The 54,274-nt window shown below is 51.2% G+C and carries 48 protein-coding genes (1 of these 48 running past the window's edge); 26 read left to right on the forward strand and 22 right to left on the reverse strand.

Translation table 11 applies throughout. The annotated features are described in order from the left end of the window. Positions 1-101 carry the start of an efflux RND transporter periplasmic adaptor subunit gene (locus tag EXY25_RS10625; protein WP_130566753.1) on the reverse strand. 1,171 nt of this gene lie to the left of the window's left edge, so the window shows 101 of its 1,272 coding nt (coding positions 1-101); the start codon lies at positions 99-101; its stop codon lies beyond the left edge, outside the window. A gap of 134 nt (positions 102-235) precedes the next feature. On the opposite strand from EXY25_RS10625, the gene EXY25_RS10630 reads away from it, so the two are divergent. Then, positions 236-1,201 (forward strand): LysR family transcriptional regulator, encoded by a 966-nt coding sequence (locus EXY25_RS10630; RefSeq protein WP_233496433.1) that lies wholly within the window; start codon positions 236-238, stop codon positions 1,199-1,201. 37 nt (positions 1,202-1,238) lie between these two features. Further along, positions 1,239-1,703, forward strand: coding sequence for a methyltransferase family protein (locus EXY25_RS10635; protein ID WP_165419333.1), 465 nt, complete (start codon positions 1,239-1,241; stop codon positions 1,701-1,703). A 118-nt stretch (positions 1,704-1,821) separates the two neighbouring features. Here EXY25_RS10635 and EXY25_RS10640 read toward each other — a convergent pair whose 3' ends face one another. The 4 genes from EXY25_RS10640 to EXY25_RS10655 form a co-directional block, all read right to left on the reverse strand. Beyond that, positions 1,822-3,474, reverse strand: coding sequence for an alpha-amylase family glycosyl hydrolase (locus tag EXY25_RS10640; RefSeq protein WP_130566755.1), 1,653 nt, complete (start codon positions 3,472-3,474; stop codon positions 1,822-1,824). A 114-nt stretch (positions 3,475-3,588) separates the two neighbouring features. Beyond that, complete coding sequence (locus tag EXY25_RS10645; protein ID WP_130566756.1) at positions 3,589-6,714, reverse strand: efflux RND transporter permease subunit; 3,126 nt, start codon at positions 6,712-6,714, stop codon at positions 3,589-3,591. A 21-nt stretch (positions 6,715-6,735) separates the two neighbouring features. Next, positions 6,736-7,884 (reverse strand): efflux RND transporter periplasmic adaptor subunit, encoded by a 1,149-nt coding sequence (locus tag EXY25_RS10650; RefSeq protein ID WP_130566757.1) that lies wholly within the window; start codon positions 7,882-7,884, stop codon positions 6,736-6,738. 307 nt (positions 7,885-8,191) lie between these two features. Then, positions 8,192-8,848 (reverse strand): BUD32 family EKC/KEOPS complex subunit, encoded by a 657-nt coding sequence (locus tag EXY25_RS10655; RefSeq protein ID WP_130566758.1) that lies wholly within the window; start codon positions 8,846-8,848, stop codon positions 8,192-8,194. 284 nt (positions 8,849-9,132) lie between these two features. Here EXY25_RS10655 and EXY25_RS10660 point away from each other — a divergent pair, with 284 nt between their 5' ends. After that, positions 9,133-9,729 (forward strand): PEP-CTERM sorting domain-containing protein, encoded by a 597-nt coding sequence (locus EXY25_RS10660; RefSeq protein WP_130566759.1) that lies wholly within the window; start codon positions 9,133-9,135, stop codon positions 9,727-9,729. Positions 9,730-9,987: 258 nt separating this feature from the next. Next, the gene (locus EXY25_RS10665) at positions 9,988-10,353 is read left to right on the forward strand and encodes a DUF3192 domain-containing protein (RefSeq protein ID WP_130566760.1); all 366 of its coding nucleotides are present in this window, start codon (positions 9,988-9,990) and stop codon (positions 10,351-10,353) included. A 64-nt stretch (positions 10,354-10,417) separates the two neighbouring features. Here the strand turns inward: EXY25_RS10665 and EXY25_RS10670 are convergent, their stop codons facing one another. Beyond that, a complete protein-coding gene (locus EXY25_RS10670; protein WP_165419334.1) occupies positions 10,418-11,329 on the reverse strand; it encodes a carbohydrate kinase family protein in 912 nt (303 codons plus the stop codon). A gap of 242 nt (positions 11,330-11,571) precedes the next feature. Here EXY25_RS10670 and EXY25_RS10675 point away from each other — a divergent pair, with 242 nt between their 5' ends. Further along, a complete protein-coding gene (locus tag EXY25_RS10675; protein WP_114337451.1) occupies positions 11,572-12,117 on the forward strand; it encodes a DUF308 domain-containing protein in 546 nt (181 codons plus the stop codon). Positions 12,118-12,181: 64 nt separating this feature from the next. On the opposite strand, the gene EXY25_RS10680 is transcribed toward EXY25_RS10675, so the two are convergent. Beyond that, complete coding sequence (locus tag EXY25_RS10680; RefSeq protein ID WP_114337452.1) at positions 12,182-13,192, reverse strand: 2-hydroxyacid dehydrogenase; 1,011 nt, start codon at positions 13,190-13,192, stop codon at positions 12,182-12,184. Positions 13,193-13,299: 107 nt separating this feature from the next. On the opposite strand from EXY25_RS10680, the gene EXY25_RS10685 reads away from it, so the two are divergent. The 4 genes from EXY25_RS10685 (at position 13,300) to EXY25_RS10705 (ending at position 17,554) form a co-directional block, all read left to right on the forward strand. After that, positions 13,300-13,674 (forward strand): CidA/LrgA family protein, encoded by a 375-nt coding sequence (locus tag EXY25_RS10685; RefSeq protein WP_114337453.1) that lies wholly within the window; start codon positions 13,300-13,302, stop codon positions 13,672-13,674. After that, positions 13,671-14,372: an LrgB family protein gene (locus EXY25_RS10690; protein WP_130566762.1), complete on the forward strand. Its 702-nt coding sequence runs from the start codon at positions 13,671-13,673 to the stop codon at positions 14,370-14,372. Before EXY25_RS10685 ends, EXY25_RS10690 begins: the two co-directional genes overlap by 4 nt. Beyond that, positions 14,372-15,130: a class I SAM-dependent methyltransferase gene (locus EXY25_RS10695; RefSeq protein ID WP_114337455.1), complete on the forward strand. Its 759-nt coding sequence runs from the start codon at positions 14,372-14,374 to the stop codon at positions 15,128-15,130. Before EXY25_RS10690 ends, EXY25_RS10695 begins: the two co-directional genes overlap by 1 nt. A 390-nt stretch (positions 15,131-15,520) precedes the next feature. Next, on the forward strand, positions 15,521-17,554 hold the full coding sequence (locus tag EXY25_RS10705; RefSeq protein WP_130566763.1) for a hypothetical protein: 2,034 nt from the start codon (positions 15,521-15,523) through the stop codon (positions 17,552-17,554). Here the strand turns inward: EXY25_RS10705 and EXY25_RS10710 are convergent. After that, a complete protein-coding gene (locus tag EXY25_RS10710; RefSeq protein ID WP_130566764.1) occupies positions 17,551-18,315 on the reverse strand; it encodes a ribonuclease H family protein in 765 nt (254 codons plus the stop codon). The two genes, EXY25_RS10705 and EXY25_RS10710, sit on opposite strands and share 4 nt — an antisense overlap. A 204-nt stretch (positions 18,316-18,519) precedes the next feature. Here EXY25_RS10710 and EXY25_RS10715 point away from each other — a divergent pair, with 204 nt between their 5' ends. After that, the gene (locus EXY25_RS10715) at positions 18,520-19,983 is read left to right on the forward strand and encodes an MATE family efflux transporter (protein WP_130566765.1); all 1,464 of its coding nucleotides are present in this window, start codon (positions 18,520-18,522) and stop codon (positions 19,981-19,983) included. A gap of 144 nt (positions 19,984-20,127) precedes the next feature. Further along, complete coding sequence (locus EXY25_RS10720; protein ID WP_130566766.1) at positions 20,128-20,628, forward strand: Mut7-C RNAse domain-containing protein; 501 nt, start codon at positions 20,128-20,130, stop codon at positions 20,626-20,628. A 9-nt stretch (positions 20,629-20,637) separates the two neighbouring features. Here EXY25_RS10720 and EXY25_RS10725 read toward each other — a convergent pair whose 3' ends face one another. Then, positions 20,638-20,856 carry an RNA-binding S4 domain-containing protein gene (locus EXY25_RS10725; protein ID WP_114337466.1) on the reverse strand — a complete coding sequence of 73 codons (219 nt, stop codon included), beginning with the start codon at positions 20,854-20,856 and terminating at the stop codon, positions 20,638-20,640. Between the two features lie 113 nt (positions 20,857-20,969). Continuing rightward, positions 20,970-22,310: a ferredoxin reductase family protein gene (locus tag EXY25_RS10730; protein ID WP_130566767.1), complete on the reverse strand. Its 1,341-nt coding sequence runs from the start codon at positions 22,308-22,310 to the stop codon at positions 20,970-20,972. A 317-nt stretch (positions 22,311-22,627) separates the two neighbouring features. On the opposite strand from EXY25_RS10730, the gene EXY25_RS10735 reads away from it, so the two are divergent. From EXY25_RS10735 to EXY25_RS10760, 6 genes are all read left to right on the forward strand, one after another. Then, entirely contained in the window at positions 22,628-23,776 is a 1,149-nt protein-coding gene (locus tag EXY25_RS10735) for an efflux RND transporter periplasmic adaptor subunit (protein WP_199405177.1), read from the forward strand. Between the two features lie 12 nt (positions 23,777-23,788). Then, positions 23,789-24,481, forward strand: coding sequence for an ABC transporter ATP-binding protein (locus tag EXY25_RS10740; protein WP_130566768.1), 693 nt, complete (start codon positions 23,789-23,791; stop codon positions 24,479-24,481). Beyond that, entirely contained in the window at positions 24,450-25,685 is a 1,236-nt protein-coding gene (locus EXY25_RS10745; protein WP_207232151.1) for an ABC transporter permease, read from the forward strand. The genes EXY25_RS10740 and EXY25_RS10745 overlap by 32 nt, the downstream gene beginning before the upstream one ends. Then, on the forward strand, positions 25,682-26,881 hold the full coding sequence (locus tag EXY25_RS10750) for an ABC transporter permease (RefSeq protein ID WP_130566769.1): 1,200 nt from the start codon (positions 25,682-25,684) through the stop codon (positions 26,879-26,881). Before EXY25_RS10745 ends, EXY25_RS10750 begins: the two co-directional genes overlap by 4 nt. Before the next feature lie 141 nt (positions 26,882-27,022). Then, positions 27,023-27,430 (forward strand): GNAT family N-acetyltransferase, encoded by a 408-nt coding sequence (locus EXY25_RS10755; protein ID WP_130566770.1) that lies wholly within the window; start codon positions 27,023-27,025, stop codon positions 27,428-27,430. A 106-nt stretch (positions 27,431-27,536) separates the two neighbouring features. Continuing rightward, positions 27,537-28,973 carry a hypothetical protein gene (locus EXY25_RS10760; RefSeq protein WP_130566771.1) on the forward strand — a complete coding sequence of 479 codons (1,437 nt, stop codon included), beginning with the start codon at positions 27,537-27,539 and terminating at the stop codon, positions 28,971-28,973. Between the two features lie 106 nt (positions 28,974-29,079). Here the strand turns inward: EXY25_RS10760 and EXY25_RS10765 are convergent, their stop codons facing one another. From EXY25_RS10765 to EXY25_RS18770, 4 genes are all read right to left on the reverse strand, one after another. Continuing rightward, entirely contained in the window at positions 29,080-29,898 is an 819-nt protein-coding gene (locus tag EXY25_RS10765) for a formate/nitrite transporter family protein (protein WP_130566772.1), read from the reverse strand. Positions 29,899-29,933: 35 nt separating this feature from the next. Next, complete coding sequence (gene nirD / locus EXY25_RS10770) at positions 29,934-30,260, reverse strand: nitrite reductase small subunit NirD (protein WP_130566773.1); 327 nt, start codon at positions 30,258-30,260, stop codon at positions 29,934-29,936. After that, positions 30,257-32,821, reverse strand: a complete 2,565-nt coding sequence (gene nirB / locus EXY25_RS10775; RefSeq protein WP_130566774.1) for a nitrite reductase large subunit NirB — start codon at positions 32,819-32,821, stop codon at positions 30,257-30,259. Before nirB ends, nirD begins: the two co-directional genes overlap by 4 nt. A gap of 583 nt (positions 32,822-33,404) precedes the next feature. Next, on the reverse strand, positions 33,405-33,563 hold the full coding sequence (locus EXY25_RS18770; protein ID WP_165419335.1) for a hypothetical protein: 159 nt from the start codon (positions 33,561-33,563) through the stop codon (positions 33,405-33,407). A gap of 224 nt (positions 33,564-33,787) precedes the next feature. On the opposite strand from EXY25_RS18770, the gene EXY25_RS10780 reads away from it, so the two are divergent. The 6 genes from EXY25_RS10780 to EXY25_RS10805 all read left to right on the forward strand — a co-directional run bounded on the left by EXY25_RS10780 (position 33,788) and on the right by EXY25_RS10805 (position 39,838). Next, on the forward strand, positions 33,788-34,378 hold the full coding sequence (locus EXY25_RS10780) for a peroxiredoxin family protein (RefSeq protein ID WP_130566775.1): 591 nt from the start codon (positions 33,788-33,790) through the stop codon (positions 34,376-34,378). Next, entirely contained in the window at positions 34,372-35,040 is a 669-nt protein-coding gene (locus EXY25_RS10785; protein ID WP_130566776.1) for a gluconate 2-dehydrogenase subunit 3 family protein, read from the forward strand. Before EXY25_RS10780 ends, EXY25_RS10785 begins: the two co-directional genes overlap by 7 nt. A 2-nt stretch (positions 35,041-35,042) precedes the next feature. Beyond that, entirely contained in the window at positions 35,043-36,731 is a 1,689-nt protein-coding gene (locus tag EXY25_RS10790; RefSeq protein WP_130566777.1) for a GMC family oxidoreductase, read from the forward strand. Between the two features lie 79 nt (positions 36,732-36,810). After that, positions 36,811-37,965 carry a helix-turn-helix domain-containing protein gene (locus EXY25_RS10795; protein WP_130566778.1) on the forward strand — a complete coding sequence of 385 codons (1,155 nt, stop codon included), beginning with the start codon at positions 36,811-36,813 and terminating at the stop codon, positions 37,963-37,965. Positions 37,966-38,074: 109 nt separating this feature from the next. Then, a complete protein-coding gene (locus EXY25_RS10800; RefSeq protein WP_130566779.1) occupies positions 38,075-39,304 on the forward strand; it encodes a serine hydrolase domain-containing protein in 1,230 nt (409 codons plus the stop codon). 138 nt (positions 39,305-39,442) lie between these two features. Then, positions 39,443-39,838, forward strand: a complete 396-nt coding sequence (locus EXY25_RS10805; protein WP_130566780.1) for a hypothetical protein — start codon at positions 39,443-39,445, stop codon at positions 39,836-39,838. Between the two features lie 69 nt (positions 39,839-39,907). On the opposite strand, the gene EXY25_RS10810 is transcribed toward EXY25_RS10805, so the two are convergent. The 5 genes from EXY25_RS10810 to EXY25_RS10830 all read right to left on the reverse strand — a co-directional run bounded on the left by EXY25_RS10810 (position 39,908) and on the right by EXY25_RS10830 (position 47,446). Next, on the reverse strand, positions 39,908-40,387 hold the full coding sequence (locus tag EXY25_RS10810) for a thioredoxin family protein (protein WP_130566781.1): 480 nt from the start codon (positions 40,385-40,387) through the stop codon (positions 39,908-39,910). Positions 40,388-40,422: 35 nt separating this feature from the next. Next, a complete protein-coding gene (lepB, locus tag EXY25_RS10815) occupies positions 40,423-41,367 on the reverse strand; it encodes a signal peptidase I (protein ID WP_130566782.1) in 945 nt (314 codons plus the stop codon). Positions 41,368-41,387: 20 nt separating this feature from the next. Continuing rightward, on the reverse strand, positions 41,388-42,080 hold the full coding sequence (locus EXY25_RS10820; protein ID WP_130566783.1) for a hypothetical protein: 693 nt from the start codon (positions 42,078-42,080) through the stop codon (positions 41,388-41,390). A gap of 151 nt (positions 42,081-42,231) precedes the next feature. Then, on the reverse strand, positions 42,232-42,519 hold the full coding sequence (locus EXY25_RS10825; protein ID WP_130566784.1) for a winged helix-turn-helix domain-containing protein: 288 nt from the start codon (positions 42,517-42,519) through the stop codon (positions 42,232-42,234). Positions 42,520-42,679: 160 nt separating this feature from the next. Beyond that, positions 42,680-47,446 carry a response regulator gene (locus tag EXY25_RS10830; RefSeq protein ID WP_130566785.1) on the reverse strand — a complete coding sequence of 1,589 codons (4,767 nt, stop codon included), beginning with the start codon at positions 47,444-47,446 and terminating at the stop codon, positions 42,680-42,682. A 245-nt stretch (positions 47,447-47,691) separates the two neighbouring features. Between EXY25_RS10830 and EXY25_RS10835 the strand changes: the two genes are divergently transcribed. The 3 genes from EXY25_RS10835 to EXY25_RS10845 all read left to right on the forward strand — a co-directional run bounded on the left by EXY25_RS10835 (position 47,692) and on the right by EXY25_RS10845 (position 51,323). Further along, positions 47,692-48,648 (forward strand): type 2 periplasmic-binding domain-containing protein, encoded by a 957-nt coding sequence (locus EXY25_RS10835; protein WP_130566786.1) that lies wholly within the window; start codon positions 47,692-47,694, stop codon positions 48,646-48,648. Continuing rightward, the gene (locus EXY25_RS10840; protein WP_130566787.1) at positions 48,612-50,057 is read left to right on the forward strand and encodes an OprD family outer membrane porin; all 1,446 of its coding nucleotides are present in this window, start codon (positions 48,612-48,614) and stop codon (positions 50,055-50,057) included. The genes EXY25_RS10835 and EXY25_RS10840 overlap by 37 nt, the downstream gene beginning before the upstream one ends. A gap of 117 nt (positions 50,058-50,174) precedes the next feature. Further along, complete coding sequence (locus EXY25_RS10845; RefSeq protein ID WP_130566788.1) at positions 50,175-51,323, forward strand: hypothetical protein; 1,149 nt, start codon at positions 50,175-50,177, stop codon at positions 51,321-51,323. 43 nt (positions 51,324-51,366) lie between these two features. On the opposite strand, the gene EXY25_RS10850 is transcribed toward EXY25_RS10845, so the two are convergent. From EXY25_RS10850 to EXY25_RS10860, 3 genes are all read right to left on the reverse strand, one after another. Continuing rightward, on the reverse strand, positions 51,367-52,830 hold the full coding sequence (locus EXY25_RS10850) for a PhnE/PtxC family ABC transporter permease (RefSeq protein WP_130566789.1): 1,464 nt from the start codon (positions 52,828-52,830) through the stop codon (positions 51,367-51,369). Between the two features lie 8 nt (positions 52,831-52,838). Continuing rightward, a complete protein-coding gene (locus tag EXY25_RS10855) occupies positions 52,839-53,501 on the reverse strand; it encodes an ATP-binding cassette domain-containing protein (protein ID WP_246019542.1) in 663 nt (220 codons plus the stop codon). Between the two features lie 71 nt (positions 53,502-53,572). Continuing rightward, the gene (locus EXY25_RS10860) at positions 53,573-54,007 is read right to left on the reverse strand and encodes a hypothetical protein (protein WP_130566790.1); all 435 of its coding nucleotides are present in this window, start codon (positions 54,005-54,007) and stop codon (positions 53,573-53,575) included. Positions 54,008-54,274: the final 267 nt, after the last annotated feature.

The raw sequence follows: 54,274 nt of genomic DNA on the forward strand, positions 1-54,274 counted from the left end.
GTGGGCTGGGTTTGCGGATCACTACCGCAGGCGGCTAATAGAAGAAGAGTGCCTCCCGCCAGCGCCCATTTTTTGAATCTAGATAGGTTGAAATCGAACATCACTTTCCCTCCAAAGCGTGGTGTGGAGAGAAGTATGATCAAGATCACCTTATAAAAATAATTATTAATTCATATGCAATGTATTCACAAATGTTATGTATCTGTGATTTACTTATAACAACTCAAAATGGTAGGTGGATGTTTTGCGTAATCAGGAATTAAACCTTTTGATGGTGTTTGATGCCATCATGACTGAAGGCTCTATCACCCGAGCGGCAGATCGCTTGGCGCTCAGTCAGCCAGCAGTTTCTAATGCCCTGTCACGTATGCGTTCTGTTTGGAAAGATGAACTGTTCGTCAAAGATGGGCGCAATATTCAGCCGACGGCGTATGCTCAGAACCTTTGGGCGCAGATCCGTGAGCCGCTGCAGCAGTTGGGAGATGCAGTCGACCAGAATGAATTTAATCCCGCGACTGCCAAGCGTACATTTCGTATTGCGGTTGCCGATGCCATCGTTGATGTGGTGTGGCGGCCGTTACGAAAAGTCATTGAACAATCTGCCCCGGGCATCAATATTCATGCGGTGCCGTATACTATCTCGAATGCCGAATCACTGCTTCATGACGCCGATGTCGATATGCTGGTGGGGGCGCAATCCAGCACGTCCAACGTGATCCGAACCGAGTTCCTGTTTAACCCTTGTTATGCCTGCGTGATGCGACTGGACCACCCGCTGACAAAAGTACCACTGACACTGGAACGCTTTGCCGCCGCGGACCATCTGTTGGTGTCTCTGTCTGGCGAGATCACCGGCTACACCGATCAGGTTTTGGCGCAAAAAGGGATGAAGCGCAGAGTGGCAATGACAGTAAATCACTTTGCTACCGTGCCCGCCTTGTTGAAAGAAACAGATTTGATCACAGTGATCCCGTCTTCTACCGTTGAGCAGGCCATTTTTAATGGTGAACTGGCGGTGATGGAGCCACCGATCGACATAGCCCCAACATCTGTTGGCAGTGCATGGCATAAACGGCAGGAAAACGACAAGGGCTTGTGCTGGTTGCGCGGCCATGTAAACCGCATTATCAAAGAGCATTACGATCGGCATATGAGTGAACTGAAAGCGCGGATCTGCCCGCAGTGCAAAGACGCTAGCTAGGTCAATTAGCCGTTCAAATTGCGTGAAAGGAGTAATGATGAAAAAGCAGCAGGGATGGATCCATATGCCAGTGCCGCTGGCGATACTGGTCGCGGTGTTGATGGCACTTAGCTGCGCCTGTTTTGATATGAGCTCCCTGGTGACGCGCACGTCCTTCTGGTTGGGGTTCGCCTTATGTCTGCTGGCCGCGAGCATTTGCGTTGCCGCAGTCATCAGCTTCCGCCGCGCTAAAACCACCGTTGACCCTAGATTTCCGGAGCAAAGCAACCAGCTGGTGGTGGCAGGTGTTTTTAATTACAGCCGTAATCCCATGTACGTTGGATTTGTTATCGCCCTGTTTGCTTGGGTGCTGATTTTGGGCAACCCATGGACTCTGCTTTGGGTTGTCGCCTACTGGCTATTTATGGACAGATACCAGATCCGCCACGAAGAGCAGGCGTTAGAGAAGAAATTTGGTGAGAGTTACCGAGAATACTGTCAGCGGGTCAGGCGTTGGGTTTAGGGCGGTAGAAAAATCTCTCACCTAAGCCCTCTCACTTAGGAGAGGGCTTAAATCAGATAGAAGAAAGAAAAAGATCGACAAACCGGGGAGTGACGGTTTGCCGATCTTCACCTTGCCGCTAATTATTCAGTAACCAAAACTCTCCTGTCAGTGCGGCGATCGGGATATTCACATTGCCATTCACTGCCACTGTTTCTCCTGTCAGCAGGTTAGTCAGTGAGGCGGCGTTCGCTAACTGAGTAGCATCAACCGTCCATGCACTGTCTGTACTCGTGGTATTTAACAGGTACAGGATCCGCTCACTGTCGGCCACTTTCAGGTCTGCATATAAACCTGTGCTGTCGTCAGCCAGTAGGGCGATGCGTTGGCCGTTGTAGAGGGCAGGGTGTTGGTCGCGAAGCTGCATCAGTTCGGTAATGTATTGGCGCAATGCGATCTGTTCTGCCGACGCTTGAAAGAGGGTGCGATCGTCACCGTGGGGCAGGCCTTCAATCTTGCCGCTGGAGCGTGCCACATGGTCATCGCACATCACGGTAATGCCGTTACACGGGCTGTTACGTTGGTCAAAATTCTCCACATCATCGCCAATTTCATCGCCGTAGTACAAGGTAATGGGGCCGGTGTAGGCGGCGACAAAACTGTAGATAGCACGGTGCCTGGACCAGTACTCTTGCGCGGGGAAGCCTCCGCGCTGGATTAAATCGCCAAGCCGCACCAGATCATGGTTTGAGACAAACAGGTTAGGGTGGGCATGACTGGGGTTGTCTTGGTTGAGTTGCCAGCCCAGCTGTAGCTGGCTGGGCAGCGGATCACCTGCGCCGCTTTCTTCGACGGCTAAGGTTTTAACCACTTGATAGCGCATGGCAAAGTCAAAGGCGGAGCAGATACCCGGTTGTTCTGGTTCTCCATAGCCCAGATCCCTGACGAATTGGCCGCTGCCATCAAAGATCTCGGCCACCATGTAGCCTAGTGGATTGACGGTATCGCCATCCATTTGATACTCGACGGACTGGCTTGTTTGCTCGACCAGTTGGCGTATTTCGCCCCAAGCGCCGACGGGAACTTCGTTAGCCACGTCTAGACGCCAGCCATCAATTTTCAGTTCTTCAATCCAGTAACTCGCCACTTCTTTGACGAAGTCGAGATCGGTTGGAAACACACTGAGCTGTGTGCTGGCTAGGCCGTTGTAACTTTGGCCTTGTCCCGACAGGGTTAAGCCGCTGGGCGAGGCGTAGCCAGGAGCGTTGGTTTTATGATGGCCAAACACACCATCAAAGAACACATAGATGCCACGGGCGTGGGCTTCGTCAACCAGGTTACGGGCATCTTCTAAATCGCCAAAATTGGGGTCGATGGCGAAATAGTTAGTGGCGAAATAGCCGGTAGCATCAAGTCGGGTGACAGAGTCGTCTTGGCTGGACAGTGGAATGGATTCAAATATGGGGGTTAGCCAGATCGCATTCATTCCTAAGGATTGAATGTAATCCAGTGAGTCGATAATGCCCTGAATGTCGCCTTCGTGCGGGCTGGGGCCGTAACCGATGCCGTAACCTAGGTTGGTATTACCATCGATAAACGCTTCCGTCATCACCTGATAGATACGCAGGCGGTTGGCCTGTTCGTAAAGATCTGCATCGCACGGATAGGCTTGGTAAGTAGGCGCCGGTGGCGTGGTGGTGCCGCCTCCGGCTGTTGAGCCACTGCTACTGCCGCCGCAGGCGGATAGCAGCGTGCTGATTAACAGGATGCCACCTATGTTCGCTTTGTTCATCTCCACTTCCCTAGGTCATTTGCTTATTGAGCGGATTTGCTCTTTAAGATAATGACTAAGGATTTAACCACTTTAAGGTAGTGGCTAAATCCACCCTAGGGGTGGAATTTCAACCTACTCGGTTGAGTTGGCTGCGGGTTTGTTTTTCACTTTCTCGCGCATGCTTTGCATGATGACGTAGAACGCCGGTACCAGCAGGGTGCCGACAATGGTGGCCATTAACATGCCGCCCATGACGGCGTTACCCAATGAACGTCGACTGGCTGCACCTGCACCCGTTGCGACGACCAGCGGCAGTATGCCTAAGACAAAAGAGAACGCGGTCATTAACACGGCTCTGAATCTGAGCCGGGCTGCGGTTTCTGCGGCTTCAAGAATGGATTTGCCTTCCTCGCGGAGTTGCTTGGCAAACTCCACCACGAGAATGGCGTTTTTACTCGCCAAACCGATCAATAGTACTAAGCCAATTTGGGTGTAGAGATTTATCTCGCCGCCCAACGCCAGCACCATCGCGAATGCACCAAACACCGCAATTGGTACTGCCAACATAACCGCCACAGGAATGGTCCAGCTCTCATACTGCGCCACCAAAAACAGGTAAGTGAATAGCAGTGCCAGCGTGAAGATCAGGGGTGCCAAACTGCCGGCTTTGATCTCTTGATAGGTTTGCCCACTCCAGCTGGTGGTGTAGCCAGCGGGCAGGGTTTGCGCAACCTCTTGAATCGCTTTGATCACGTCGCCACTGGCTACCCCTGGCATGGGGAAAGCGTTGATCTTGGTGGCGCTGTACAGGTTGAATTGCTGCACATATTCCGGCCCCAGAATCGGACTGGTGGTGATTAAAGTACTCAGTGGCACCATTTCACCGCTTTGGGTGCGCACATAAAACCGGATCAAATCGGATTCTTCATCGCGATATTCGGTTTCTGCCTGCATCATCACCCGGAATACTTTGCCGTATAGATTAAAGTCGTTGACGTAGGAGGAGCCCAACATGGTTTGTAGGGTCGAAAATATCTCGGTCAGCGAGATCCCCTGTACTTTGGCTTTTGGCCTGTCTACATCGACAAACAACTGTGGCACATCGGCACGGAAGTTACTGAAAGCGCCAGCGATTTCTGGGCGCTCATTGGCATTCAAGATCATGCCGCCCATGGTGGCTGCTATCTCTTCTGTCGGGCGCCCTTGGGTGTCTTGTAGAAAGAACTCAACGCCACCAACATTACCTACGCCGGGCAGGGGAGGTAAGGAGAATGCGAACGCTCTGGCTTGTGGAAAGGTTGCTAGCTTGCCTTGTACTTTGCGTACGATGGCCGCCTCGGTGAGAGCGGGATCTTCACGTTCATCCCAGTCAGCCAATGTCACAATCAACAGCCCTGCATTGGACGATACCGCTTGGGAGACGATGCTGTAGCCACTCACCGATATCACCTTTTCAACCCCGGGTTCCTCTTTAACCGCAGCGATCATCTGCTCAACCACCACTTTGCTGCGATTCAGTGAGGAGCCATCAGGTAACTGGATATCCACAAAGAACGCTTTTTTGTCCTCGGTGGGAACAAAGCTGGTGGGCAGGACTTGGCTTAAACCGCCGATACTGGCGATGATCACGAGGTAGACCACGCCGACCAATAGCGACTTGCGCACCAACGAGGCGACCCAACCGCTGTAGCCACTGGTAAGGCGATTAAACTGTGTGTTGAACCAGGCGTGAAAGCCTTTGTCATGCTGCTTTGGTGCTTTCAACATCACGGCGCACAGTGCTGGACTCAGGGAGAGTGCGTTCACCGATGAGATAAGTACCGCAATGCAGATGGTCACGGAGAACTGTGCATACATTTTGCCGGTGATCCCAGGCATCACCGCAGTGGGGGCGAATACTGCCAACAGTACCAAGGTGGTGGCGATCACCGGACCGGTGACCTGCTTCATTGATTCAATGGTGGCATCCCGCGCTGACATTCCTTGTTCTTCCATTAAGCGGGTGACGTTTTCCACCACGATGATGGCGTCATCCACCACGATGCCGATGGCAAGGATTAATGCGAACAGCGTCACCGTGTTGATGGTCATGCCCGTTGCCAATAGAAAAGCAAAGGTGCCAATTAAGGAGACCGGAATCGCAATCGCCGGGATCAAGGTTTGTCTGATGTTTTGTAGAAACAGATAGACCACCAACACCACCAAACCAAGGGCTTGCAGCAGGGTGACGATCATCTCTTCAATGGATACCTCAACAAAACTGGTGGTGTCATAGTAAACGCCCCAGTCTAGCCCTTCCGGAAAGTTCTGCTTTAGCCTGGCCATTTCGGCACGAACACCTTTCGCCACCTCAAGGGCATTGGCGTCGGATGCTTGGTTAATAAAGATCAACGAAGAGGGGCGGCCGTCGAGCAGTGCTTCTGCGTCGTAGCTTTGTGCGCCTAACTCGATCCGGGCGATATCTTTGAGCCTGACGCTGCTGCCATCTTCATTGGCGCGCAGCACGATCTCTCGAAACTCTTCGACATCGGTGAGGCGGCCTTTGGCTTGCAACGTATATTGAAACTTCTGATCGCCACTGGCGGGCGGTGCGCCGATGCGTCCTGCGGGTACCTGAACATTTTGTTCTTGCAAAGATTCCCGCACATCATTGACGGTAATGGCTAAGCCCGCCATGCGGTCTGGGTTGAGCCAGATGCGAATAGCGTAATCCATCGAGCCAATGATGTCGGCCTTAGACACGCCAGGAACCCGAGCTAAGTTGTCCTTAACATTGATCGCCATGTAGTTGTTGATAAACAGGTTGTCATAGCGATCATCCGGCGAGAACAGGCTGACAGCCATCAGCAGGTTAGGACTTTGCTTCTCTACCTTCACCCCTTCCCGTTTGACCTCTTCAGGTAAGCGAGCGGTGGCGATCTGTACCCGGTTGCTGACGTTGACCTGCGCCATATCAGCATCGGTACCCACTTCAAAAGTGACCGTGAGATTGTAACTGCCATCATTGGCGGAGCGGGATTCCATGTAGATCATCCCTTCCACGCCGTTAACCTCGGCTTCAATTACCTTGGCGATGGTGTCCTTGACGGTTTCAGCACTGGCACCGGCATAAGAGGTACTGACATTCACGCTGGGGGGCGCCAGATCGGGGAATTCGGAGATCGGTAGCACCAACATCGACAGCAGCCCTGAGAGGGTCAAAACGATGGCAATAACAAAGGCGAATTTAGGACGATTAATAAAAACCTGACTGATCATAAGTATGTTCCCTGCCTAAAATCAGCCTTGATTTTCGAATGGTGTGGCTTCTGCCATTTGGGTTTCAACCTCTAACCCTGGACGCACTTTTTGCAGCCCTTCGATGATGATCTTTTCACCGGCTTTGAGACCTGACTCCACGCGCCATTTAACGCCGTAGCGCCCGGACATTTCCACTTGCCGTTTTTCCACCTTATTGTCGCTGTTAACGACCAGAACAAAGCGGCCCAATTGATCTTCCTGGATAGCGACCTGGGGTATCAGTAGTGCCTCAACTTGCTCTGGCACATTGACAATTGCAGTGACGAACATGCCGGGCAGTAACGCTTTGCTGGGGTTAGCAAACAGCGCTCGGACGGTGACGGTGCCTGTGGTGGGGTCAACGCGGTTATCGACAAAATCGATCTGACCCGTCTGTTCGTACATCTCGCCATTGGGCAGCCGCATCTCGATGACTAGGTCAGATGCCTTTATCGCTGACTCGCCATTATCACCACCGTCATTGCGGTACTTGGCGATAACCTTCTCACTGGCCTGAAAGTTGACTTCAATAGGATCTAAATTGACCAGGGTTGCGAGTGAGCGTTCGGGGGAGATGAGATCGCCTTCGGATACTTTCGAGCGGCTCATTCGGCCACTGATCGGCGCGACAATTTTGGTATAACTGAGATTGAGCTTAGCGGCTTTTAATGCCGCTTTGGCCCGTGAAACTTCCGCTTCGGTATCTAGCTTGTAGCCGGTCAGTTCATCCATCTCTTTGGCACTGATGACGCCAGCAGCGAAGATCTCAGTGCCGCGATTGTAATTGCTGAAGGCAACCTTTTTTGCCGCAACGGCTTGCTGTAACCGAGCCTCCGCTTGAGCAACTTCGGTGGCGTAAGTGTCAGGGTCAATTTCAAACAGCAGATCACCTTTGGCGACATCGGCACCTTCTTGAAACACTCTTCGTAGCAGTAGCCCAGAGACACGAGCGTTGATGGTGGTGTCTTCATTGGCTTGGGTACGACCAACAAACTCACTGTTAGGTGTAATGGATTCAACACTGGCTTCAACCACGATGACACTGGGTTTCGGTGGGGGAGGAGGGGCTTGTTTATTGTCGCATCCCGTAGCTAGCAAGAGTCCTACTATACAAAGTTTCCAGTGCAATGTTCCGTGTACTTTGTTCATATTGAATCTCAAATTACGTCTAAATGTCATTACCCAGATGATAATGGTGAGGTCTATTTCGGAAATGTTGTTTAACATCCCATCATGATGATTCTAGCCATGAGCTGATGCTGCAAGACGGTGGCTAACTTTATGAATCAGCGCATTTTTTCTGGCTTTAAGGATAGACGATATTCTCTATGAAAAACCATGAATTTGATAAATTCATTAATGAATCAAGTCGCTTATCGAGCTTCCACTAGATTTAGACTGTGCTCGTTAGAAAATCGGCGTGTTGTCTGATGTGAACTGATGCTGCGATGTCACGCTAGCCGTGTTGATAGCGTTGCTGCCAACTGTTCACTCGACTTTGCAGCGGTGCTTTGATGGGAATGCCTGAATCCAACGTTTGATTTAAGTTCAGAATATCGCCGGTGCGTTGGTAGTCAGCCATACCCGCGCTATTTGCCCAGTAATAGATCCCCCAATTGTGCAGATCCCAGGCAGAATCATAAGGGTTGTGCTCATAATCGACGTAGAATAGCTGGTTGTCGGCGCAGACAAAATTGGCTGGAAAGTAGTCCAGATTCAGGCCTGCATGTTGGGCGATTTTTGAGATCTGATAGAGCTGTGGCAACACTGTTTCGACATTGCCATCTGCAATAAGGTCGTTTGCTAATACGCCTTCAATGTATGACTTGACCAAAAATCCACGCTGTTCATCGTGACTGAGTAACTTAGGTACGGGTATGCCCAGGCGGTCTAGGGTGTGATAGGCATTCAGTTCAACCGTGACTTTGTTTTGATTGCCAAAATCATAATAGGGACACGGTTCGTCGTGCATCATTTTAACCACGTAATTGCAGCCGTTGTTGGTGGCTAAATAGGAGTAGGCTGATTTACCTCGGCCGAGAAATGCGCTGAGTGTCAGTAATCCTTGCTCGGTGTCTATCGAAGTGCCCACGAGCTGTCCAGAAATACCCATAATTTGCCTACTTTATATGCACATGACGTTGATTTTATGGTCAAAGCACGGAAATGGTTTGTCTGAAGTCAAAGCGAGTGGGTTTAGAGAGCAGCTATAGCATTTTAAAACAGTCCACTACTGCTGTGGCGTCGAATAATTTAACAGACTTGTACTATTTTCTGATGCTAATGCATTGATTATTATTCGTATTCAAGTGGTTATTGATATTGGCTCGTGTTTTGCTAAAGGTCCTGTTTCAAACAAAATTTCTAATAAAAAATGAAAGCATGGGGAAGAAGTAAATGAAAAAATTGATGTTAATTGCGGGTTTAGCCGCATCGATGTCCGTCACGGCGCAAGCGGGTGTTTTATCTTTCGATGATCTCACGACTGATACTGGGTTCACTGAGCTTTCAGGAACCAATTATGGTGGCCTGAACTGGAGTTCTGATTTCTACATTTTGCATACCCCGAGCTATACGCAGAGTGGTTATAAGACCGGTACTGTGTCTGGTGAATATGTTGCTTTAAACGGCTTTGCAAATGATGTCTCGGTTGCAGACGGCGTCTTTGATTTTAATGGTAGTTACCTCACTGCTGCCTGGAACGATGGCTTGAACATCGAGGTGACGGGCTTGTTAGCGGGTGTGCAGCAATATCAATCGATTGTGGAAGTCGATACATTTGGTCCCACATGGTTTGATTTCAACTTTTTTGGTATTGATGAATTAAAGTTCCGTTCTTTTGGTGGTGTGCAGAATGGTCAGCTATCCGGATCTGGTACTCACTTTGCGATGGACGACTTCACATTTAATCAAGCAGCCGTTCCTGTGCCTGCAACGCTAGCACTGCTAGGTTTAGGTTTGCTGGGCTTTGCTGGTCGTCGCCACGCCAAATAAGTGGTATAGCCTTTGTGTCGCGATATAAAGGTGAGTAATGAGCGCTTCGATAATCTGACGTCGAGGCGCTTTTTATTTGCATCAACTTACTAACAATAAGTTGGTCAATTAGACAATATAGTGGTCTATACCATCACAATCTAAATTCAAATCTCTACTTCTTCATTGAATAGTTCATAAAAATCAATCTGTTATACTTCTGGCTTACCCCTTGCAGTCTACAGTCTGGAATAGTTAAACCTACTAAGGGATAGTTGTATGAAGAAGACCTGCTTGCTACTTGCATTGGCATTACCATTGACATTAACCGGCTGTGTTATCGCCATTGGCGGTGACGGTGATCGCACCAGCTGGAGTTCTGACTGGGAAGATCGGGAGCGGATGAACCGCCAGAAATTGGAAAAAATGGAAGTGGGTGTGGCGCTGGATCAAGCGCAGATAACCATGGGTACCGCTGATTTTGATGAGAAGCTGGTGAAGGGCGATGACAACTATCGCTTGTTATATTACCGCACTCAGCGCCAGCAAAAAGATGGTATCACCAGCAAAGATGAATGCACGCCGCTAGTGTTCAAAAATGGCCAGTTGATTGGTTGGGGCGACAGTGCGGTAGCGCAGATCTAACAGAGCGATCAGGGTGGCAGTCTATAGGGCGCAGCTGCGCCCTATTACTTTGCAATGACAATAGTTAACGAGTCGTCTGACTCAGTTCATCCAGCTGTTTGGCGTTAAGAAAACCTTCTGCCGCTCCTTTCTCGCCAATCTTCCAAGACGCAAAGCGCACCGCTTGTTGCAGTGCCTGATAGGGATTGCCTAGGCTCAGCCAGCCATGTACAAACGCTGAAAATAGCGCATCACCGGCACCGACAGTATTGATGATTGGTCGGGTCGTGATGGCGGGTGCATGGTAGAACTGACTGTCTTCAGCCACAAACATCAACGCACCTTCGCGGCCACGCCCCATGACAATAATTTGGTTGTGGTAGCGTTGATAGAGCTCACCAATAAAGGCCGCTGGCTCGCGGCCGTGCAAGCCTTCGTCGCTAAGGAAAAGGATATCGGCGGCTGCCATAAAATCTCGATTGTAGTCGTCATCAGGATCCGCCAGCACATGGACATCGGTGGCGATGGGCCTACCACTGGCTTTCACCTCTGCGAGCAGGGCGCGGTTGTAGTTGATGTTACACATCACAGCTAACTGGCATCGGCGCAGCTTTTCATCGAATAGCTGGCTATCAAACTCAGTCTCTTGGATCTGCTTTAGATCCACATGGATTTGGCGTTGGCCGTCGGGGGCATACAGGATCACCGATGTTGGGGTTTGCACCAGTGTGCGACATACACCGTGGTGGCTAATGCCTAACTGTTTGAGCTCTGTCTCGACGATGGGGGCGTTGACGTCGTTGCCAATCATCGAAACCATTTCCACTGGGTGCCCCAGTGTATGTAACGCTTTGGCAACGTTATATCCCACTCCTGAGACCGTCGTATTAATGCGATCGAAGGCATAAGTGACCGGAAAGTAGTTCAAGGGGAAACCATCGATAGCCAGTGTGGTCTCAATATTGATTAAGCCAGAGACCATGATTTCAGTTGCCATAAACGTGTCCTTACGAAGTTGTCGACCAGTTATAGTCATTGGGTTCACTGTCACCAGTTCGCTAGAGGCCCTTTTTAGCAAACCTTAAGTGTTGTTGTCTTTTGGCTAGATCATAGCGTTGAGTTTCGGGTACCGGCAGCAGAAAAAATGTCAGCGTTGATTAACAGTGCTTGCTTACTGTGACGAAGGCGCTAACGTATTGATTAATAAATATTGAAATTTCACAAGCTAAGGAATTTACCATGGCTGGATTAGCGCCAATGACAGAGCAGGCTCGCACGATAGCAAGACTCATGGCGGTAGCCATGATGGTGTTAGGGGGGCTGGCGATTATTCTGCCGTTTGCCGTAGGGATCGCGGCAGCGATTATTGTTGGTATTGCGATTACTTTGACTGGCGTTATGGGGATTGCGGTCAGTAAACGGATGAAACAAGCGGGCTATCAAACCATCTCCGGTTTTCTTTATTGGGGCTATTTGATTGTCGGCGTATTGCTGATCTTGATGCCAAAACTGACTCTGGGATTGGCCGCCTTCATGTTGGGTGCATTTTTTGTCTTTATCGGCGTGCTGAGCTGGCGTGCAGCGCAAAATGATCTGTCTGCAGCGACCACCAAAAAAGTCAAAGGTGCATTAAGTATGCTGCTTGGCGTGGCAATTGTGCTCTCTGGGGCGAGTGGCATTGCATGGCTGATTGGTGTTTGCTTCGGCGTGAGTCTGTTTATGCAGGGAATGAACGTGTGGTCTACTGTGTCCCGTTCACCGGTGATGTTTGAAGCTGACAGCTAGCGCTTGTGGATCTCCCCTCTCATTCGAGAGGGGAACAAAACAAAGCTATGATTAACCGACCAAATTAGTGATGATCTGGCGCTTCGCCAGCGATCTCGTTGCCATTAGCGCGACCTTCGAGAAACGTTTTCGCATTGTCGAGGGAGGTTTCAGCAATCGCTGTTAGCGCCTCGCTGGTAAGGAATGCCTGATGGCCAGTGAAAATCACATTGTGGCAGGCGGACAGGCGGCGGAAGACGTCATCCTGGATCACTTCGTCAGATAGATCTTCAAAGAACAGATCCTGTTCATTCTCGTAAACGTCCAACGCCAAGCCGCCGAGTTTGCTCTGCTTTAATGCGTCGATTGCTGCCACTGAATCGACCAGTCCTCCGCGACTGGTGTTGACTAACACGGTGCCGGGCATCATCTGTTGGAATGCGGTGGCATCGAATAGATGTTGATTTTCCGGCGTGAGTGGACAGTGCAGAGTGATCACCTGACTCTGGGAAATTAGCTCTGGCAGCTCGACATAACGCCCACCGAGGGCTTCAAACTCCGGGTTGGGATAGGGGTCAAAGCCAAGCAGGTCGCAGCCAAAGCCTTTCAGAATACGTGCGGCAGCCAAGCCAATTTTACCTGTGCCCACTACACCCGCCGTGCGGCCATGCATGTTAAAGCCGGTTAAGCCTTCGAGGGAGAAATTGGCATCGCGGGTGCGCTGGTAAGCTTTGTGAATACGTCGATTAAGGGTCATGATGAGAGCGATGGCGTGTTCGGCGACCGCTTCTGGAGAGTAAGCTGGCACTCGAGCCACGCGCATACCGAGGCGTCTGGCCGCGTCCAGATCAACATTATTGAAGCCAGCGCAGCGCATCAATAGTAGTTTGATACCCTGACTTGCCAGTACTTCCAGGGTTTCCTGGTCCAGATTGTCGTTAACAAAGGCGCAGACGGCGAAGGCATGTTGGGCGAGGGTGGCCGTCTTAGGATTCAGGTGAATATCAAAATATTCCAGCTCAAAACCGAATTCACTATTACGCAGGTCAAAAAACTCACGGTCGTATTTTTTGGCGCTAAACAAACAGATTTTCATAGTACCTCAGTTTTCTTAGCCACTTTCTTAGCAAGATGGGCAGCAAAGGTTTGCTGCCAGGGGAGGGTGAAAATATAATGCAGATCACACTTTAATGGGAGTCTGTTGTGACGTTTCCTTCCCTTTGTCGTCATATCGCAAGCTACGTGAGTAGTGTTTTGATCCTACTTCTCTGCCTTTTTGTCGGCCAGTTGGCGGCAAAATATTCTGGCGGTGTGCTCCCCGGCAGCATTGTCGGCATGATCTTTTTAGCCTTGTTATTAAGCTTGGGGCTGGTGAAATTGCATTGGGTTGAGGCCGGAGCGAACTTCCTGATCCGTTGGATGGCTTTGCTATTTGTACCTATCGGGGTTGGCTTAATTGATAATCTTGAGTTGCTGGCAAACAGTCTGGTGGCGATCTTGCTTACCTGCTTACTTGGTACCGTGCTGATTATGGCCTTAGCGGGTTGGTTGTTTCAGGCGTTGGAGCGTCGTCAATGAGCGATTTAATGATGCCGCTGTTCTATTTTGTGCTCACCATTATGGTTTATCTGGCTGCGGTACATCTGCAGCGTCGGATCGAACATCCACTATTGAATCCGGTGTTAATCACTCTGTTGGTGCTGGTTTGTCTGCTGCTGGGGTTGGGTATCCCCTATGTTGACTATCAAGCGGGAGGGCATTGGTTAAGTGATCTGTTAGCCCCGTCGGTGGTGGCTCTTGGTGTGCCCTTGTATAAACAGATAAAGCAGATCAAGCGTGAGTTACCGGGCGTACTGCTGGTGGTGGCGTTGGCGACAATTTTCGCGCTGACCAGTACCGTGGTGTTAGCCATCTTGGTGGGTGCCGAGGCAGAAATTGCTATTTCGTTAGCGCCAAAGTCGGTGACCACACCGATTGCGGTAATGATTGTCGAACAGATGCAGGGCGAGCCATCGTTAGGTGCGTTAGCTGTGATTGTTACCGGCTTGTTGGGAGCGATTGCGGGTATCCCTTTGCTTAACTTGATGGGGATCCGTGAGCCTAAGTCCCGAGGCATTGCGATGGGAACGGCGTGTCACGCCTTAGGTACGGCTCGTATCGTGCAAGAGGGGGGCGAGCAGGGCGCCTACAGTGCACTGGCACTGGTATTATCTGCTACCATCAGCGCCATACTTGCGCCCATTTTGGTACCTTTGATCCTGCAATGGATAATTTAATGCCCTTACCGATACACAGCGACACCCCGGAGCGTCGTGATCACCTGCAGCAGCTGGTGTCGCAGTGGGGGTTTGTGCCGATGCGCAAACAGCCTGATTCAGGCTTGCTACTGTATCTGGATGCCGAGCGCTTGAGCTTGAAAGATCTCGGAGACAAGAAATTGGGTGCTGTGAGTGTCGATTTTACCGACGGTGCAGCACGGCATCGCCGTTTACACGGTGGCGGGCGCGGTGAGGCCGTAGCGAAAGCGGTCGGTGCCCGTGGGCAAGCCACCCCCTCGGTATTAGATGCTACCGCAGGGTTAGGGCGCGATGCGTTCGTATTGGCGTCGATCGGTTGTCAGGTCACCATGTTAGAGCGTTCGCCGGTGGCGGCGGCATTGCTTCAAGATGGTTTAATGCGAGCACAATTGGATGCTGAGATCGGCCCTTGGATCGGTCAGCGTATGCGTTTGTTACCCGGTTCGGCGGTGGATCGCATGAGCGACTGGCAGGGTGATGCGCCAGAGGTTATCTATCTGGATCCCATGTACCCCCACCGCAAAAAATCGGCTCAGGTGAAGAAAGAGATGCGTCTGTTTCAGGCCATGCTTGGCCCCGATGAAGATGCGGATCTATTGCTCGCCCCGGCGCTGGCGCTGGCCACAAAACGGGTCGTGGTGAAGCGTCCTGACTATGCGCCCCCTTTGTGTGAGCGCAAGTCAGACGCGCAGATCACGACCAAGACTCATCGTTTTGATATCTATTTTTGCAGTTAAGCGTGCTAGGTGTACTGCTTAGCAAGCGCCATCTTTTGCCGTTATCTGCGCTCGATGATAGAAGAGTGTGCTTAACTTAACTCAGTTGAACAGTGCGACTACGCACAAGAGAGCTTTTTGCATGGGCAAGCAGATATGTAAATGGGATCGTCGGCAGAATGCGCTGATGTGGGGGGAGCCGCTCCTTGAGCTGGTGAAGAAACCCAAATTTGTTTGCAAGAAGTGCTTTCGGGTCGCCAGTGACAAATCAGTATTGTGCAAATCTGTGAAGCTAAAATCGTTGTCTGAGACCGGCTTAGCATAAGCAACATGGATAAGTAGTGCCGCATATCGGGGCATTGTTATAGTGTCGTTTTAATCGAGTACATCAACTCCCCTACAGTGGTTGCTATGCCTTCACCAATGCGCGCAGAAGAGTTTGATCGTGGCAGAGTGGATACTCTGTATCGCCAAGCTGCGTCCTTAAGTTTTGTTTTCCCAACCACCAGCCTCATTCTCGTTGCATACCTCTGCTTTTTTACTTCAATGCCATACCTCCCTTTGTTGAGCTGGCTGGAGTTGGTCGTCCTGTGCAGTGTTTTTCGCTGGCATTTGACGGCTCGACAAAAACGTAGCACCGATTCACCCCACCAGTGGGAAAATGCTTACGTTAGATTGGAGTGTGCGTCTGGCCTGTTGGCGGGGATAATTTGTATTCTCACCATGCAGCAACCATTCCTTTTGCAACTGGTACCGTTGCTGGTGGTTGTCGGTGAAGTGGTTAGCGCTGTGGCTGTGTTGGTGATGAGCTGGCGCGTATTCTGCGCTTTTGCCTTGAGTGCGATTTTGCCATTCTCTGTTTACTGGTTGGTCGCGGGAACTCAGCAGCATCAGCTGGTGGCTTTGATGTTGATGGGGCCGTTTCTTGCGCTGACATTTAATACCTTTCGTTTTCTCTATAAATCGACCACGGAAACTTATCGTTTGCGTGTTGAGCGACAGTTGCTGAATGCAGAGTTAATCGACAGTAGTAAAGAGTTGGCTGCCGCTAGAGACAAGGCCGAGTTGAACAGCATTGCTAAAAGTGACTTTATCCAACAGCTAGGTGAGCAGTTAAAAGCACCGTTGCTGGGTCAGTTAGCCTGCCTGAAGCTGTTGAAAGCACAGCTGGAGGATTCGCGGCAGCAACCTTTGGTTGCCGCCAGCGAGCAATCGGCTGCTCAGTTGCTCTACTTGATTGATGACCTTACTCAGATCAGCTTGCTGGAGAAGGGCGAAGTGCAAGTGACGCCAGAGACCTTCGATCTTCGAGCGCTGCTTGAGGAGGTGCTGGCACTAACCGTGCCCACGGCGCACCTTAAGGGCTTAGAGTGTGATGCCATTATCTCAGCGGAGCTACCCAACCGGGTGACGACGGACCGGACACAGCTAAAGCGCATATTACTGAGTATGCTGGGGCAGGTAATACAAGCCAAGGATGCTGGGAATATCAAACTGAATGTGTCGGTTTCCTCTGGAAAGCTCCTGTTGCGAATGCATGAGACTGGCCGCTGCTTGATCCGACAGTGGCAAAAAGAACTGTTAACCACCACCACTGATCCGCTGCCGGGATTACCGATGTGTCGTCAACTTTGTCAGTTACTGCAAGGCGAACTGCAACTGACCCATGTGGGAGCAGGAGAGGTGATCCTGCGGTGCCGTGTGCCGATTGAAGTGGAACAGGGGTTTCATGTGCCGCAACCGGCACCAGAGCTGGGCAAAGTACTCATCGTGAGCCAGTCGCCAACACTGCGGGAAAGTGTGCAGGCACAGTTACAATCATTGGGTTGCGACACGCATTTGATGGCTGATCTGGTGACAACGGAAGCGCTACTTCAGCAAACGCAAACCAGGGTGAACCTGGTGTTAGATACTGATCATATTCCCCGTACCGTGTGGCAGAGTTTGCTTACGCTCTGTCAGCGGCAGGGACACCGAGTCTTGCTGGTTGATCGTTTTCATCGACTGACTGCGAGCGACGTCTATCATCAGCCACTGCCTATTACTCAAGCTATGTTAACGGCATGGCTGGCGGGGCGGCGCATGCAGGCAATGAAAACCCAATCGGTGGCAAAAGCAGGCCATCAAGGTGAAGTGTTGTTATGTCAGTTACCTCCGGTAGAGGCGTTGGTGATTGAAACTATGTTGGCTGAATTTGGTTGGCGCCATGAGCGAGTGACGCCACAACAGCTACCGGCGCATGCCCAGCAAAGCAGCAACCAATATCAACTGATTATTTGCGACGGAGAGACACCGTTGAGTAAGGCTCAGATCGCCGGACGCCCTGTTATTCGTATTGTGCAGAGTAAGGGCGATGGACGATATGAGGGCGAACAGATCGTTCGCCCTATCGATATGGATATGCTTGCGGGACGCTTAGACAAGCTGCTGGCTGAGACTGATTAACCGTTTCTGAGTGCGAGAATGGCGGGTACATCTAATGGATCGGTATAGCGTTGGAAAGTCTTGCTCTTTTTGTCTACCGCGACAATCGACATGCGATCCGCCAGCTCGTTACCTTCCACGCCGACATGGCCATTAACGTGCAATATTTTTATATCGCCTTTAATGGTCTGATACAACGCGAACATGGTTTGGATTAGCTCAAGATTTTTAATTTCGCCAGAGGGCTTTTTCCAGCTCTTTTTCTCCCAGCCTGCAGCCCACTGCGTAATACACTGAATCGAGTACTTGGAGTCACAGAAAATCGCCACACTACGGCCTCGGTCTAGTTGTTTGCTGGCCATGAGCATCGCTTGATGCAGTGCATTTAGCTCTGCCGTATTGTTGGTGCCGTTTGGGTTATATAAGCCATACCAAAGCTCGGCCACTTCACCGCAAAAATATACTGCCAGCCCAGAGCCTGCTTTACCTGGGTTGGGCTCACAGCCGCCATCGGTAAAGATCTTAATATCCGCTTTCAGGGCGTCCACTTCTTTGGCGCTGTAGGTCTTCACTGTTTGCCCGTTACTGCGCTTTTTGGCTGGCGCTTTGCCCGTGGGTTTGCTTGACGTACCGCCGCCATATGCGGCCTCTGCTTCCGCCTGTGTCGGGAAGGATTTATAGCGCGCCCCGGGGAACTGATCGACCTGGGCTTTGCAGCTGGCCCAGTCTGTGTAAATACCGGGTTGCTTGCCAGCCCAAACAACATAAAACTTTTTGGCCATCGTAATGTTCCTGTCGGTAAAAGGGATCGGCGCAATCTCCGAACTGCGCGTAACGAGGCATCATCGCATAAGCCTTCGTCTCGTCTCAATGACCATGAATGGGTTTAGCGCAGTATAAATGGCATTTCTCCATAACAACCCAAATACTGTGTTCCGCCGTATTGCTTACTACACTCATGATTCAACTGATCCCGTGGAGCATTTGTGCCGGCAGCAAAGTTTGTACATGGCAGTATCTTCCGCCATATCGTGGTGATGTCATCAACCAATGCGATTGGCCTGACAGCACTGTTTTTAGTGGACTTGGCCGACCTGTTTTTTATCAGCTTATTGGGTGAACAGGAGCTGGCTGCCGCCGTGGGTTACGCCGGCAGTATTCTGTTCTTTACGACGTCGGTGGGCATTGGTCTGTCTATTGCGATGACCGCTTTGGTATCGAAGGCGATTGGTGAAAAAGATCGGGAAAAAGCGTGTCATCTGGTGACCAATGTACTGGTTGCGGGTTTCGCTATTTGCGTGGTTGTCGCTGCGTTGGTGTGGATGTACACGCCTGACCTGTTGCATTTAATGGGTGCCACAGGTCGTACCCATGCATTAGCGGTTGATTACCTACAAATTCTTTTGCCATCACTGCCTATTCTTGGTTTAGCCATCTGCGGCGGTGCCGCGTTACGCTCGGTGGGTGATGCCAAACTGGCGATGTGGTCAACCTTGGCGGGCGGCGCTACCAATGCGGTGCTGGATCCTATCTTTATTTTTGCGTTGGGGCTGGGTCTGGAGGGGGTGGCTTATGCGTCGGTGATGGCACGTCTCGTCCTTGCTATCGTTGCCCTGGTTGGCGTGTTCAATAAACATCGTTTGTTTGCTCGATTTGATTTCATCTCAATGCAGTCCCAGCTGGCTGCCATTTTGAGTGTCGCCTTTCCGGCCATTCTGACCAACATTGCGACCCCAATTGGAAATGCATTTGTGACGGCCTCTATCGCTAAATATGGTGATGGCTACGTGGCTGGCTGGGCCGTGATAGGACGTCTGATCCCGGTGGCATTTGGTATGATCTACTCATTGTCTGGTGCTGTTGGCCCGATCATTGGACAGAACTATGGCGCCCTGAAGTTTGATCGAATCGAGCAGGCGTTACGCAACGCGATGGGCTTCTGTTTTGCTTACGTATTAACGGTGTGCCTGTTGATCTATTTTGCCCGCAATGGCTTGGTATCGGCCTTTGGTCTATCTGGGGATTCTGCTGATTTTCTGGTGTTCTTTTGTACCTGGGTCAGCATTAGTTTTGCTTTTAATGGTGCACTATTTGTATCTAACGCGGCATTCAATAACTTGGGCTACCCCAGTCTGTCGACATTGATGAATGTGGGTAAAGCCTCTATCGGCACGATCCCGCTGGTGCTCGTTGGAAGCTATTACTGGGGGGCGGAAGGCGTGTTGATTGGACAGATGTCCGGTTCGGTTGTGTTTGGCATTGCCGGTTTGGCCTGGGCCTTGGCCAAAGTGAAGAAGATGGCGATACGGCATCAGCAGCAAATATCACCAAGTGAAGCGTTGGTGTCTCCCGCTATGCCTATGACGCCGTTCTGCTCCAGTCGCGCTTACATGTGCGCCGAAGCGGAAGTGGCTGATGAAGAAGCCTGTGCTCAAGCCGACGTCAAATAGTCGCCAGAAGGTATCGCGTTGGGGGTACCTAATTGCTGCGCCTATACTCTTATTAAGCTGACAGGAAGTTATCGGACAGAAAAACAGGCATAACAGCGGCAAGCGATATGGCTAGCTAGCTCAGTCTTTGTTGCAGGAGCACTGGTGATTTACAACGAGTGTACGACGCAAGCTCCGCGCTTTTACTGTGACGCCATGCTCGGCGGCACAGCGCGTTGGTTACGTCTGTTAGGCTTTGATACTCGATTTCATCCCTCTATTGACGACAAGGTACTGGCACAACATGCCAACCTAGAGCAGCGTATCTTGCTGACCCGCGATAAACGGCTACCTGATGAGCAACGGCCGGATCGGGTTTACCTGGTGCTGGGTAACAAAGTAGACGAACAGATGCGGGAACTGGTCACGCGTTTTCATCTCAATCTCACCGCCACACCGTTTAGTCGCTGTAGTTGTTGTAATCAACGCCTGCGTCCTTGTTCGCCAGAGGAGATGAAGTTGAAACTGCCGGCAGATATGGCGTCGCCACCACAAGCCGGTTTTATCTGCCCTGCTTGTGGTCGCTGTTATTGGATGGGCAGCCATGTGGCACGTATTCGCCAGCGTATGGCGGGTTTTAGTGACGCATTTGCTATGGAGAGCTAAGGACGCTACTTATTGTCCTGCCAAAACCACGCGAAATTTATCGTCACCCAGTTCGATCACATCACCAGAAACGATCTTACGGCGCTTGCGGATCTCCATTTCGCCATTAACCGACACATAACCTTCGTCGATCACTTGTTTGGCGACAGCACCACTCTCTACCAGCCCCTCAAATTTTAATATCTTATATAACTCGACGGGTTCTTTGGTTAATTCAACGTCTCTCATGATTTGGCCTTTGGCTTTGCTTTGCTATCAGCGTGGGCTGATTTAATCGGCCTACTATAGGGTGTTGCAGAGCGTTCGCCAATGGAATTTCGTTGTTGACTAAATACAGCGGTCTAACGAAACTCAAACAGTTCGCTATGAAAGCGCTGCTCGCTAATACCTTGTTTGGCAAACCCCTTTTTCAATGCGTCGGCAAACCGTTTGGGGCCACAAAACCAGATGCTGCTGTCACGCCAGTAGCGGCAGTATTGGCAAATCATCTCTGTGGTTAATAAGCCCTGCTGCACACTGTCATGGATATGTAGCGTGATCCCTGCGTCTGTGGCGAGCTGCTGCAGTTGTTGAATATAGCGCTCATCGGGCTGCTGGGTGGAATAGAACAAAGTGACAGGTTTCCTGCTACCGCTCTGTTTTATCTGTTGCAGTTGCGCTTTAAATGCAGCGATACCGATGCCGCCGGCTATCCATAGTTGATGGCTTTGATTGTCTTGAAAATCAAACTGGCCATAAGGCCCCTCAATACTGACAGCATCTCCTTTGTTAATACGTTGACGTAACTGTTGGGTGAAGTCACCCAGCGCTTTCACTTCAAAGCTCACAATTCCCTGTTCTGTGGGCGCAGAGGTCAGGCTGAAGGGGTGCGGTTCCTCGCCCTCAAAGTGCAGAAAAGCAAATTGCCCGGCTTGGTGTCCCGGCCAGCGCTGATCGGTATCGATATCGATTGCCAGCACTTGGTTATGTTCGAAGAAGTCCAGTTGCTTCACCGTGCCGTGTAACTGCTTGTTCTGGCCGATGCGGCCTGCTAGAGAATAAATTGCCGCCAGTGTCCCCAACGCCATCAAGCCACCCAGCACCCAGCCCAGCGGTGCTTCCCAATAGCTATGGCGCATCAACACCACGCTGTGAAATACCAGTAGTAGATAGAGCACGCCCATCACTTTGTGGGTTTTGACAAAGCTGCCGTAACGGATCTTTTTGTACAGAGATACGGCGATCAGGATCACCAGCAGATAAAACGCCCACTCGCCGATGATTTCGGCTAAGTCACGATTTTGATGTAGGAAAGTACTGATCACTGATCCATCACCCGTACCGTGTGATCTACCTTGGCCGCCGCGCCCCGGTCGCACTAACCATTCCAGTTGCACCATATACTTGGTGCCTTTGGCCCAGAACCAATGCAAAACACCTAAGGCCAAGGCGCTGATGCCCAGCCATTTATGTAGCCGATAGGCGCGATCTAAGCCACCGGTCAGCCGCTCAAGAATGGGTAAACGAGTGGCCAAAATCATACCGACACTCATCGCCGCGATAGCCATCACGCCAGAATATTGCACCATGTAATGACGGATCGGGAAGTAGGCCCACTTTAGGTGCTCGCCATTTTCAGCCATCAACCAGAGCAGGGTGGTGGCGGCAAAAAGCGAGCAAAGTAAAACAGAGATGCGACGCATAATTTATCAGCCTTGTGACGGAGAACTCTCCCTATTTATATGACCACAAATCGGCGGGAATGATTGTTAAGGAAAGTTAAGTCTGGTTGGGTCTTGCGCTCGATCAGTTTTGTGCCGGTTGATGGACTTAGTGCTGCATTCGCTTACTTTTGAGACAGAGGAATGACGATCTATCAGATCACCGCGACAGCAATCCGTTAGCTGCATAAAAAAGCGTATACAGATCAAAATCATGGTGAAAACACTACGCGCTGGGTATAGGCCATTTTCAGCGCCAGCTATGCTTTGAGAGAGGATGGCAAAGGACGGGAGCCAAGGTGAAGGCGAAGATTTGGATAGTCTTAGTGGCGCTGTTTATCGCCGCGCTATTGCTGTGGTTTAAGCGTCCGCAACCGCTGATGGTTGAGCTGGTGTCTGTGTCGCGGGGTGCGGTGGTGGAAACGGTAGTCAATACCCGTGCTGGCACTGTTAAGTCCTGCCATCGTTCCCGTCTAGCGCTGCCGTTAGGAGGTGTTGTTACCACCTTGTTGGTGCAAGAGGGGGATAGAGTAAAAGCGGGCGATAAGCTACTGGAGCTGTGGAATGAGGATCTCACCGCCAGCGTGACGCAAGCCGAAGCGGAATTGGCTCACAGCGCCTTGGTGCGTCAGCAAAGCTGTTTGCAAGCACAGTTCGACCGCCGTGAATCTGCGCGTTTGGAAACCTTGGTCAAACGCAACATGGCATCAGAAACCAGTGCTGATAATGCCCGTACCCGCGCTACCAACAGTGAACTGGCGTGCGAGGCCGCGAAAGTCAGTGAGCAAACGATCAGCGCGCGGTTGCAGCTGCAGCAAGCCCATATCAAACAGACCCAGCTTTATGCGCCGTTCGATGGTGTGATCGCCGAAGTGAATGGTGAGTTGGGCGAGTACCTGACGCCTTCGCCCCCCGGTGTGGCAACGCCACCGGCGATCGACCTGCTGGATGATCGCTGCTTCTATGTCTCCGCGCCTATCGATGAGGTGGATGCCGCTAAGCTGGCACTCGACATGCCCGTGATCGTTACCTTGGACGCGCTCCCCGGGCAATCCTTTGCCGCGCGGGTTCGTCGTATTGCGCCCTACGTATTAGATCTGGAAAAGCAGTCACGGACGGTGGAGGTGGAAGCGGAACTGTCCAATTTTCCTGTCGACCGCCCTATGTTGATCGGTTACAGCGCAGATATGGAGATTGAGGTGGCGCGCTTAGATGACACTTTGCGTCTGCCGGCTGAGTCATTAGGGGAGGAGGGCGAGGGCTATATTTGGGATGGCCAAACCCTGCATCTGGTGACACCTGAAACCGGGCTGCGTAATTGGAGCTGGATCAGCATCGAACAAGGCCTCAGCGAGGGCGATCAGCTGGTGCGCTACCCCGCCAAGATTGAGTTCACTCCGGGTATGGTCGTGAGTGCAAAACCGAGTCAGCAGCAGGCGGAACGGTGATTGAGCTAGCAGATGATTGAACTAAAGCATGTCAGTCGACGTTTTCAGTTAGGCGATCAGTGGGTGGATGGCTTGAAAGCGGTCGATTTAGCGATACGGGATGGCGAATATGTGGCGGTGATGGGGCCATCAGGCTCAGGTAAGTCGACACTGCTCAACGTGCTTGGTTTACTGGATCGCCCCGATAGCGGTCACTATCTGCTCAATGCTCAAGATACCGCCCACTTGGGGGAATCGGCGTTGGCAACGCTGCGTAGCCGCTCTATCGGTTTTATCTTTCAGTCATTTCATCTGGTACCAAGGCTAACTGCCTTCGAAAACATGGAGTTGCCGTTAACGCTGGCAGGCATGGCACCGCCACAGCGCCACGAGATCATCAATAGACTGGCGGCACAATTGGGGCTGGAGGATCGTGCTAGGCATCAACCTCATCAGCTTTCCGGTGGCCAGCGCCAGCGGGTGGCGATAGGTCGGGCGATGGCCATGTCGCCGAGCTTACTGCTGGCGGATGAACCCACAGGTAATCTTGATAGTCAGTCTGGTCAGGAGGTGATTGAACTGCTGGAAGCCTTGCATCGAGAGCAGGGGATCACGCTGTTGATTGTCACCCACGATCCCGAACTCGGTGCCCGTGCCAGTCGGCAGATCCGTATGGCCGATGGCGCTATCGTCAGTGACAGTGACGGTAATAGTGATCATGCGTAGTACCGATCTACTGAGTTTTGCGCTGGCGGCACTGGTGCGCCAGAAGTTGCGTGGCGTCATGCTATTGCTGGCCATCGGGATCAGTGTTGCCTCCGTGGTGGTGATGACGGCGCTGGGGCAAGGCGCCAAGAACTTCGTGGATAACGAGTTTGCCTTTCTTGGGAAAGACCTGTTGATCCTGCTGCCGGGCAAAAAAGAGACCACCGGTGGTTTACCGCCGATCACTGGTGCCAGTGCCAGAGATATTACCCTCGATGATATGCGCTACTTGCAACAGCAGATCGCCGATATTGTCGTGGCCCCGCTGATTGTTGGCACCACAGAAGCCAGTTATCGCGCCCGTAATCGTCAGGCCATTACCCTGGGTACCAGCGAGGCATTTTTTACTACCCACAACCTCGATCTGATTGCTGGCCAAGGGCTGCCGAAAGGGGCTGTAGAGCGGGCGCAGTCGGTCAGTGTTATCGGCAGTGATCTGGCCGCCGAACTGTATCCGCAGCAGTCGCCTCTGGGACAATGGCTGCGTCTCGATAACCGCCGCTTTCGGGTCATTGGTGTCTTTCAGAGTAACAGCAGCAACATGGGCTTGCGTCTGAACGAGGCGGTACTGATCCCGGTGGCGTCGGCACAGGCGCTGTTTAACACCTCAGGTCTGTTTCGTTTGTTTATTCAGTCGGCGGGCGGGCAGTCGCTGGTCAGGTTACAGCAGCGGGTGATCCATCTGATGGCCGATCGTCATCAAGGGGTGGAAGATATTACTGTGCTGCGTCCAGATGCCTTACTCAGTACCTTTGGCGATATCCTGCTGACATTGACGCTGGCGGTGGCAGGGATCGGCACCATCAGCCTGGTGGTGGCCGGGATCATGATGATGAACATCATGCTCATCAGCACCCACCAACGGGCCAGTGAGATCGGCCTGTTAAAGGCGCTGGGCGCAGATAATCACACGGTACGGGCTATCTTCCTCACTGAGGCGGCGCTGCTGTCACTGGCTGGGGCGCTATTGGGGATGGTTTGCGGCTACTTGCTAGTAGCGCTTATGGCATGGTGGTATCCGGCGTTTCCGCTGGCGGTACCGTTATGGGCGGCGGTTTCGGCATTCTGTTGTGCACCGCTGGTGGCGCTGCTGTTTGCGCTGATGCCAGCGTCCCGTGCGGCACAAAAACCGCCGGTAGAAAGCTTGCGCGGTGGTGCGCTATGAGAACACAAGATATGTTGCGCTGGCTGTGGCGTTCGTTGACTGCTGGACGCAGCCGAAACCTATTGTCTGCGTTGGGGGTTGCGATCGGGATCGCGGCGGTCACAACGCTGACCGGCATTGGCGAGGGGGTCCGGCTCTATCTGCTGGATAACTTTTCCCAGTTTGGCAGCCATCTGGTGGCAGTAACGCCGGGTAAGGTCACCACCCAAGGGATCTCCGGCGGCATTATCAGCACGGTGCGTCCGCTGACCTTGGAGGATGCCGACAGCCTGCAACGCTTGCCGGGCGTGGAGCAGGTGGTGCCGGTGATCTCAGGTACCGCGGAGCTAAAAGCGGGCGGCTTGCTCCGCAGTAGCGATCTGCTGGGGGTGAACCATCAAGCTGCAGATGCCTGGCGTTTCAGTGTCGCCCGCGGCCAGTTTCTGCCAGACGATGACAGTAAACGACCGCGGGCATTGGCCGTGTTGGGGTCTAAGCTCGCTGCAGAACTGTTTCCTTTCAAAGATCCGTTAGGCGAGTTTGTCCGGGTGGATAACCGCCGCTTTCGTGTCATCGGGGTGATGGCACCGAAAGGGCAGTTTCTGGGCTTTGATCTGGACGATGTGATCTATCTTCCTGCCGCGCTGGCGTTGGCGATATTCGATCGTGAAAGCCTGATGGAGATCGATGTGGTGTACCGGCCGGAGTTGACCGATCAACAGATTAATCGTCGCATATTCAATCACCTGTATCGTCGCCATGGGCGTGAAGATTTTACCCTCTATAGCCAACAGGATATGTTGGCCAGTCTGGATAAGGTGCTGACCATCATCAAAGCCGCCATCGGTGGATTGGGTGGGATCTCTCTCTTGGTGGGCGCAGTGGGGATTTTTACTATCATGAGTATCGCCCAACAGGAGCGAATTCCTGAGGTGGGCTTGTTAACTGCGCTCGGTGCCAACCGATATCTGATACTCATTCTGTTTCTTGGTGAAGCGGTGACCTTGGCACTTGCCGGCGGGGTTGCGGGTTTACTGATCGTTGTGGCGACCCAAAGTCTACTGGCCTTGGCAGTGCCCGGATTGCCGCTGGTGATCCAGCCGCTATTTCTGTTTGCCGCCCTGCTGCTATCGGCACTGGTGGGGCTACTCGCCGGATTGCTGCCTGCGTGGCGCGCGATGCGCCAAGATCCGGTGCAGGCACTGCATGGCGGCTGAGCGTTATGGGCGATCCAGTTAACTTGTGTTGTCAGTGATGGTACTTACGTAATCGATGGAACGTTTATCTTTATTTGCAATCCAGTCACGATTTATTAGAACCTAGTGAGACACAGCAACTCATTGATATAAGAGATTAAGATGGAAGTGGTTATCAGTTCACAGGATGAGCTTACCAGCGACGAAGTGGTCGCCCTATATCGCGCCGTTGGCTGGTCTGCGGCAGACAAACCGTCACAACTCCTCGCCGCACTGCGAGGCTCCCACGGCTTAGTAACCGCCCGCCTGGATGGGCGTTTAATCGGCTTAGCCAACGCCATTTCTGATGGTCACCTGGTGGTCTACTACCCGCATATGCTGGTGCATCCCGAGTTTCAGGGCAAAGGTATTGGCCGCCAGATCATGACAGCGCTACAAAGCAAATATGCAGATTTTCACCAGCAGATGCTCACCGCCGACGGTGACGCCATCGCTTTCTATCAAACCATGGGCTTTGAGCGTGCTGGCAGCACCGCGTCAATGTGGATCTATGCTGGGGATGAGCATTAAGGTTATGGGTTATATTTAATTATCTCATCTTTTAGTTCAGGTTTTTGTACGTTATATTAGCGTTATATATGGAATTAATTAAGATAAACATCAAGGATGTAGCTGTATGAAACTCTTGAAGATTGCCCCTCTGTCGTTGTCCCTTTTTATTGTAGCTTGTGGTGGTTCATCGTCTGGTGGGCCAGGCGGAACTAGCTTTACGGTCACTAGTCTTTATAGCTATTCATGTGGAGAGCCCGCTCCCAACCCGAATAGCCAATTAGTTTTGCATGATACCGATGGCAGTGTGATGCAGGTGATTGATGCTGATGCGAATGGCAGAATGGTTGTGGAAACAGACAGGAACACGGTCACATATTCTGTGATTAGTGAGAAGCTTTCTGCATTATCAACATCTCGGATGGCCGTTCAGTCATTTGAAGATTATCCAGCCATGGATAACCAAGTCGTAAACTTTTCATCAATTTCTGGGGTTGGTGGCGATTACCAATCAGTCGATCTTACTGTTACTGCTGATGAACCTATTGAAACTGAGGGTGTTATTGGTAGTCAGTTTGTTTTTATTCGTGATTTTGAGCCTGTTCAGCGGGGAGAGAATGGCTGGAAAGCTGATGTCGAACTGTGCGCTCCTGCTGGGACTTCGGAATTGTATGTGACGCTTCAGTCGCCTCTGTCAGGTAGAGAAGGTTATGCTTACGGTGACGCCACCATTATTCTTGACGGAAATGAAGAACCTAGTGTTAGCATTCATCTTTCAGAAATAGCTTCAGAACCACTTCTTGTTGATGGTGCACATTCTTACTTTCAGTTAATAAAGAACGATGAAGTTGCTTACTTCAATAATGCCTCTTACTTGGACTCTATCTATCTACCTGATTCGATAGAGAGCGAGAGTCATTATTATCAGTATTGTGGTTTGGAAGGTTTGGGTTCTGCCAACCCTAATGCGTACGTTATACCCTATAGACTTTCTTTTTCTGAAATCATGGGATCGGAAGAGTGTAGTCGACACATGGTTAACAATGATGATGTGGTGATTACTTCGGTTGATGATGACCGGATCTATTACTCAAGTACTCTGACCAATGAACCTGATTGGAGAAATGTGTCGCTCAACTTTAACATGGAAGGTCCTGTTGCTGCTGGTATGGATTGGAGTATGAGCAGTCCGGCGGAAAACGAATCTATAACGTTGTTAGAGCTACCCGCAGACATCGAAGCTCATGCTGAAAATATCACTTCCGTTAGTGGGAACATCACTTTGTATGATTTTGAAGGTTATGAAGACGACTTCGAGTCTTTAGCTAGAGAAGTACTTTTGGCCGGTGAAAGATGGGAAGTCAGTATACCGAAGCATAGCGCTAGCCCTTTCGTGAATGTCATTTTTGTTGATGATTTTTTTGTGAGCGATGCACTGATAGGTGGATCTGCTAACCTTTCTCGTCAGGCTGTTTCATCAGTACCGAAAGTCAACATTACGAATGGGGGCGAGACTTTAGTTGAGGGTGAAAAACTTTTTAGGCTGCCCGTTTTGAGCTACTAACGTTGGCTTGATTGCTATTTCTTGCTGAGAGTCTCCAACAAAAAGGGCAAGCGATTCCGCTTGCCCTTTTCTGTTTTGGTTTTTAAAAATAGACGGTTATATCGAGTTACACCGCTTCTGCATTACGCGCTGGCAGGGTTTTTCCGTGGGTGATATAGATGCTCATACCGGTGACCAGTAAGCCACCCACTAAATTACCCAGCGTTACCGGGATCTGATTCCAGATCAGCCAGTCCGCGATGGTGAATTCAGCGCCCAACATCATGCCCAGTGGGAACAGGTACATGTTCACCACGGCGTGCTCGAACACCAGGCCGAAGAAGATAAAGATAGGCAGCCACATGGCTATCACCTTGCCGCCGACTGAGCGCGATACCATGGCACCGACGACACCCAGACAGACCATCCAGTTACACAGAATGCCTTTGACAAAGACGGTGACCCAACCGGCTAAGCCATGTTCGGCGAAGCCTAACGAGCGGGCGGTGGACGCTTTGATAAAGGCTTGGCCGACGGCACCAGGCTCAACGGTAAAAGTCATGGTAAAAGTGAGCGCGACTAAGAAAGCCACGGCAAGCGCGCCGATCAAGTTGCCTAAGGCGACTAAACACCAGTTCCTGAATACGCCCGCTTTAGTCACGCCGGGGCGTTTCTCGAGCAACGCTAATGGGGCCAAGGCAAACACACCGGTTAACAGGTCGAAGCCCATCAGGTTGAGAATGCAGAAGCCAACGGGGAAGACCAAGGCACCAATAATGGGTACGCCAGTTTGTACCGCTGTGGTGACCGCCAGTGCTACCGCAATGGCCAGGATGGCACCAGCCATGATGCCGCGAATAAGAGTGTCGCGGGTCGACATAAATACTTTGCTTTCACCCGCATCTATCATCTGTTGGGCAAGTTCTGCCGGTTTTACGTAAGCCATATTGTTCCCTAATTTTCTAAGTTAAATTGAATTCGTTATGCCTGTACCGAGACCACACCGCTGCGAACCTGCACCGGATAGCTGGCCACCGTGACGGTTGGGTTGTCCAAGCAACGGCCATCGGCAAGGTTAAATCTTTGCTTTTTAAGCGGGCTGGCTACCCACAGTTGCTGGTCGTGCTGGCAAATAATTCCCCGCGACAGCACATTGGCCTGAGCAAATGGGTCCATGTTGCTGATAGCGAATAGCTGCTCATCGGTGTGGGGGCGAAATATCGCAACTTGTTGGCCGCCTACTAGTGCACATACACCTGTGCCTGGGGTGATTTGTGTTAACTGACAAACGTCGGTCCACTGGCTCATACCGTTTCCTCCAGTGAGATGTTAAATACGGGGGATTTTTCTTGAATGGATGCTGGGCGATGCTGCTCTCGTTCAGGCACAAACTGCACGTTGTCATCACGCTGGTCGCTATTGATGAAGTGCGCAAAACGTTCTAGCTGCTCTGGTTGATCCAGTGTGGCTTGCCACTCGCACTGATAGCTATTAATCAGCGTGCAAATGTCTTGTTCTAACTGGTCGTTAATGCCTAATTTGTTGTTGACGATGACGTCACGCAGATAGTCGACGCCGCCCTCCATGTTATCCAGCCATACCGAGGTGCGCTGCAGTTTGTCGGCGGTGCGGATATAGAACATCATAAAACGGTCTATGTACTTCAGCAGGGTAGCTTGGTCGAGATCGCTGGCCAGCAGATCGCCGTGGCGGGGCTGCATGCCGCCATTACCACATACATAGATGTTCCAGCCGGCATCGGTAGCGATAATGCCGAGATCTTTACCCTGTGCCTCCGCGCATTCGCGGGTACAGCCGGAGACACCAAACTTCATTTTGTGTGGTGTACGAATGCCCTTATAGCGATGTTCAATTTGAGAGCCAAGGCCAACACTGTCTTGCACACCGAAGCGGCACCAGGTGCTACCAACACAGGTTTTCGCCATCCGTAGTGCTTTCGCATACGCTTGCCCGGTTTCATATCCTGCGGCGATCAGCTTGCCCCAGATGGCGGGTAGATCATCCTTTTGTGCGCCAAACAGGCCGATACGCTGGGCGCCGGTGATCTTGGTGTACAGCTTGTACTCTTCAGCAACGGCTGCCAGTGCCGCCAGTGCTTGCGGGGTGACTTCCCCACCGGCCATCCGCGGGATCACCGAATAGGTGCCATCTTTCTGCATATTGCCAAGGAAGTTGTCGTTGGTGTCATGCAAGCCGACGAGGTTTGGATTAAGGATGTGCTCGTTCCAGCAAGAGGCGAGCATAGAGCCCACGGTCGGCTTACAGACTTCACAGCCATAACCCTGACCATATTTGCTGATTAGTTGCTCGAAGCTGCTGATCTTGTCGACGCGGATCAGGTGAAACAGCTCTTGGCGTGAGTATTCAAAATGTTCACATAGGTGGTTTTTCACTTCGATACCGGCGTTGGCCAGCTCGGCATTCAGTACCTGGGTGATCATAGGGACACAGCCGCCGCAACCGGTGCCGGCATTGGTGGCCGCTTTCAATTCGGCCATGCTGGTGTGACCGTCGGCTACCGCTTGGGCGATCTTGCCCTTTGTGACGTCGAAACAGGAACAGAGCACGGCTGAATCGGGCAGCGCATCGGCACCCATGGCGGGCTTTTCCGCACCGGCATGAGCGGGCAGGATCAATGTGTCTGGGTGCTTCGGCAGGTCGATCTCGTTCAGCATCAACTGCAACAGATTGCCATAATCTGAAGTATCACCCACCAATACGACACCAAGCAGTTTGCTGCCATCGTTGGAGGTGATCAGGCGTTTGTAGACCTCTTCTTGCTCGTCGAGGTAAACATAGCTTTTACACCCCGCTGTGCGGCCGTTGGCATCGCCAATACTACCGACATTCACGCCCAGCAGTTTCAGTTTGGCGCTCATGTCTGCACCTGCAAACTGGCTGTCACCGCCGAGCAGATGATCTGCGGTGATCTGCGCCATCTTGTAACCCGGCGCAACTAAGCCAAAGAAACGGCCGTTCCAGGATGCGCACTCGCCAATGGCGTAGATATCTTTGTCTGAGGTGAGGCAGTGATTATCAATGCAGATACCACCGCGTTCGGCGATCGCAAGATCGGTCTGGCGAGCCAGCTTGTCTTGGGGACGAATACCGGTAGAGAACACAATAAAGTCGACCTCTAACTGACTGCCATCGGCGAATTGCATAGTGTTGCGGGCTTGTTCCCCTGCCGCGTTATCGCCGTGATAGATGATCGCTTGCGTGTTTTTACCTGTGTGTACCTGCACACCCAGCTGCTCGATTTTGCGGCGTAGTTGTTCGCCACCTTGTTGGTCGAGCTGCTCTGCCATCAGTACCGGAGCGAACTCGATGACATGGGTTTCCATGCCTAGCGCCTGCAGTGCGCCTGCCGCTTCCAGCCCTAGCAGGCCGCCACCGACAACAACACCAGACTTGCTGTTTTTGGATGCGGCTTTAATCGCTTTCAGATCTTCGATGGTGCGGTACACAAAGCAATCTTTCTGCTCAGCGCCTTTAATTGGCGGCACCCAGGGATAAGAGCCGGTTGCCATAACGAGTTTGTCGTAGCTGACTTCATACCCAGCGCTGGAGTAAACAATTTTGTCAGCTCGATTGATATTGATGGCACGCTCGCCAATCAGCACCTTGATACCGTGCTTTTCGTAGTAATTGGGCTTAACCAGTGACAACTCTTCCGCTGTATGGTGGCCAAAATAGGCGGAGAGATGCACACGGTCGTAAGCGACTCTTGGCTCTTCACAAAACACGGTGATCTCAAACTGTTTAGCTGGGGCACGTTCCACCAGCTCTTCGATAAAGCGGTGACCCACCATACCGTTACCAATCACCACTAAACGTGTTTTGCTCATACCACTTCCTAATACTGACCATCGGAATAAAAAACGAGCGGATGTTAACGAAATGAGATCAAATCTGACGCGGGGTCAGATCAACTTGCACTAGCGATTATCTCTAAAGTGGTATTTCAAAAGTTACTTTTGGGGTAGGTGCCGGGTGTGTTATTTAATCTGGTGTGTGATTTTATTGTCGCCAATAATTTATGCCTTTTTAGTCAATCGGTTATGCTGGTTGAAGTTGGGTGGATATCTATGTCACAGCAGAGTTTCATATTGAGAATGGTGTTTGTTGGAGGAGTGGAGTGTTCTTTGATCTCTTATCTGAGATAGCGAGTGGACCACATTGGTTGGTTCGGATCTGGGGGCTGATATTCTCAGCAAGCTACAGGCGTGAAGTGGCCGTAGAATACCGCAAAATGAATTCGTGGCTGGTGGTGGGTGATATCTTAATAAGCGGCACGTTTTTTGTCGCCGAGGTAGGTCTAATTATATTTTTAGTGGGTAAACTGCTTGGTTACTGGCCAGCGGTATAACACCTTTAAGTTGATATACCGCTAGAGATAGCTGCACTCAGCATTAAACTGGGGCTATTAACCTAAACCATTCTCGGCCCATGCTCTGGGTCTTTAAATCGCACGATCTCCAGCTCGCCGCTTTGGTTGTAGTTTGTTTCTATGCCTTTGTCTAAGCGACAGAAAAGCCAAAAATAGATGTGTAAAAATAATGCCATCACGGTCAGTAGTAACATCAACATAACGGTACCTCTTTAATCCGTTCATACTGGCGTTGGACAAAAAAGCAGCAGTTGAGTTCCGTGTTGCTTAGTTATCGCGTGGTGGCCGCGGGTGAAAACTGACTAAGATCAACAGATGGGCGCTTGACCAGAGTTTGTTAGCGCCAGTGTGAACGATAATCAGAGGTTAGGCGGTCTGCCTGCTAACAACGGCTATCTTTTTAATCATCATAGGTGCGCTTGAGATGTCTTTTATTAACGCCTTTCTAACCAGCACACTGCTGAGCCTGACGTTTATTTCGCCTGGGTTGGCTGCCGATACGGGGGTGGGTGCACCACTCAACGTCGCGCCAGTGGTTGGCAGTGAAGAGGGCAACATTGCCCCTGACTTTACCCTGACGGACGCCGATGGCAGAGCGTTTCGCCTCAGTGATTACAAGGGCAAAAAGGCGGTGTATCTGGTGTTTTGGAATACCTGGTGTGGCCACTGTATTCATAAAGTGCCTACCTTGATTAAGCGCCAGCAACAGTTTGCTCAGCAGCTGGAGATATTCGCGATTAATACCGGTTGGGATGACTCCATTGCTTTGATGGCGGAGTTTCAGGCTGAGTACGGCATCAATTACCCATTGGCCTTCGATCATGGGGCGCAGGTGACCGACCAATATGGCGTATGGGGTACCCCCACAGAGTTTATTGTCGACATCAATGGGGTGATCCAACATCGGGATGGTGTGCCGAAGCAGCTGGTATCTCATCTGGCGGCCTGGAATCAGTTATCTGAACCGAGCGACACCCAGTTGGCCGGGCAGTGTGAGGGAGACGCAGCATGCTAAAACCTGATCGGCAAACGGCAGGCAAGTTTAAATCGCTGCAGGGTTCGCCACGCGCCGCTAAGTCGCAGGCATTTATCTTTAACAGCGGTGTTAGTCGGCGTGCGTTTTTGCAGCGTAGTGGCGCGGCACTGTTGCTGGCCGGGCTACTGGCCAGTAAGCCGGGGCGGGTGTTGGCCGCGGATGCAGAAAGCGCAGCCCCTGCGGACAGCGATAATCTGAGTAAACAAGAACTGGCGGTGTTGGATGCTGTGCAGATGCAGCTATTCCCCGATGATGGCGATGGCCCGTCGGCGTGGGATCTTCATGCCCTCGATTATCTGCAGTGGGCACTGGACGATCCCCCCAATGCAGAAGAGGGCGATAAAGCGTTTGTGAAACAGGGCGTCGGCTGGCTGGAAGATCTTGCTAAATCCAGCCATGGCCAGTCGTTCAGCGCGCTTAACCGTGAGCAACAAGACACGCTATTACGTCAGGTAAGCCAAAGTCAGGCCGGTGAAAACTGGCTGTCACTGCTGCTCTACTACGTGATGGAGGCGCTGACCTTAGATCCTGTGTATGGCGGTAACCCTAATGGGGTTGGCTGGCAGTGGTTACAGCACCAACCCGGCTATCCCCGCCCGGATAAAGATCATACCTATCACCGTTATATGCAGGAGTCTTAGTCATGGAAGATAAGATCAAGCAGGGACAAGGTCTGGCGTTCGATATCTGCATTGTTGGCAGTGGCGCCGGTGCTGGCCCAGTGGCACATACGTTAGCTGAAGCCGGCTATTCGGTTGGCGTGCTGGAGAAGGGCGGTTGGTTTAAAGAGAACGACTTCTTCAAAGATGAGCAGCTTACCCGCCATGATGCGTTTCGTTCGCAGTTAAATGCGGAACGTCATGTACTGGAAGAGCCCGACGATGGTGAGTGGTCGCGGCAAACCACTGCGCAGTTTTGGGGGGGCAACATTGTTGGCGGCGCCAGCAACTTTATGAGTGGCTATTTTCATCGCCTGAAGCCGATCGATTTTCGGTTAAAATCAGAATTTGGCGGGATAAAAGGGGCGAACACCGTCGATTGGCCGATAAGTTACGATGAACTTGAGCCCTATTATGCCAAAGTAGAACAACTGGTGGGCGTGTCCGGCAAGGTGGTGAAGCATCCCCACTTAGAGCCACGTTCAACCCCTGATTATCCGTTTCCTCCGACCGCAGAACACCCTATTGCCAATCGTTTTGATAAGGCGTGTCAGTCTCTGGGATACCACCCATTGCCGATGGCGCGGGGTATTTTGTCGTTGCCATTTAATGGCCGCAGTAGTTGTGAATACTCTGGTTATTGCGGTAGCTACGGTTGCCACTCCGGGGCCAAGGCCAGCTCGCGGGCGGCGCTGCTAGATCAGGTGGTGGCGAAAGGCCACTGTCAGGTGATCCCTCAGGCCAAGGTGTATCGCTTAAATAGCGATAACCGGGGTCAGGTCACTTCAGCTGATTACTTTGATAAAGCAGGGACGTCGGTACGGGTACAGGCGAAAGTGTTTGTGGTGGCTTGTTATGCCATTGAAAGCGCGCGGTTATTGCTGAGCTCACCGGGGCCGAAACACCCTCAGGGGTTAGGTAATAACCATGACCAAGTGGGCAAGAATCTGCACTGCTGCGCCGGTGGTACCGGCCATGGCGTGTTTGAATACGATAAATTCAGTGAACTGGAAGCGGCGCAGTTTCATATGCGCGGGCCGTTCTTTAATCGTGCACTACAAGATTGGTACGTGATCGACGATAAACAGGCTTTTTCGCAGCGTGTTAAAGGCGGCACGTTGGATTTCGTGTTTGATCCTCCCAGTCCAACGGCAGATGCCAACAGCCTGAAGTGGCAGGATGGCAATCTGTTGTGGGGCAGCGCGTTAAAGCGGCGGCTGAAATCGCACTTTAGCGGCGAGAAAGATTTTAAGTTTGAAGTGTTCTGCGACTGGCTGACTAATGACGAGTGTTATGTGTCGCTGGATCCAACGGAGAAGGACCGCTGGGGCTCGCCTGTCGCCAAAGTGCGGGCTGGCTTTCATCCCCACGATCTAAAAGTCGCGCAGTACCTGGTGGATAAAGGTGTGGCCGTGATGAAAGCGATGGGCGCACAACACGCCTGGGGTAATGCGTTTTCTTCACCCACCTCGAACCTAGTTGCTGGCGGGTGTCGCTTCGGCACCGATGCTAAAACATCGGTACTGGATGCCGACTGCCGCGTGCATGGCGCCGATAACCTGTTTGTCACCGACGGCAGCTTTATGCCCAACGGCGGCAGCGTGACCCCCACCTTTACCATCTACGCCAATGCGTTTCGGGTGGCAGATAAGATCAAGGCGCAGTTGGGGTGAGCCCAAAGATATGATCCAGTCCATGGAGCTGTCATGCGCCGCTGTTTAGACTGACACTATTCGAACCATTGATGATGGCATGGCGGGTGTAAGGGCGATGGGGCTGTTGATCACCCAGTTGGGTATTTTGCAGGGGATAATTATTGCGCTGGTGGTGCTGGGCAAGCAGCGTGGTGCCCCGGTTGCGATTATCAGCAGTAGTTTGCTGCTAACCGCATCAGCCTATCTTTGGGTTCACAGTGGCTACCCGCTAGACCGTCATGTTGATTACCCCTGGCTGGTTTATCTGAATCTGCCATTAACGCTGTTGATCCCGCCGCTGTTGTATCTGTACTTCCGCTGTATGTTGCATGGTGACTCTGTTTGGTCTCTGCGTTTACTGCTGCATTTTATTCCTGCGCTACTCGCCTTGCTCCATATTCAGTGGTTGCTGTGGGGCTTAGATGATTTTCAGCGCATTATGGCGTGGGATCGCCCCAGCTATGCCATCGGTAGTCAGGTTAACTTCTGGTTTCAGTTGATTAACCCTATCTATGTTGGCTATTTGCTGGCGTTGGCGTGGATGCTGTATCGCTATCAGCGCTGTTTGGAGGGCTATGATGCCGGGCCGATGCTGGCGCGCTTCCATTGGTTAGTTGGTTTGTTAGTTGCAACGGCGTTGGTGTTTCTAATGACGCTGTTTGCCACCGTGTTTAATCAATTTAATCAGGCGCTGGCGTTTGACTGGTCCCCCTTGCTGGATATCGGCATGGCACTGGTGATCATCGCGTCGAGTATCTGGCTGGTATGGAGCCCAACGACATTTTTTGATGTACAGGATACTGCGCAGCTACACGCTCTTGAACAGCCTCCCAAGTATCAGCGTCATGCGTTAAGTGATTTGGAACAGCAGCAAGCCAAAGCCAAGCTGTTGCTACTCATTGAGGAGCAACGTCCTTACCTGAGCGCGAACATTACCTTAGGGCGGCTGGCCGATATGATGCAGTGGTCAACGCATCAAACTTCTCAGGTGATTAATGCTGGGTTTGACGAGAACTTTCATCAATTTATTAATCGTTTTCGGGTAGAGCAGGCGAAATCATTGCTTATTCAGCCTGAGAGTTCAGCACTGACGGTACTTGATATCGCTTATCAGTCTGGTTTCAACTCTAAGTCATCTTTCAATAGCTTTTTCAAAAAGTTAACCGGCATGACGCCGTCGCAATTTCGCCTTGAACAGGGTGTGAGTGGATAAACTCGCACCCTGATACGTCGCTGTTTATCGGCGCTGTCGTCCAATCTGTTGTGTCCTTGCAAACTGTGGTTATCACTTTTGAAACTGCAACAATACAAGGGAACTTCAGATGGCCTTTCGTGCACTTCTATCTGCATTTTTTTTCACCTTTTCCATTGGCTTATCGGGGTGTGGTCACTCCAGTAAAACGACGGTGACACATAAACCAGCGCAACCTACCGTGCAGCCAAGTGGCAGTGTGCCCGAACAGTTACAGCAGCAACTGGATAGTTTTGCTGAGGCGTTCGCGGTACCGGGGATGGCGGTGGCGATTGTTACCGATGATGATAACTATCGCTTGCATTATGGCGAGTACCGCACGGGGCAAGCGGTGACGGCTGATAGCCAATTTGCCATCGGTAGCGTCAGTAAAATCTACCTGTCGGCCTTGGTGCTAATGGCGGTAGATAGTGGTCTGCTGCGCTTAGATGGTGCCTTGATAGACTGGTTGCCGGACATTGAAGCTTTGAGCCACGGACAGGTGAGCGGCGCGATATCTATACGGCAGCTATTGCAACACAGCAGCGGCTTAGGTGAGTTAGATGATCAGGTAGCGGGGCTGTTGCTGGCGGGGGTATCTCCGCAACAACAACACCAATTCCAGTGGTCCCCCGAGCAGTTGTTGGCAACGATAAGCTCACCGGTTTCGCTGCCGGGCCAGCAATGGCATTACGCCAACAGTAACTATTTGCTGCTGGGGATAATACTTGAACGTATTTATGAGATGCCGTTGGCGACACTGATGCAACAGCAGCTATGGGTGCCGTTGGCATTGACCCAAACCTGGCAGGTTGAGGGGAGCGAGATGCCTAAAGCGCTGGCTGATGCTTGGCTGGATATGGACCGGTTAGGGTTACCGGGTGATGGTTCGGACGCGCTTGATAATGCCGGACAACAGGCGTTGGCGATCTATGCGGCGCAGGCATGGGGAGCCGGTGCCATGGTCTCAACTGCAACGGAAACTGCGCAGTTTGTTCGCGCTGTGATTGAGAACGGCTTGTTGTCAGATGCGATGGTGAGTGAGTTGCAAACCACGTTTGATGGGACGAATTATGGCTTAGGTGTGGTGATGGGGGAGTTCCTCCATGGGGAGTACACTTCGCGCATTATCGGCCATGGCGGAAGACTACCAGGATATCGGAGTGTGGCTGCTTATTTGCCTGAGCTTGGGGTTGCGGTGGCGATCTTAACCAATGCGGATAATCTGGAAACGCTGGGGCCACAACCGAACGCGCTGGCAGGGCTGATGGACAGACTGGTGGTCACTTACCTGCAAGCGGGTGAGCAAGGCATCGAATAGTCTGATGGACGTCTGGCTGGCGGTTAAGATCAAAGAATTGCAGTGACCGCTTGGCTATGGCGTTAAAACAGGTTGCTATTGAGCTTTCGGCTGGCTAGGTTGGATCACTATACATGGATGTTTTTATAGTGAGGTTCAATGTTTCACGTCACTGAACAATGGAAGAAAAGGGCTTTATCTTCACTGGTTTTTAGTTTGCTTTTGATGGGTGTACAGGGGTGTGATCGCTTCGATGAAGAAGATTCTTTTACCCTTGTTTGCCATATCGTTACTAAGCACTCCCGCAGTACCAATCCAAGCATGCTGATGTCAGCAGTGCAACGAGACATAGAGGAAACTCTGTCGGAACGGTTGCCGGGTCGTATTGCGTTTCAGCTCATTGCATCGGCATCGCCGGATGAAAAATATTTCCTTTATAAAGAGCTCGCGGAACATACGTTAAAGCGATCTTGGCACTGTCCTGCTTTTGCTTCACTTACCAAGCCGGCTCATGCGTATTATCACGTTCCTGACACAACATCGGAACGGCACTAAAATACAGGTCGATTTACGCAATAGACAGTTCCGCTTTCGGTTCAGAAGCGGGAACGTGAAGATGCGACATTAAAGTAGGTCAATAAAGGTGTCTGGATCCATCATTGCCCATTGACCGGATTTTTTGGTGAATGGCCCCTTCAAGTCTTCGGGCTCATGATTACCAAAATCGGCAAAAATTGAAGGGTAGCCATTGACTCGCAGACGCTTGCCAATGGCGTTGTTCTCATCATTATATTCTGGGTTGATGCGTACTTTGACGAACTGAGATAGGTGTTTCTGTACCGCGGGATCTTTGAGTAACGAGGCATCAAACTGCTTGCAGTATTTGCACCAGTCCGCGTAGATATAGATGAACATAGGCACTTTCTGCTCTTGGCTTAGACGGCGTGCTTCTTGATAGCCTTGATGACCATAGAACCAGCGTTCACTCTGATAGTGGCCTAAGGCGTATTCGCCGCGGCTTTCGCCAATATTAAGCAGGGTACTGACACTATCCCACTTCGCGATGACACCCGCGACGATGAGTAGGAAGAGTATTTTTTTCATTGTTTGTGGTGCCTTAATTTCGGTTTGCTTTGGCCTTACCAAGCGAAAGCAACGTTACCAATGAGGTTTTCTGCCGGTACAAAGCCCCAAAATCGGCTATCGACGCTGTTGTCGCGATTATCACCCATGACGAAATAGTGGCCCGCCGGTACGGTCCATTCACCAATATCCTGATTGGGTTGACGATAATAGTGTGCCGATGGCTCTTGGCGATTTGGCGTGAGCCAGATTTGATACTGAGTATCGCCAAGCTGTTCGTTTGCGACGACAACGGCGCCGTGTTGGCCATTAATTACTTGGGAGGCTTCGCTATTTCTTGGTTCAAGTGCGTTTAGTGCAGTGCAAGGCTGAAGGGGCTTGTTGCAGGCAGGCTGCAAGAAGACCTTCTTGTCGCGATAGAGAATACGATCACCCGGTAACCCGACAACGCGGTCGACATAAGCAATTTCAGGCGCTAGCGGATATTGAAATACCACTAGATCACCGCGCTTGGGTGGGTTACGTGGTGCCGCTTGATGGAATGTACGATCAGCAAATCTAAGGTTATTAAATCCTATCTTGTTGACGATCACATGTTGCCCTGGTGTCAGTGTGGGGCTCATCGACGCGGACGGGATCTGAAACGGTTCAATGAACAGGATCCTCAGGCCGCCTAGGATAGCCACTAAGCTGAAACAGCTGAGTAGCAGCCCCCACCAATGGCTGTACCAACGGCGAAGCGGCTGATGGTTAGCAGTGGCAGCAAAATAGGTGTGAATGGGCCCGACGATCATCACCAATAGGGAAAATGAGAAGTACTGGTACCAGGCATTCGCAGATACATGGCGCTGAAGGGCGATGTCTGCCATCGCGCCAGTGAATAACAGTAGCAAGTAGAGCCAAAACAGATTTGCTCGGTTGATATATAAAAAGCCAAAGGGCTGAACGAAGATTGCAAGTAACAGCGCTATCCAGCGCTTAGGTTTCCATTCCGTTGTCACAATAATTCCTTTAACAATGATTAGCTGACAAATTGCTCGCCACTAAAAAAGATCGGCACGTTTTTACGTAGCCGTTGTAAAAAGTTGTTGCGTTGCCGATCACTGAGTCGGCAGTAATTCATATACTCTACAAAAAACTGTTCTGCACCGCACTCAATTACCTGCGCTGAGTGCTTTGCGTATTTGAATACTCGGCGAAAGTTTCTCGCCCGAGCATCCATCCCTAAGCGCCATGGACGAAAATCGATGTTGTGGACATCAATTAAGCCGAGATTGAGTTGCTCATCAATCATGACGTTGCGGAAGTGGGTGGGACTGCAATAGACGCCGTTATTGTTCAGTTCGCCGTAATAGCCAGCGACCTTCTTCAGTATGCGTCTTTTTGTCTCGATGTCCGAACGTTCCAGCTTTTGGATCAGTTCCTCACCGGGCACCATCTCATATAGCACCACCCCGCATTTCATCTCTGGACAGTCGAACAGGTCGACTACTTTTGCGGAGTTAAAACCCATGGCACGTAAACGGCGACTTTTGACCGCAAAACGCTTCACGCGTGGGTAGAGCTTGGCGCGCAATTTTTTCTGCCATTCAATCTTTTTGACGATGACATCATCTACCAGCTTAAGCACTAAGGCATCGCCGTTTGCATCGGTTAGCAGCGCTTCGGCACCTTCGATAAGTTGAGCATAGGATTTTTGCGTCAGTGTTTTCAATGTTAATTTATTGTTAACTTCGTTGGCTGGCTAGCTTACTTGCCTTTGCTCAATATTAGTTTTTATTTATTTTCAAACTGGGAGCTGGTTCACCGATATAGTGCGGGTCTTTGCGGTGACAGAGGGCCACCTTGCAGTGTTGTCTGGATATTCACAGGTAACCCAGTACCTTTTTAACTTCGCTCTGGTGGCTTTTAACCCACTGCGGATTGATCGGCCCCCAGCTCACTACTTTGTAGTGGCCATTCTTATTGGCACCGACAAACTCAATCTCTACACCGAGTTCGCTCAAGGCATTCAGGGTATCTTGCGCTGTACGTCGCGGCATATCTGTTGCTTCAATAATCGCTGGTACTGTGTTGACACCTGCATCAATCAAATGGGCCAGATATAAGCGACGATAGAAGCTGGTTTGGGTTTTACTGTAGGCCTGAGTCACAACTGCGTGCTTCCTGTCATTGGGGGAGGGGCAGCCCCGTTGCGCGTTATGGTTAGAGTAAATCATCTGCTTGGTGCGGTCACTGGATTGGTTGTAAAGCGGCAAACCAAAATCACATAACGAAGAGTCATATCGCTCTCCGTTATGTGATTTATGCTGTTTAGCTTACCGGTAACACCAGCCGTAAGGCTTCTAAACTGTCTTGACCACTTTCAAAGTCATACTCTTGGATATGTCGCGCCAGTTGCTTCAGTTTGTCTTGGATCGCCGGGCTGAACTGATGCTCGGCTAACTCCTCGACCACCTCAAGGGCTTCACTGTCATAGTTGCTGATATATTGTTCCAGCTGTTCAAAACGCTCACGGATAAGTTCGGGCGAGGCAAACTCACCGTCGGCGTCGGCTGACTCATCTTGATCGAACAGCACGCGCAGGTCTTCGAGCACACCGTTGAGTTCGTTTTGAGTTTTATGCAGTAAGGTGGCGATAACCTCATGTTCGGCCTGATTAGAGGTGGCCAGCTCCAGTTCGCCAGCCACGGCTTGCAACGCCTTGGCGCCGATGTTACCCGCGTTTCCTTTCAGGGTATGGGCAATACGGGTGGCATCAAGCCATTCCAGCTCGCCCCAGAACTCGCTGAAGCGCTCATGAAAATCAGATTGGCCATCAATAAAACGACGTAACAGCTTGGCGTACAGGGCTGGGTTGCCATTGCATGTTTGAAGGCCTGCCTTGGCATCGATGAACTTAAACGCTTGCTCCATGACATCATCAACCACTGACGGGCCGCTTGGCATGGGCATAGCGGCTAGCGCGGTGTGGGCTGGGGTGATCCATTTGGCGATGGTGGCAAACATCTCATTCACCTGGATCGGCTTGGAGATATAGTCATTCATGCCTGCGGCCAGTACTTTTTCACGGTCGCCACTCATGGCATTGGCGGTCATGGCGATGATGCTGATATTGTTATTGAACTCGCGGATCTTCGCTGTCGCTGTGTAGCCATCCATGATCGGCATCTGAATATCCATGAGAATACCGTCGAAGGTTTTTTCTCGTGCCATTTCGACCGCTATCTCGCCATTTTCTGCCAGCTCGACACTAATACCTGCGTCCTTGAGCAGATCTATCGCTAACTCCTGATTGAGCTCATTATCTTCGACCAGTAGCAGGTGTGCGCCAGCAAGCTTATCTCGACTTGAACGGTCTTCTGTGGCGCGTGCCGCAGCCCGTTGGGTGAGTTGGTACTCTTGACCGAGGATTGACATCATGGCGTCAAACACTGAGGAGGCGGTGAGCGGTTTTTTGAGGAAGCTATCGATCCCCCGCGAAGCCGCGTCTTTTTGTACCTGATCTTTGGCTGTTGCCGAGACCATAATGAAACCGCGAAGATTGCCTGATGATAGCTTTTTCAGTTCTAAACAGGTGTCGATGCCATCCATATCAGGCATCTTCCAATCCACAATCGCCAAGTCGAAGACGCGGTTATCTTCCTTCATTAAGGTGATCGCTTTTTCACCGGAACTGGTGCTCATTACCTCACAACCAAACGAGGACATGATGTTGCCCAGTACCTCTAACGCTGATGGATTGTCGTCTACCAACAAGACTCTCAGCCCGTCGAGGCGCAGTGGGCTGTCTTCGCTTTCGTTGTGATTGGGGTCTAACTCAAACCAACCGCTAAAGATAAAGTTACTGCCTTTACCCTGTTCGCTGGTCAGCCAAATCTCGCCACCCATCAGTTCAACCAGGCGCTTCGATATCGTCAGGCCAAGGCCGGTGCCACCATATTTGCGCGTGGTCGAGGTATCGGCTTGTGAGAATGATTGGAACAGCCGCGCCTGCTGTTCAGACGTCATACCTATGCCGGTATCGCGTACAGAGAACTCCAGCTTAAGCCGTTCGCCATGGCGCTCTAACTCTTTCACGCTGATCACAACTTCACCTTCGTCGGTGAATTTGACGGCATTTGAACCCAGGTTGAGTAAAATTTGGTGTAAACGTAATGGATCACCTAGCAGCAGCTTGGGCAGGCGTCGGTCAACGTCAAAGAGCAGTTCAAGCGACTTATCTTCGGCTTGTACAGAGAGCAAAGTGCCCAGCCCTTCCATGGTGTCATCGAGTCGGAAGGGAACGCTTTCCATCTCTAGTTTGCCGGCTTCAATTTTTGAGAAGTCGAGAATGTCGTTAATGATGCCGAGCAGAGAAACGGCGGCTTTATTTGCCTTGCTGACATAATTACGTGCTTTCCTGCCTAAATCGGTATCCAAGGCCAGGCTCGACATACCTATGATGGCGTTCATTGGTGTACGGATCTCGTGGCTCATATTGGCAAGGAAATCCGATTTGGCCTGACTGGCATCTTTTAATGCCTGCGCGGCTTCATGGGCGGCTGTGACATTACGAATGGCGATAACGGTCAGGATCTCATCGGACAGTTGGATAGGGGTCAGTGATACTTCGACGAAAATGGTTTGGCCATTGGGTAATGGACACTGCAGTGTTGTATCAGGGAGTAACTCTTGTGTTTTTGAGTCGGCGAAATAACCTCCCAGCGCTTCTGTCACCTCATGCTGTTGCGATGGTAAAAACAGTTCAACAAAACTGCCATTACAGATGGTTTGCTCTGAGCGCTGCAGCAGTGTGATGGCTTCCTGGTTGGCCTGAACCACGGTGCCATCCGTGGTCAGTGTAAGCATGGCGGTGGGCGCTGAATCGAGCAGGGTGCGGGTATCTTGTTCCGATTGCGCTAAAAGCGCCTGCTTCACCTGCAGCTCCTCGGTGCGCTCGCTGACCAGTTGCTCCAATTGACTGCGAGAGCGAGTATTGACTTCGTGGGCGCGCTGGCCGACATACAGCATGAAACCGGCGATAGAGAGAATGGTGATCAGCGCTACTACCAACGTCGCCATCATCAGGTTGGCGATATTGCGGTAGTTTTTCAATACTTCATCGGTGCGCACTTCTGCCACGGTGGCGATGCCGAAATCTTCTAACCAGTGCCATTCGCCAATCACCTGGTCATTGCGATAGTTGAGGTAACCCTGCACCCTCTTATGACCAATCTGGTCTGGCTGCATCACTGCATTTAACAGGTTGGCACGTGCCGCTGGCGTGATCTCCAGTGCGAGAATGGAAGTCAGGCTACCCTTCAGTTGGCCATTCTCGATCATTTCAGTTTCAAAACGGCTGCGGGTGATAAATTCGCCTGCCGAGTTAATGGCATAGACTTCACCTGTTTGGCCAATACGCGCGGCGCGGAACACACTAGAGAAGCCCGCTTTCGGATCAAAGCGGCGTGCAAAAATTGCGATCACGTGCCCCTGAGGATTCGCCACGGGACTGAGCAAAAACATCGTCGGTGGTTTTATCGGATCGCTTGATTCTTGGAAAAAATGCACATGGGAGCGCAATGGTGGTACCAGCACTGTTTCGCCGTCCCAGGCCCTTGCTAGTAGATCCGGCACCTCTGTATTTAAGTAATTGATTTTGCCGATGTCATTACTGTTGTCGGAAGCGAGGGTGAGATTACCCGGACCAAGGATGAAATAGCCGGTGGCTTCGGTGAGATTAACCCGGCTGCTGATATAATCTCTGAGTTTTGTTTGGACGGGTGATTTTTGTAACAGCTGTGGGTCGACATCGCTGACTGTTTCACCGTTTTGATCGCTGATCTGCGCCAGCTGAATTAAGATTTGGGTGAGAATTGAAAAATCCCGATTAATGATCAGGTCTGCCTGATTTCTCTTTTCATTAAACCATTCAAAGAGGATGGTTTCGGTGCCCTCTTCGGCAATATGCAATTGGTCGAAATAGCTTTGATAGGCGCTTTGCTTAAAGCTATCGCTGGCAAAGAACAGCGAGGTGGAGAACAGCCCGCAGATGATCAGTACCAGGGCAATAAAACCGTGACGAAATTTTTTCTGGCCAAAGAAATCTGCTAATCGGTCAGTTCGGTGCAGGCGCAGAAAGATAATCGAGATAACGGTGAATACTAAACCAAAGCCAACACTGGTGGCGATCAGTAGTTGATCGCTTTTATTAGGGCTTAGCGACTCGTTAATACCAGTACGGTTACCTTCGACGATGTCATTGAGGTCGTCTCGATACCAGGTGTGGCGTATACGATCCATCTCATCCGGCCCAAGGCGATCTATCCCCCAGTTAATCAGCGCTGCCAGCGGTTTTGCTCCTTGACGCACACACATGTTATTCGGTTCAGCAGGGACGTTAGGAAAAGGCACAAAACGCAGCGAGGTCAGTCTACCTAATCGAGCCCAATAATTGGCGGTGGCTTTATAGGCGAGAAAGACATCCAGGTCGCCGCTGGCTACTTTTATCACCCCCTCTTCATAATCTTTCGTCGTGACTATTTCTGCTGCAAATTGATGATCATTCAGATATTCGACCAATGCAGCGCCATGGGTATTACCAATTTTGAAATCTTCAGACCAGTTACTGATATTGGCGAGAATAGGGTTATCTTTTTTAATGATAAATCCCGGAATTTGGTTGACGATGGGGTCGGAAAAATGGAAGTGCTCTGCCCGTTCTGGCGTTTCGGCGCAGACCGCGACGATATCGATTTCGCCCGCTTTTAGCCCTGCCATCTGCTCGCCCCAACTGCGTACTTTAAGGGGCACAAATCTAATCGGCAGCACCGCGTCCAGGGCTTGATAGAAATCGATGGCAAACCCTTCATGCTGGCCTTTGGCATTAATGAAGTCGTCGGGTGGAATATCGCCCGACGGGCTGTAATAGACCACCGGATTTTTTTCCACCCACTCGGCCAGATCAGCTGGCAACGGTTGTTCTTCCGCTGTTGCCAGCGACAAAAGTGTACTGGTTGCAACCGTCATGAGCGCGATGAAAAACTTGCGCCCGCAGCGAATAAGGGGGCTCAGGCAGGATAACGGAGATATGTTCAATGCAAGGCTCCAAGTCAAGGGTTGCAGACTAAATAATGATAGATGAAAGTGGCTAGAGGCGAGTGAATAATCGGGGGCTAGCCTTTGCTTTTATTAGATTTTTCTTGGCTAGATCGCAATTTAAGCAACGTACGTTCATACATCGTCGTCAGCTGTTGGCGATTTGCTACAGTTGAGGTACGGCGAGTAATACCGTTATCGCAGTGATGCTGACGATGAAACACGATAGAAAAAATGGGTTATAGATGAAGCGCATGGACAAGTGGTTTAGTTTATTTCTGGCGGCTTTGGTGATGGTCGCCTTGCAGCCTTGTCAAGCTAACGAGCGGATGGGTGAGCGCCCGTCGACGGCAACCGTCTCGGCCGCGGAAACCATCGTACGGATGACGCCTAAGCAATCGGCTGAAGATGCTTCCCATAGCTATCTTGTGGCTCTATTGGCGTTGGCGCTAGACAACACTGAACCCGAATATGGACCTGCCCGGGTTGAATTTATGCCGATAGCATTGAATCAAGGTTTGATCCTGCATCTGCTGGATATTGGCGGCGTGCTTGATGTGGTGGCTTCTGCGCCTACCGCAGAACGTGAAACCTTGTTTCGAGCAGCGCGGGTGCCGTTGCTAATGGGGTTGCTTGGCTATCGTATGATGATTATTCGTCCGGAGGACAAAGAGAAGTTTGCGGCAATCACTGAACCTGAGCAGTTGCAAGCATTGAAGGCTTGCCAAGGAAAGTATTGGCCGGATACTGATATTCTTGAAAATCAGGGGTATCAAGTGGTGAGGGTTGAGGAGTTTACGCAGATGTTTGAGTATCTGCAGAGCGGCCTATGCGATTATTTCCCCCGTGCCATTACCGAAGGCTATGGTGAGTTAGATGCCTACAATGAAGCCCATCCTGACACGCCTTTAATGGCTTACGACCAGACCCTGCTGCATTATGTCGTGCCGTTCTATTTTTTTACCAGTCATCAAAATTTTGAGTTGGCAGCCAGATTGGAGTTGGGCTTGCAGCGCGCGATTGAGCAGGGAGCATTGCTTGAACTCATGAAGAAGCATGAGGTGACTAAGGTGGCATTTCCACTGCATAAATGGAAAGACGCAGTGGTTTTTGAAGTCGCCAACCCGACCCTGTCAAAATCTATCCCCCTGTATGAGCGTGAATATTGGCTGCAGTTACCGGTAAAACAGCGCAAGCAGTGAGCACGTGCGCGACACTTATCTGTCTGAGTGTGCTGTTGTTGAGCTGCAGCGCCAGATTGATGGCCGATGACCGAGCCCCTACCGTCGTTGATAAAGATTTTGCTGATGAATTGGCTGATAAGTCATCGATGCAGGGGTTGCTCTCCTACATGCAGCGGAAGCGAAAGCGGCGTGATGAAAGCGGTCAAAGTAACCGTTTCAAAGATGACCTCAATCACGGCACACTGCAAACCACTTTGAAGTTTAAGTCGGGTTGGTTGTACCAGCAGTTTGGCGTCAACCTGAGTGCGTTTGGCGCCACTGACCTGACCTATGATGATGAGCTGCCAAGAAATATCGAGAATGAGTTTTCGTTTGCTGGCGAACGCTGGAGTGATGAAAACAGCAGCGAAGCGGAAAGTGGCGTCAGTGTTTCCCGTGCGGTGTTGAAATATCGGACTGAAGATAAACAATTCCGCGTTAAAGCCGGTTACGCGCCGATGCATGTGCCGGGTATTATCGGTGTTAACTGGTCATTTCAGCCTGGTACATACCGTGGTGTCCAAGCTAAATATACCCCGCAGAACTGGACTGTAACCTACGCCTGGGCGGATGAATACAAGGCGCCCTGGTATCTCAAGACCCAACATTTTTCTAAAGTGAATGCGTGGGATCCGAACCCCGTCAGCGGCGACAATCGCATCGATTATATTCATGGACTAAGTGCCAATTATCAGCCGCCAGAGGCTGACTGGTCGTTGGCATTTTCAGCAGGGCAATCCGCTGATTATGTCGATGCCTATTTCTTTAAGTTAGCTAAGCAGTGGTCGATTGCAGATGGCTTGAGTGTCAGTTATCAGTTTTACGGCGCAGATTCTAAAAATGACCCCGGTTATGAGTTGTATCAGGGCCTGGCATGGCAGCAGGGGGTACGGGCGCAACTAGTCAGTGGAGACTGGCAGTGGAAAGCGGAACTGTTGGCGACCAAGGCGGAAGGTATCGGCACTTATCTGCCGCGGCTGACCCGTGGCTATGCCAACTCCCAAGGCGCGTTGGAATACTGGTGGGACAGTCGTTCTGACTGGAACAATGATGGTGAAACTGCTATCTACAGCGGCGTTTGGTATCAATTGTCATCGTTCAATTTGCCGGGCTGGCAAATCGGTGCGTCGGCAGCTTATGGTTGGGGAGCCAAGCGTTGGGTAGATCAGCAGCAAGATCATCAGGCTAAAGATGGCAAAGAGAGTGCTTGGAATATCGATATTATCTATGCGGCGAATAGCGGAATCTTGGATGGGTTAACCGCCCGCTTGCATTACACCCATTACCGTAATCATCAGGATGACAAAGGCAGCTTTTACTACGCCAATATGTTTACCTCCGAGCGGGATATTAAGCTGGAATTCAGCTACCCATTTGGCGTGTTTTGATCTCAGAAGTTTTTTTCTCAGTTTTTGCCCCTTTCTACTGCGTCCTCGTTTAAGCTTTCAAGCTCGCTAGAGCTAACCCATTGTCATTAAAAATTAAATGCGCTTTTTGGAGGCGATATGAAACAGGGATGTATCACAATAACATCGATCTTTATGTCTGGATTATTGACCGCGTGCGGTGGGGGTGGAGGAGGATCGGATCCCGATCCGGTGATTCAGCCGGGGCCAGACACTCAATACACCGGGCTGACCACTGATGCGAGTATCACGCCTGAGTCTGCCAGTGCATTCATTGAGTTACTTCTGTCTGAGAGCGACATCGACAACCCCCTGGATGCTTTATCTTCTCCTTCTGCAAATGCCAAAGCAACGTTTAACGAGCCGATGCCATGTGAGATGGGCTCAGGCATCATGAGTGGCACATTAGATGATGAAACCTATGTCGGCACGATTAAGGTGGTATTTGAGCAGTGCTATAGCGATGACATCGCGATGAATGGCGAAATGGAGATGAAGATTGAGACCGTCGATCAATTTAATATCGAGCCGGTTGATTATACGCTGACATTTAATCCACTGATGGTTACCGATAGTGATGGCGAGTCGGTAGTGATGTCAGGCTCCACCGTGGTGCGCGGTGATGGTACCTGTGATAGTTCGGAGACGCAGAACTTAGTACTCAATAGCTCTGTTGCTGGCGAGAGTTACTTCTTTGATAACCTGCGCACAAGCGAGCGATGTGACTACAGTATGGCGTTACCCTATGAGACGGTTCGCCAAGAGTTGTCTGGTGATATCTATTTGGCAGACCGAGGCAAAATCACGCTTGCCAGCAGTGATGTCATTATGGCTCTAGATGTCTATGGCTTTGATGCTCCTGGCGGCGCCATGGATCTGCTGGCGAGTGGTGAAGTGACGATTTCAAATAGTACGGGTGCGCTTTCCTTTACCGGTCTTTTTGGTGATGAGACTTTGCCTGATCCGACAGTGTTCTATGTACAGGTAAAACTGGATCAAGGCTTAGATGGACAAAATGAGGTGGACGTCATCGTCCCCGCTTGGTGGCTGGAAGTTGCCGCTATGATGGATATGGAAGACAGTGATGGCGATGGTATGTGGCGTGGTTGGGAGCTCGCCCATGGGCTTGATCCTACTGTGGCCGATGGTGCGTTGGATAGTGACAATGACGGCTTTACTAACTTGCAGGAATTTGTCGCGCATACCCATCCGATGAATCAGAGCGATTTTCCCGCTGAAGAAGAATAACTACTGGTTTTGAAAAGCAAAGCCCCTAAAAAGGGGCTTTGTTTTATCCCATCCGCAGCTCTCTCAATCCCGCATAAGCACGGGCTCGCCGTGACAAACTATCAATTGTGATATTCAGCAGTGCACTGACGATGATCAGCAGTGCCGCGCGGTCAAAACGGATATCCTCAAATGCCGAGTCGATATAAAAGCCCAGTGTGGTGATCCCCAGAATGCCTAAGATGGCACTTTCCCGCATGATCACCTCCCAGCGATAGAGCAGAAAGGTCAGCAGCTGCGGGTACAGCCGAGGCAGGACTTCGTAACCGTAACGATTTAATCCGCGGGGCGCATCAAGGCGAAGCTTGACGTTGTCAGCGATACGACTGCCCAGATAACTGATAAGGGCACCGTTATGTAGTGCCAGCGCCAGTATGGCGGGCAGCATGGATGGACCAAATATCAGCAGAAAAATAAACGCCAATATCATCTCGGGCGTTGAGCGCATCACCAGCAATACACCGTGCCCGAAAACTTGACTTGGTCGGCGGCCAAACTGCTGACTACCCAGCCAGCTAAAAGCGATCATCAACAAGCAGGTCACCGCCAGACTGAGTTGCGTGAGCAATAGCGTATTGCCGACGGCGGGCAAGGCGATCTCCTGTAACTGCTTGCCATACCAGCTGAACGCCGCAGACCAATCGCCCGCTTGCACTGCTTTTGGCCAAATATCCTGACTAAAGAATTGCCAAAGGTAGCTGCCATGCACCGTTGCTGTGTCTGGTAATAACCAGAACGCTGCAAGCAAATACAGGGGCACTAAGCGAGCGTAGAGCCATAGTTTCAAGCTGGCGATTAAAGCAAAAAACAGCAGTAGGATGGTGGCGGCTTCATCATATTGCCCTTGCGAGAAGGCGGTTTCCAGATAGAAACCCAAGGTGGGTAAGCCGATAAAACCAAGAATAGCGCTACTGCGCAGGGCGCACTCAAAACGGTAGCGGGTATAGGCCACTAACGCCGACCATGCTGAGGGGATCTTGCTATAGCACCAGTGGCTGATCTTATCTGTGCCTTTGGGGACGCTGTTATGGTCGTCTACGCCACCGAGGATCTCGGCGTACACTTTGGCAAACGTGCAGGCGTAGGGCAGGGTGATCGCCAGTAATCCTGTTAGCGCAGAGAGTCCAAACACCTGCATAAAAATCAGTGCCCAGAATAACTCGTGGATCGCGCGGAAAAAGGCACAAGCCACTCGTATCGCCCGCCACTGAAACAGCAAGGCGAGGGGCAAACCTAGGATTGCCGCAGCGGCGACGCCGATAAAAGCAAAGGCGAGGGTGATGCCGGTAGCAGAAAGCAGTGTGCGCCATTGGCTGAGGTCTGGATGCAGCAAGCCGTTGAGCATACGACCTAGCTCTGTTCCTGGTTCCACCTGATACACTGCTAGATCGGCCCACGGCAACAATAGCAGGGCACTGATCAGAAAAAATAAGGAGACCTGTTTCAGGCGCTGACCGCTGTTAGCCATCGGCTGGCCTACGCATCAACATAGAGCGCATCGAGTTGCGCTGCCGTTAAGGCATCGCCTGACAGGTCAAACAGGATCTTGCCCTGGTCTAAGCCAATCACGCGGTCAAAACAACTTAATGCTAGCTGTTTGTTGTGTAGCGCAATGACCGAGCTTTGATGGCGGCTTTGGATCAGCTCAAGCAGCAGCTTGGCTTGCAGAGGGTCAACGCTGGAAACTGGTTCATCACCGAGAAAAATTGGGGCTTGTTGATAGAGCGCGCGGCCAATCGCTGTGCGCTGTTGTTGCCCACCGGACAGCTCGGCTACGGCACTGAATAGCTTGTCACTGAGTCCAAGCTCTGCAGCAAGCTCTGCCACCTCGGCACGCCGTGTTGCCCATGGGCGGAGCAGATTACACAGGTTATACAGGGCGTTATGCCGGGGCAGTTGGCCCATATAGATATTGTGATATACCGACAGCGGAGCAACCAGGCCATAGCTCTGCGGGCAAAGCGCTGCACGCTCTGCCGCTTGCTGGTAGAGCATATTCAGCAGCGAGCTTTTACCCGCGCCAGAGCGGCCGACTAAGGCGACATGCTCACCGGGATTGATCTCAAGATGGACTGGCTCAATAACCTGCTGCTTACCGTAACTTAAGGTTGCGCCACTCAGCTTCAGTTGATTCAGCACGGCGTATGAGAGCCTTTGAGTTGGCTTTGTTTCGTCGAGTGAATACTGTTATGTGCTGACATGGTCTCTCATTACGTTTTTTTGGGAGTTTCTTTGGGTAGCAATTTTAGCTGTCTTAAGCCTTTGCTGGTGATATTCCACACATAGGCGCTATAGACGGCACCTGCACCGAACAACAGTGCAATAAGCTGGATCCCGCCCGTCGTAAAGTGGAACAATGCGACGCTTATAGTCAAGCAAACTAAAGCTACGCATAGCATCGCTTTCACTTGTGTGGTGCTGGTGAGCCCGTTGCTCATATTGCGAAAGGCGTGGGCATAAAACACGCCCTCTTTGACCTTGCCAACGACAGCTAATTGGTCGCCAGTAGTTATTTCAAAGGGCTTATGAACTGTGTGCTCTAACTTCACCCGATAGCCATCCAGATCCACTGAAACGATATATGCTGCACCAGCCTCTGCGTCCGTGGTTTTGGTGTTAGTGACGATCCCTTGTCTTATCTCCATATCGCAATAGCTACCTATCAATGTGTTGTATCGGCGATTATGGTAAGCGCGCTGAGCGCTATGTCAAATATACCCCCATTGATAAAACAAGGGGGCTCAATTACGCTGTCCCGACTTAAGGGAATGGATATCCAACAACGGCGTTTAAAGGAGCATTCAATGGCTGTTAACCCCACCCTGTTTACCCCTTTGCGCTTATCTTTTGCGGGCGTATTCGTTCTGCTGCTGTTTTGTTTTTCCACCATGGTCGAGGGCGATATGTTTGGA

Origin of the sequence: Corallincola spongiicola, from assembly GCF_004284785.1 — a bacterium.
In the GTDB taxonomy this organism is placed as follows: Bacteria; Pseudomonadota; Gammaproteobacteria; order Enterobacterales; family Neiellaceae; genus Corallincola; species Corallincola holothuriorum.

Excerpts from the sequence above, each read along its gene's own strand:
- EXY25_RS10670 (WP_165419334.1), bottom strand. The coding sequence starts at position 11,329 with ATGGCAACTGAAATCATGGTCTCTGGCTTAATCAATATTGAGACCACA.
- EXY25_RS10750 (WP_130566769.1), top strand. The coding sequence starts at position 25,682 with ATGAGAACACAAGATATGTTGCGCTGGCTGTGGCGTTCGTTGACTGCT.
- EXY25_RS10655 (WP_130566758.1), bottom strand. The coding sequence starts at position 8,848 with ATGGGTATTTCTGGACAGCTCGTGGGCACTTCGATAGACACCGAGCAA.
- EXY25_RS10780 (WP_130566775.1), top strand. The coding sequence starts at position 33,788 with ATGTCTTTTATTAACGCCTTTCTAACCAGCACACTGCTGAGCCTGACG.
- EXY25_RS10755 (WP_130566770.1), top strand. The coding sequence starts at position 27,023 with ATGGAAGTGGTTATCAGTTCACAGGATGAGCTTACCAGCGACGAAGTG.
- EXY25_RS10675 (WP_114337451.1), top strand. The coding sequence starts at position 11,572 with ATGGCTGGATTAGCGCCAATGACAGAGCAGGCTCGCACGATAGCAAGA.
- EXY25_RS10760 (WP_130566771.1), top strand. The coding sequence starts at position 27,537 with ATGAAACTCTTGAAGATTGCCCCTCTGTCGTTGTCCCTTTTTATTGTA.
- EXY25_RS10725 (WP_114337466.1), bottom strand. The coding sequence starts at position 20,856 with ATGAGAGACGTTGAATTAACCAAAGAACCCGTCGAGTTATATAAGATA.
- EXY25_RS10645 (WP_130566756.1), bottom strand. The coding sequence starts at position 6,714 with ATGATCAGTCAGGTTTTTATTAATCGTCCTAAATTCGCCTTTGTTATT.
- EXY25_RS10810 (WP_130566781.1), bottom strand. The coding sequence starts at position 40,387 with ATGAAAAAAATACTCTTCCTACTCATCGTCGCGGGTGTCATCGCGAAG.
- EXY25_RS10640 (WP_130566755.1), bottom strand. The coding sequence starts at position 3,474 with ATGAACAAAGCGAACATAGGTGGCATCCTGTTAATCAGCACGCTGCTA.
- EXY25_RS10660 (WP_130566759.1), top strand. The coding sequence starts at position 9,133 with ATGAAAAAATTGATGTTAATTGCGGGTTTAGCCGCATCGATGTCCGTC.
- EXY25_RS10765 (WP_130566772.1), bottom strand. The coding sequence starts at position 29,898 with ATGGCTTACGTAAAACCGGCAGAACTTGCCCAACAGATGATAGATGCG.
- EXY25_RS10850 (WP_130566789.1), bottom strand. The coding sequence starts at position 52,830 with ATGGCTAACAGCGGTCAGCGCCTGAAACAGGTCTCCTTATTTTTTCTG.
- nirD (WP_130566773.1), bottom strand. The coding sequence starts at position 30,260 with ATGAGCCAGTGGACCGACGTTTGTCAGTTAACACAAATCACCCCAGGC.
- EXY25_RS10695 (WP_114337455.1), top strand. The coding sequence starts at position 14,372 with ATGCCCTTACCGATACACAGCGACACCCCGGAGCGTCGTGATCACCTG.
- EXY25_RS10795 (WP_130566778.1), top strand. The coding sequence starts at position 36,811 with ATGGCGGGTGTAAGGGCGATGGGGCTGTTGATCACCCAGTTGGGTATT.
- EXY25_RS10690 (WP_130566762.1), top strand. The coding sequence starts at position 13,671 with ATGAGCGATTTAATGATGCCGCTGTTCTATTTTGTGCTCACCATTATG.
- EXY25_RS18770 (WP_165419335.1), bottom strand. The coding sequence starts at position 33,563 with ATGTTGATGTTACTACTGACCGTGATGGCATTATTTTTACACATCTAT.
- EXY25_RS10730 (WP_130566767.1), bottom strand. The coding sequence starts at position 22,310 with ATGCGTCGCATCTCTGTTTTACTTTGCTCGCTTTTTGCCGCCACCACC.
- nirB (WP_130566774.1), bottom strand. The coding sequence starts at position 32,821 with ATGAGCAAAACACGTTTAGTGGTGATTGGTAACGGTATGGTGGGTCAC.
- EXY25_RS10710 (WP_130566764.1), bottom strand. The coding sequence starts at position 18,315 with ATGGCCAAAAAGTTTTATGTTGTTTGGGCTGGCAAGCAACCCGGTATT.
- EXY25_RS10845 (WP_130566788.1), top strand. The coding sequence starts at position 50,175 with ATGAAACAGGGATGTATCACAATAACATCGATCTTTATGTCTGGATTA.
- EXY25_RS10790 (WP_130566777.1), top strand. The coding sequence starts at position 35,043 with ATGGAAGATAAGATCAAGCAGGGACAAGGTCTGGCGTTCGATATCTGC.
- EXY25_RS10860 (WP_130566790.1), bottom strand. The coding sequence starts at position 54,007 with ATGGAGATAAGACAAGGGATCGTCACTAACACCAAAACCACGGACGCA.
- EXY25_RS10740 (WP_130566768.1), top strand. The coding sequence starts at position 23,789 with ATGATTGAACTAAAGCATGTCAGTCGACGTTTTCAGTTAGGCGATCAG.
- EXY25_RS10635 (WP_165419333.1), top strand. The coding sequence starts at position 1,239 with ATGAAAAAGCAGCAGGGATGGATCCATATGCCAGTGCCGCTGGCGATA.
- EXY25_RS10835 (WP_130566786.1), top strand. The coding sequence starts at position 47,692 with ATGAAGCGCATGGACAAGTGGTTTAGTTTATTTCTGGCGGCTTTGGTG.
- EXY25_RS10805 (WP_130566780.1), top strand. The coding sequence starts at position 39,443 with ATGTTTCACGTCACTGAACAATGGAAGAAAAGGGCTTTATCTTCACTG.
- EXY25_RS10650 (WP_130566757.1), bottom strand. The coding sequence starts at position 7,884 with ATGAACAAAGTACACGGAACATTGCACTGGAAACTTTGTATAGTAGGA.
- EXY25_RS10785 (WP_130566776.1), top strand. The coding sequence starts at position 34,372 with ATGCTAAAACCTGATCGGCAAACGGCAGGCAAGTTTAAATCGCTGCAG.
- EXY25_RS10665 (WP_130566760.1), top strand. The coding sequence starts at position 9,988 with ATGAAGAAGACCTGCTTGCTACTTGCATTGGCATTACCATTGACATTA.
- EXY25_RS10705 (WP_130566763.1), top strand. The coding sequence starts at position 15,521 with ATGCCTTCACCAATGCGCGCAGAAGAGTTTGATCGTGGCAGAGTGGAT.
- EXY25_RS10800 (WP_130566779.1), top strand. The coding sequence starts at position 38,075 with ATGGCCTTTCGTGCACTTCTATCTGCATTTTTTTTCACCTTTTCCATT.
- EXY25_RS10680 (WP_114337452.1), bottom strand. The coding sequence starts at position 13,192 with ATGAAAATCTGTTTGTTTAGCGCCAAAAAATACGACCGTGAGTTTTTT.